This window comes from Mucilaginibacter sp. A3364, from assembly GCF_059690715.1.
Genome location: NZ_JCAWED010000002.1, coordinates 114,192 through 171,862 on the forward strand (window position 1 = coordinate 114,192; position 57,671 = coordinate 171,862).

General features: G+C 43.8%; 43 protein-coding genes, 1 tRNA gene, 1 pseudogene and 2 riboswitches (1 of these 47 only partly in view). Of the genes and pseudogenes, 18 read left to right on the top strand and 27 right to left on the bottom strand.

Annotated elements, in window-relative coordinates:
• Positions 1 to 379 carry the 5' portion of an N-acetylmuramic acid 6-phosphate etherase gene (gene murQ, locus AC59JT_RS13160; protein WP_497399608.1) on the bottom strand. 434 nt of this gene lie to the left of the window's left edge, so the window shows 379 of its 813 coding nt (coding positions 1-379); it begins with the start codon at positions 377 to 379; its stop codon lies off the left edge, out of view.
• Positions 380 to 492: 113 nt separating this feature from the next.
• Between murQ and AC59JT_RS13165 the strand changes: the two genes are divergently transcribed.
• Complete coding sequence (locus AC59JT_RS13165) at positions 493 to 2,085, top strand: S41 family peptidase (RefSeq protein ID WP_497399610.1); 1,593 nt, start codon at positions 493 to 495, stop codon at positions 2,083 to 2,085.
• A 129-nt stretch (positions 2,086 to 2,214) separates the two neighbouring features.
• Here AC59JT_RS13165 and AC59JT_RS13170 read toward each other — a convergent pair whose 3' ends face one another.
• The 3 genes from AC59JT_RS13170 to era all read right to left on the bottom strand — a co-directional run bounded on the left by AC59JT_RS13170 (position 2,215) and on the right by era (position 5,567).
• Positions 2,215 to 3,096, bottom strand: coding sequence for a hypothetical protein (locus AC59JT_RS13170; protein WP_497399613.1), 882 nt, complete (start codon positions 3,094 to 3,096; stop codon positions 2,215 to 2,217).
• 158 nt (positions 3,097 to 3,254) lie between these two features.
• Positions 3,255 to 4,556: a ribosome biogenesis GTPase Der gene (gene der, locus AC59JT_RS13175; protein ID WP_497399616.1), complete on the bottom strand. Its 1,302-nt coding sequence runs from the start codon at positions 4,554 to 4,556 to the stop codon at positions 3,255 to 3,257.
• A gap of 135 nt (positions 4,557 to 4,691) precedes the next feature.
• On the bottom strand, positions 4,692 to 5,567 hold the full coding sequence (gene era / locus AC59JT_RS13180; protein WP_497399620.1) for a GTPase Era: 876 nt from the start codon (positions 5,565 to 5,567) through the stop codon (positions 4,692 to 4,694).
• Positions 5,568 to 5,714: 147 nt separating this feature from the next.
• Between era and AC59JT_RS13185 the strand changes: the two genes are divergently transcribed.
• From AC59JT_RS13185 to AC59JT_RS13215, 7 genes are all read left to right on the top strand, one after another.
• A tRNA-Met gene (locus AC59JT_RS13185) sits at positions 5,715 to 5,787 on the top strand.
• 1,027 nt (positions 5,788 to 6,814) lie between these two features.
• Complete coding sequence (locus tag AC59JT_RS13190) at positions 6,815 to 9,880, top strand: SusC/RagA family TonB-linked outer membrane protein (protein ID WP_497399623.1); 3,066 nt, start codon at positions 6,815 to 6,817, stop codon at positions 9,878 to 9,880.
• Positions 9,881 to 9,891: 11 nt separating this feature from the next.
• Complete coding sequence (locus tag AC59JT_RS13195) at positions 9,892 to 11,253, top strand: RagB/SusD family nutrient uptake outer membrane protein (protein WP_497399625.1); 1,362 nt, start codon at positions 9,892 to 9,894, stop codon at positions 11,251 to 11,253.
• 15 nt (positions 11,254 to 11,268) lie between these two features.
• Positions 11,269 to 12,306 (top strand): redoxin domain-containing protein, encoded by a 1,038-nt coding sequence (locus AC59JT_RS13200; protein ID WP_497399627.1) that lies wholly within the window; start codon positions 11,269 to 11,271, stop codon positions 12,304 to 12,306.
• Positions 12,307 to 12,309: 3 nt separating this feature from the next.
• Positions 12,310 to 13,569: an MFS transporter gene (locus AC59JT_RS13205; protein ID WP_497399629.1), complete on the top strand. Its 1,260-nt coding sequence runs from the start codon at positions 12,310 to 12,312 to the stop codon at positions 13,567 to 13,569.
• A gap of 12 nt (positions 13,570 to 13,581) precedes the next feature.
• Positions 13,582 to 14,166 (top strand): cysteine dioxygenase family protein, encoded by a 585-nt coding sequence (locus tag AC59JT_RS13210; RefSeq protein ID WP_497399631.1) that lies wholly within the window; start codon positions 13,582 to 13,584, stop codon positions 14,164 to 14,166.
• A 12-nt stretch (positions 14,167 to 14,178) separates the two neighbouring features.
• Complete coding sequence (locus AC59JT_RS13215) at positions 14,179 to 15,792, top strand: rhodanese homology domain-containing protein (protein WP_497399633.1); 1,614 nt, start codon at positions 14,179 to 14,181, stop codon at positions 15,790 to 15,792.
• 76 nt (positions 15,793 to 15,868) lie between these two features.
• On the opposite strand, the gene AC59JT_RS13220 is transcribed toward AC59JT_RS13215, so the two are convergent.
• The 12 genes and pseudogenes from AC59JT_RS13220 to AC59JT_RS13275 form a co-directional block, all read right to left on the bottom strand.
• Positions 15,869 to 16,597, bottom strand: coding sequence for a superoxide dismutase (locus tag AC59JT_RS13220; protein ID WP_497399635.1), 729 nt, complete (start codon positions 16,595 to 16,597; stop codon positions 15,869 to 15,871).
• A 97-nt stretch (positions 16,598 to 16,694) separates the two neighbouring features.
• The gene (locus AC59JT_RS13225; protein ID WP_497399637.1) at positions 16,695 to 17,603 is read right to left on the bottom strand and encodes a hypothetical protein; all 909 of its coding nucleotides are present in this window, start codon (positions 17,601 to 17,603) and stop codon (positions 16,695 to 16,697) included.
• Positions 17,604 to 17,623: 20 nt separating this feature from the next.
• Positions 17,624 to 20,395, bottom strand: coding sequence for a TonB-dependent receptor (locus AC59JT_RS13230; protein WP_497399639.1), 2,772 nt, complete (start codon positions 20,393 to 20,395; stop codon positions 17,624 to 17,626).
• A 90-nt stretch (positions 20,396 to 20,485) separates the two neighbouring features.
• The gene (locus AC59JT_RS13235) at positions 20,486 to 21,451 is read right to left on the bottom strand and encodes a cytochrome-c peroxidase (protein ID WP_497399641.1); all 966 of its coding nucleotides are present in this window, start codon (positions 21,449 to 21,451) and stop codon (positions 20,486 to 20,488) included.
• 88 nt (positions 21,452 to 21,539) lie between these two features.
• The gene (locus AC59JT_RS13240; RefSeq protein ID WP_497399643.1) at positions 21,540 to 22,190 is read right to left on the bottom strand and encodes a YceI family protein; all 651 of its coding nucleotides are present in this window, start codon (positions 22,188 to 22,190) and stop codon (positions 21,540 to 21,542) included.
• Between the two features lie 100 nt (positions 22,191 to 22,290).
• Positions 22,291 to 23,595 (bottom strand): peroxiredoxin family protein, encoded by a 1,305-nt coding sequence (locus AC59JT_RS13245; protein WP_497399645.1) that lies wholly within the window; start codon positions 23,593 to 23,595, stop codon positions 22,291 to 22,293.
• Between the two features lie 27 nt (positions 23,596 to 23,622).
• A complete protein-coding gene (locus AC59JT_RS13250) occupies positions 23,623 to 24,942 on the bottom strand; it encodes a peroxiredoxin family protein (protein WP_497399647.1) in 1,320 nt (439 codons plus the stop codon).
• A gap of 249 nt (positions 24,943 to 25,191) precedes the next feature.
• A riboswitch (SAM riboswitch) is annotated at positions 25,192 to 25,307 on the bottom strand.
• A 439-nt stretch (positions 25,308 to 25,746) separates the two neighbouring features.
• Complete coding sequence (locus AC59JT_RS13255; protein ID WP_497399649.1) at positions 25,747 to 26,193, bottom strand: protein-disulfide reductase DsbD domain-containing protein; 447 nt, start codon at positions 26,191 to 26,193, stop codon at positions 25,747 to 25,749.
• 18 nt (positions 26,194 to 26,211) lie between these two features.
• Positions 26,212 to 27,351: a cysteine desulfurase family protein gene (locus AC59JT_RS13260; RefSeq protein ID WP_497399651.1), complete on the bottom strand. Its 1,140-nt coding sequence runs from the start codon at positions 27,349 to 27,351 to the stop codon at positions 26,212 to 26,214.
• An 85-nt stretch (positions 27,352 to 27,436) separates the two neighbouring features.
• Positions 27,437 to 27,554, bottom strand: a riboswitch (SAM riboswitch).
• Between the two features lie 191 nt (positions 27,555 to 27,745).
• The gene (locus AC59JT_RS13265; protein WP_497399653.1) at positions 27,746 to 27,949 is read right to left on the bottom strand and encodes a tyrosine-type recombinase/integrase; all 204 of its coding nucleotides are present in this window, start codon (positions 27,947 to 27,949) and stop codon (positions 27,746 to 27,748) included.
• 20 nt (positions 27,950 to 27,969) lie between these two features.
• Positions 27,970 to 28,359, bottom strand: a complete 390-nt coding sequence (locus AC59JT_RS13270; RefSeq protein WP_497399655.1) for a tyrosine-type recombinase/integrase — start codon at positions 28,357 to 28,359, stop codon at positions 27,970 to 27,972.
• A pseudogene (locus AC59JT_RS13275) lies at positions 28,356 to 28,613 on the bottom strand (phage integrase SAM-like domain-containing protein); the annotation flags it as partial. The gene AC59JT_RS13270 and the pseudogene AC59JT_RS13275, both read right to left, overlap by 4 nt.
• 226 nt (positions 28,614 to 28,839) lie before the next feature.
• Here AC59JT_RS13275 and AC59JT_RS13280 point away from each other — a divergent pair.
• The 8 genes from AC59JT_RS13280 to AC59JT_RS13315 all read left to right on the top strand — a co-directional run bounded on the left by AC59JT_RS13280 (position 28,840) and on the right by AC59JT_RS13315 (position 39,680).
• Positions 28,840 to 29,433, top strand: a complete 594-nt coding sequence (locus AC59JT_RS13280) for an RNA polymerase sigma-70 factor (RefSeq protein WP_497399657.1) — start codon at positions 28,840 to 28,842, stop codon at positions 29,431 to 29,433.
• Positions 29,434 to 29,543: 110 nt separating this feature from the next.
• Positions 29,544 to 30,683, top strand: coding sequence for a FecR family protein (locus tag AC59JT_RS13285; RefSeq protein ID WP_497399659.1), 1,140 nt, complete (start codon positions 29,544 to 29,546; stop codon positions 30,681 to 30,683).
• A gap of 229 nt (positions 30,684 to 30,912) precedes the next feature.
• Entirely contained in the window at positions 30,913 to 34,452 is a 3,540-nt protein-coding gene (locus tag AC59JT_RS13290) for a SusC/RagA family TonB-linked outer membrane protein (protein ID WP_497399661.1), read from the top strand.
• Positions 34,453 to 34,463: 11 nt separating this feature from the next.
• A complete protein-coding gene (locus tag AC59JT_RS13295) occupies positions 34,464 to 35,834 on the top strand; it encodes a RagB/SusD family nutrient uptake outer membrane protein (protein ID WP_497399663.1) in 1,371 nt (456 codons plus the stop codon).
• A 72-nt stretch (positions 35,835 to 35,906) separates the two neighbouring features.
• Entirely contained in the window at positions 35,907 to 36,797 is an 891-nt protein-coding gene (locus AC59JT_RS13300; protein ID WP_497399665.1) for a BT_3987 domain-containing protein, read from the top strand.
• 26 nt (positions 36,798 to 36,823) lie between these two features.
• Positions 36,824 to 37,948 carry a DUF4369 domain-containing protein gene (locus AC59JT_RS13305; RefSeq protein ID WP_497399667.1) on the top strand — a complete coding sequence of 375 codons (1,125 nt, stop codon included), beginning with the start codon at positions 36,824 to 36,826 and terminating at the stop codon, positions 37,946 to 37,948.
• A 34-nt stretch (positions 37,949 to 37,982) separates the two neighbouring features.
• Positions 37,983 to 39,104, top strand: coding sequence for a redoxin domain-containing protein (locus tag AC59JT_RS13310; RefSeq protein WP_497399669.1), 1,122 nt, complete (start codon positions 37,983 to 37,985; stop codon positions 39,102 to 39,104).
• 114 nt (positions 39,105 to 39,218) lie between these two features.
• Complete coding sequence (locus AC59JT_RS13315; RefSeq protein ID WP_497399671.1) at positions 39,219 to 39,680, top strand: Lrp/AsnC family transcriptional regulator; 462 nt, start codon at positions 39,219 to 39,221, stop codon at positions 39,678 to 39,680.
• Positions 39,681 to 39,815: 135 nt separating this feature from the next.
• Here AC59JT_RS13315 and AC59JT_RS13320 read toward each other — a convergent pair whose 3' ends face one another.
• Positions 39,816 to 41,504, bottom strand: a complete 1,689-nt coding sequence (locus tag AC59JT_RS13320) for a protein-disulfide reductase DsbD family protein (protein ID WP_497399673.1) — start codon at positions 41,502 to 41,504, stop codon at positions 39,816 to 39,818.
• Positions 41,505 to 41,546: 42 nt separating this feature from the next.
• Positions 41,547 to 41,993, bottom strand: coding sequence for a protein-disulfide reductase DsbD domain-containing protein (locus tag AC59JT_RS13325; protein WP_497399675.1), 447 nt, complete (start codon positions 41,991 to 41,993; stop codon positions 41,547 to 41,549).
• Between the two features lie 405 nt (positions 41,994 to 42,398).
• On the opposite strand from AC59JT_RS13325, the gene AC59JT_RS13330 reads away from it, so the two are divergent.
• Positions 42,399 to 45,230, top strand: a complete 2,832-nt coding sequence (locus AC59JT_RS13330) for a M16 family metallopeptidase (protein WP_497399677.1) — start codon at positions 42,399 to 42,401, stop codon at positions 45,228 to 45,230.
• Positions 45,231 to 45,314: 84 nt separating this feature from the next.
• Here the strand turns inward: AC59JT_RS13330 and AC59JT_RS13335 are convergent, their stop codons facing one another.
• Positions 45,315 to 46,370, bottom strand: a complete 1,056-nt coding sequence (locus tag AC59JT_RS13335; protein ID WP_497399679.1) for a PLP-dependent cysteine synthase family protein — start codon at positions 46,368 to 46,370, stop codon at positions 45,315 to 45,317.
• A 420-nt stretch (positions 46,371 to 46,790) separates the two neighbouring features.
• On the opposite strand from AC59JT_RS13335, the gene AC59JT_RS13340 reads away from it, so the two are divergent.
• Positions 46,791 to 47,306: an ACT domain-containing protein gene (locus tag AC59JT_RS13340; protein WP_497399681.1), complete on the top strand. Its 516-nt coding sequence runs from the start codon at positions 46,791 to 46,793 to the stop codon at positions 47,304 to 47,306.
• A 319-nt stretch (positions 47,307 to 47,625) separates the two neighbouring features.
• Here AC59JT_RS13340 and AC59JT_RS13345 read toward each other — a convergent pair whose 3' ends face one another.
• The 8 genes from AC59JT_RS13345 to AC59JT_RS13380 all read right to left on the bottom strand — a co-directional run bounded on the left by AC59JT_RS13345 (position 47,626) and on the right by AC59JT_RS13380 (position 57,537).
• A complete protein-coding gene (locus AC59JT_RS13345; RefSeq protein ID WP_497399683.1) occupies positions 47,626 to 49,380 on the bottom strand; it encodes a HAMP domain-containing sensor histidine kinase in 1,755 nt (584 codons plus the stop codon).
• Entirely contained in the window at positions 49,377 to 50,504 is a 1,128-nt protein-coding gene (locus tag AC59JT_RS13350) for a sensor protein KdpD (protein WP_497399685.1), read from the bottom strand. Before AC59JT_RS13350 ends, AC59JT_RS13345 begins: the two co-directional genes overlap by 4 nt.
• A gap of 3 nt (positions 50,505 to 50,507) precedes the next feature.
• Positions 50,508 to 51,551, bottom strand: a complete 1,044-nt coding sequence (locus tag AC59JT_RS13355; RefSeq protein ID WP_497399687.1) for an outer membrane beta-barrel protein — start codon at positions 51,549 to 51,551, stop codon at positions 50,508 to 50,510.
• 5 nt (positions 51,552 to 51,556) lie between these two features.
• Entirely contained in the window at positions 51,557 to 52,108 is a 552-nt protein-coding gene (locus AC59JT_RS13360) for a K(+)-transporting ATPase subunit C (RefSeq protein WP_497399689.1), read from the bottom strand.
• 5 nt (positions 52,109 to 52,113) lie between these two features.
• On the bottom strand, positions 52,114 to 54,147 hold the full coding sequence (gene kdpB, locus AC59JT_RS13365; protein WP_497399691.1) for a potassium-transporting ATPase subunit KdpB: 2,034 nt from the start codon (positions 54,145 to 54,147) through the stop codon (positions 52,114 to 52,116).
• Positions 54,148 to 54,155: 8 nt separating this feature from the next.
• Positions 54,156 to 55,874: a potassium-transporting ATPase subunit KdpA gene (gene kdpA / locus AC59JT_RS13370; protein ID WP_497399693.1), complete on the bottom strand. Its 1,719-nt coding sequence runs from the start codon at positions 55,872 to 55,874 to the stop codon at positions 54,156 to 54,158.
• A 6-nt stretch (positions 55,875 to 55,880) separates the two neighbouring features.
• Positions 55,881 to 55,958 carry a K(+)-transporting ATPase subunit F gene (gene kdpF / locus AC59JT_RS13375; RefSeq protein ID WP_095705731.1) on the bottom strand — a complete coding sequence of 26 codons (78 nt, stop codon included), beginning with the start codon at positions 55,956 to 55,958 and terminating at the stop codon, positions 55,881 to 55,883.
• A 247-nt stretch (positions 55,959 to 56,205) separates the two neighbouring features.
• A complete protein-coding gene (locus AC59JT_RS13380) occupies positions 56,206 to 57,537 on the bottom strand; it encodes a sigma-54-dependent transcriptional regulator (RefSeq protein ID WP_497399695.1) in 1,332 nt (443 codons plus the stop codon).
• Positions 57,538 to 57,671 lie beyond the last annotated feature (134 nt).

The following is a 57,671-nucleotide window of genomic DNA, read 5'->3' on the forward strand; positions in this document are numbered from 1 at the left end:
CGTTAATGTCATAAACACGCAGGTCTTTCCAGGCTTGCTGGTCGTCATCCTCGGCAAATTCAACGGCTTTGCGTATGGCACCATCGCCACCGGCTATAATACCTACCACCAGGTCAAACGGAACACCAAAAGTTGGGGGGCATTCCGAAGCATCAACAACACCTAACCTGCCGCTTGTGCCTGCGCCAATGTAAAACAAACGGCCTCCGGTTTTCATTTTTTCGGCAACTGCGGTAGCCAGTTTTTCTATTTGCGGCAAAGCTTTTTGAACAGACAGGGCAACGGTTTGATCTTCGCGATTAATATTTTGAAGGATCTCGCCTACGCTCATCTTATCCAGATCGGTATAGTTTGAATCCTTTTCGGTAGTGTTTTGCATATTGATGTGTTATTTGACAAAATTGGGTAAAAAATATTATATGGTTTGATTATTGGTATAACAAAATGCACACCTATGCGCGTAAATACGTAACTTTGTGTGTTATACACACTATGAAGAAAACTACGGGCATAATATTCAGGTCGGCTATACTGGTGCTTTTAGGCGTAACCATTGGTTTGCTTATAAGCGACAATGGCTTTCCCGGTCGCAGCGTAAGTTTTTCTTCTGGCAATGATAAGGTTTCAAAAGTATTGAACCTGGTGCGCAGCAATTACGTTGATTCGGTTGACGTGGATAGTATTGAGGGCGTTACCGTAAATGGATTACTACAAAACCTTGATCCACATTCTATTTATCTTCCGCCACAACAAGCATTAGCTGTTAACGAACGTTTAGAAGGCAGCTTTAACGGCCTGGGTATTGAATATACTTTACTTCGCGATACGATAGTGATTAGCCGGGTATATGCTGACGGCCCTGTTGCCAAACAAGGCATACAAGCAGGTGACCGTATTATTGAAGTTGATCACGAAAAGTTTTCGGGCGCGGGCTTAACTACCGAAGCCATAAGCAAAAAGTTTCGTGGCGCTAAAGACTCTCCGGTGTTTTTTGCGGTATTACCTGCAGGCGGCAAAACACTTAAATATTACAATATCAAACGCGGCCATGTTGAGCTTAGCAGTTTGGATGCGGCCTATATGCTCAATAATGAAACAGGCTACATTAAAATAGGCAAATTTGCCTCAACTACCGATACCGATTTCCGCAAAGCTTTGGTTGGCCTAAAAGATGACGGCATGAAAAAGCTGGTGCTGGATATACGCGGCAATGGCGGTGGCTATTTAAACACTGCTACCAGCCTTGCCGACGAGTTTTTAACCAAGAAGCAGCTCATTGTATTTACCAAAGGTTTACACGAACCGCGTACCGACTATTTTGCTACCGACTCGGGCAACTTCCAACAAGGTAAATTAGCGGTATTGATAGATGAATATTCAGCCTCGGCAAGCGAGATTTTAGCCGGTGCGTTGCAGGATCTGGATCGCGCGGTAATCATTGGTCGCCGATCGTTTGGTAAGGGCCTGGTGCAGGAGCAGTTTGGATTTGAAGACGGATCGGCAGTTAACCTTACCGTGGCGCGTTACTATACACCATCCGGCAGATCAATACAAAAAACTTACAAAAACGGTGTAGAAAACTACCGCAATGAGTTGGCTGAACGTATGCGTAAAGGCGAGCTATTTTCGGCAGAAAACAACTTAAAGGATAGCATTTTTAACAACCAAAATAACTACCATACCCGTACCGGCAGGCGGGTATTTAGCGGCGGCGGCATAATGCCCGATATTTTTGTACCGGCGGATAGCAACCAAAATACCTGGTTTATACATAACCTTATAAAACAACAATTATTGATTGCTTATGTGGTTGACCGCCTGCAGCCCGTGTTAAACAATTATGCTGATAGCGACAGCTTTGTTAAACAATATGCTGTAAGCGATGCCGAAGTTAACCAACTGGTGCAATACGCTACCCCGAAACTTGGCGACATTAACGTAAACGAACTTGCCGCATCGCGCCAAAACGTAAAAGTTCAGCTCAAAGCAGCAGCAGCCCGCTTTAAATGGGGAGATAATGCTTATTACCGTGCACTAAACGAAGGTGATGTCGCGCTGAAAAAAGCGGTGGAAGCGATTGATTAATGTAAACATTCGTAGATGCGCATATGCCCGTTTACCTGTTACTTTTTTATTCAGACAATATCAGATAGATTTGGATCCACACGATCTGGCCTTAAAAATATTAAGCAATACGTACAACCTATGCGATAGCTATTGTTTGTCAAACACAGCTTTTATAGAGTCCCTGATCGACAAATCTTCCCTTCGTACAAAGTATCGTTTTGTAGCAATGTAATTATCGGGCATGGGCAACAAAGCACTAAGTGGACTATTTTTATAATATTTCCAATCTATCTTAACCTCTACAAAAGCGTAGCCAAAATCTTCAGTATTTTTGTGCCCCTCAGGTTCTGCATTCACAAATGTGCCTAGATATCCACTTTCATTTTTAAAAACTTCTTCTTTTGTTATCAATCCATACTGCGGGTATTCCGGATAAGCATTGGTATCTAATAACAGCGAAAGCTTTGCTTTTTCATGCTTTGATATTTTCATTTGATCAATGTCCACTTGTGTGATAGGCCGTACGCAATAATAAACATCAACAGAACTATTTTTTATTGCATTAGCTGATATAAACAAACTATCACCAACATGCATTTTAGCCATTATTGTATCACGATAAACGGGATCTATATGCGGGTGTTGTTTAACATCTTCGAAATAACCTTTAACATAATATGCCACCGGGAGCAAAATTATTGTCCAGATGATAGATTTTTTAATAAAATACCGCCTCTTAGCGCTCCTGCGCTCCGATCCTGTAAAAAATAAGCCGTAGCTAATTAGCCCAACATATCCTGATAAAACCTGGAATGCCGTAATCGGCGCAAAATACAGCGCAATAGTGTAAACAAAATCACGTTCTGCAAGGTGATGAACAAAATATCTGAAAATAAATATTATTGTCCATAGTAACAGCAGTGCTGCTTTAAAACCAACAAATGCATTGGTTTCCCGCCTATCAAGTCTTGCATTTTGCAGGTTATCGTAGTCCACCGTTGTGCGCTGTTGATAATTGTGCTCGTCCATCAGGTTTCTTTATTTTGGTTAGGCTTGATTAATTTTAATGCTAACTTAATAATATAACCAATTCGGAGCGCGAAGAATATTTTTTATTTACAAATTATAATAATAAAGCCCTTAGAGAGTGTCTAAGGGCTTGTTATTTAAATCTGAAACGATTGAGGTTACTTCTGTCTAAACCAAACCTGCACAGGCGCACCGGTTAGTTGAAAATTTTCACGCAGCTTATTTTCAATGAAGCGATAGTAAGGCTCTTTAACATATTGCGGCAGGTTGCAGAAGAACGCGAACATTGGCGATGTGCCTGCTATTTGCGTTACGTATTTAATTTTAACGTATTTACCTTTAGTTGATGGCGGTGGGTATTTTTCAATAACCTCCAGCATTACCTCGTTTAATTTTGAAGTAGGTATTTTGCGGGCGCGATTTTCATAAACCTGGTTAGCGGCATCAATTACTTTTAAAACGCGCTGCTTTTCGGTTACTGATGTAAATATAATTGGCACATCGGTAAATGGCTGTAGTTTTTGCTTGATCATGTCTTCAAAAACCTTGGTGGTTTTGTTGTTCTTTTCAATCAAATCCCATTTGTTAACCACCACTACCACGCCTTTTTTATTCTTCTCGGCCAGATGAAATATGTTGATATCTTGTGATTCCAAACCTTCTACAGCGTCAATCATCAGTATCACTACATCCGCCTCCTCTAATGCCTTGATGGTACGCATTACCGAATAAAACTCGATGTTCTCTTTTACCTTGGTTTTTTTGCGCATACCCGCAGTATCTATCAGCATAAAATCATGACCATATTGGTTATAATGTATGTGGATAGAATCGCGCGTGGTGCCGGCAATCGGGGTAACTATATTCCTGTCTTTACCTATCAACGAATTGATGATCGACGATTTACCAACGTTAGGGCGACCAACAATGGCATATTTAGGCCTGGTGTTTTCTTCCAGTTCCTCATCCTCAAAATGCTTAACCACTTCATCCAGCAATTCGCCGGTACCAGATCCGGTCATGGATGAGATGTTGTAGATTTCGCCTAAGCCCAGGCTGTAAAACTCGGTAGCATCAATCTGTTGTTTGTTATTATCAACTTTGTTAACTACCACAAACACCGGCTTGTTACCTTTGCGTAACAGATTTGCAATTTCATCATCAAGGTCGGTAACACCTGTAGTAACATCAACCACAAATAAAATAACGCTGGCCTCTTCAATAGCAATCACCACCTGCTCGCGTATAGCGGCCTCAAAAACATCGTTCGAGTTTGCTACATAGCCACCGGTATCAATTACAGTAAATTTATGTTTCAACCATTCAGAAACACCGTAGTGCCTATCGCGGGTAACGCCGCTAAAGTCGTCAACAATGGCTTTACGGGTCTCGGTCAATCGGTTATACAGGGTTGACTTTCCTACGTTCGGGCGGCCAACTATGGCTACTATGTTACTCATGCGTTTGTTAGATTCAAGAGTCAAGAGACAAGAATCAAGGCTTAACGGCCTCTATCTACCTTCACTCTAATATACGTTTATTCTAAAATTTTGTGTGCCCGAATCTTGATTCTTGGTTCTTGATTCTTGCCTCTCCTATTCGTACCCAAATTTTTTCAGGTAATTTTTTTTGCTGCGCCAGTCGGGTATAACTTTCACAAACATTTCCAGGAATATTTTGCGTTGAAAAAACTCCTCCATATCGCGGCGGGCGTAGGTGCCTACTATTTTCAGCATTTTACCAGCTTCGCCAATAATTATATTTTTTTGCGAATCGCGCTCCACAATGATCTCGGCGCTGATGCGGTGTAAGGTATCACCTTCCACAAAAGCGGTTACAATAACTTCGCAGCTGTATGGTATCTCTTTTTTATACTGTTTAAGCAGTTGCGCACGTATCATTTCCGAAGCGAAGAAGCGATCGTTACGGTCTGTCAACGCATCCTTCTCGTAATAGGCCGGATGCTCGGGCAGGTTTTCAATCACAAAGTTCATTACCGCGGTAACGTTATGCTCATGCAGGGCAGATATAGCGAAGATAGCTTTAGGATTTAACTTCTGCTGCCAGTATTCAACTTTCTTTTTAACTGTCTCCTCGTCGCTTTGATCAATTTTATTGATCAGCACGCAAAGCGGTGCTAGTGAACCGGCAATTTTTTTCAGGACATCTTGTTCGTCGTATTCCTCGTAAATATCCGTAACCAGTAAAATCAGGTCGGCATCAACTATTGAACCTTCTACCTGGTGCATCATGCTTTCGTGCAGGGCATAGTGTGGTTTGATGATACCAGGCGTGTCTGAAAACACGATCTGGTAGTCATCCGTATTCACAATACCCAGTATACGGTGTCGGGTGGTTTGGGCCTTAGGGGTGATGATAGACATCTTTTCGCCCACCAACGCGTTCATCAGGGTTGACTTACCCGCGTTTGGCTTACCAATTATGCTTACAAAACCTGCTTTATGCGCCATTGAAAAAAAATTAAAATATTATTTGGACTGCAAAGAAACGAATTATATCTTTGCAGTCCAATAAAACGGGAGCACAAATTGCTTTTTTAATATTGGAAACAAACATTTCGGGTTTATGACCGTTATGTTAATATAAAATAAACACAGTGCGGGATGGAGCAGTTGGTAGCTCGTCGGGCTCATAACCCGAAGGTCGTAGGTTCGAGTCCTGCTCCCGCTACCTCAGAAACAGGCAGTTACGTTAGATCGTGACTGCCTTTCTTTTTTCTGTTACCTCAAGATTGTTTAAGCGATTGGATATGACAGTGTAAAGGCAAGCACTTGTAAAATTAAACAATTGAACTACAACAAATTAAGTAGATATAATTCTCAAAAACCAACCTGAAGGTCTACAGATCAGCTCACATTATAATTTCTTATATACGGGATTCGACCATCATATTTGGAAGTATTTTAATGACACAGCTGTTGTTTACCCTAAATAACATTTTCAGGCACTCAAAATAACCTTTAAATATTACGCGAGAAGCCCTATTAGACACTACCGAATTAATAATATTATTCTATTGTCATGATTTGGATTCATCTGAAAGTGCACAAAGAGTATTAACCTGATGGTTATCTTAATCGCCAGCGATCGCCATTAGACAAGCAACTACTTGCCTGTTTATGCTGTCCTTATTTTACATTGTCCAATTGTAAGATAAAAGTCCTTATGAGACTACTATTGTGATCGCTTTAGGCGGACCATCAACGTAAGGGTAAGTCTCCCCCATCATAAATCGATAAGATAAAACGATAATTCAAATATATTTTCGACCATCTGAACCTATCACACTCTTCGTAAACTCTTAAAATAAATATATTTATCCTATAGATTTGGTAGTTATTATTCTTATAACTATTTTTGCAACGAAATGGAACTAGTCCACCATATTTTTTCTAAAATTAGCGGAAAATCCCTCTGCCCTACGCGTCGGCATGGTGCTATGTTTTGTTGTTGTTGCTAAGCAACAATTAGCTGTTTCAAAAAACGTAATTAATAACGTGTTTATACATGTACTCTATTGTTTACTCCTAACACCTCTCAAATAATAATGCCACACAACTGTCTTTAACGAAAAAACCGGCGAGGAAGCCTCGCCGGTTCGTGTAATGAAGCATCAGCTGCGTAACGCCAATCACTCGCTGATCTTCATCCAGAGTTTTATCAACAAAATGAATTATTAATAAAACCATTCAAATATATGGAAATACATATCCATGACAAATCATTACGTATACCGCTCCCGCTTTTTAAATTTCTACTTCTAATATTTTTACCTTTTAGCGCGCTGGCTCAAAATGCGCCAACCGTGAATTCAACCTTAAACGGTCGTGTTATTGATGTTGTTACCAAAGAGCCTCTACCTGGCGCTGTCGTAAGCATTAAAGGAGTTACCAATTCGGCCGGTACAGATATCAACGGAAAGTTTACGCTACTTACCGGTCAAAAATTTCCTTACACTATTTTGGTAAGTTTTATAGGTTACGAAAAACAGGAAATAGTTGCTAACGGCAGCCCGATCGAAATAGGCCTTAAACAAATAAACACACAGCTAAACGATGTAGTTATTGTAGGCTACGGCACTCAGCAACGCAAAAATCTGGTGGGTTCTGTATCGAAAATAAGCGGTGCCGATACTAAAACTTACCCGGCTGCCAGTTTAGATGCCCAGATACAAGGGCGTGCCGCGGGCGTTCAAATTAACTCTAACACCGGTACGCCCGGTGAAAATACTTTTGTGCGTGTGCGTGGCACCACATCCATCAACGCCAGCAATACGCCGTTGTATATTGTTGATGGTGTATTTATAAATAGCACCAGTTTACAAACGGCCAGCATGGGCGGCATGCAAACATCAGCCATTGCTGATATTAACCCGGACGATATTCAAAGTATGGAGGTACTGAAAGACGCTACCGCAACAGCCATTTACGGGTCTCGCGGTGCGAATGGTGTTATCATCATCACTACCAAACGTGGAAATTACAACTCAAAGCCCAAGGTTAATTTCAGTGTACTGCAGGGTTTCGCGGCTGTAGATAAAAGCCGTTTGTGGGATCTGGTATCAGGCCCGGAGAATGCCGCTTTTGTAAACACCGCCTGGATAAACTCGGGTATTGATAACCCGGCATTGAATCAAACTTTTGCCAATCGTCCTTATCGCCCTGTAGCTGAGGGTGGCCGCGGTTTACCTGAGGAACAAAAAACTTATGACCGCCTTAGCGATGTTTTCCGTACAGCTTCGCTGCGTGATTACAACGTATCATTACAAGGCGGCAATGCCGAAACCAAATATTACCTGGGTGGTAACTTTACGCGCCAGGATGCGACTATTAAACCTGTATATTTTAGTCGCGCCAGCGTTAAATTCAATTTCGACCAAAAACTGGGCGATAAAATTACGGTTGGTTTAAGCAACGGTTTATCACGCTCGTACCGCAATCAGCTGATAGCAGGTAGTACGCCAAGGGGTATATTTCAATCGGCCTTATTAACAGCAACTAACCTGCCTAAAACCAATGCCGATGGCTCACCTGCGCTGTGGGGCGGTTTTGATAATGTGGACGTATTGATCAACAATAACTTTATCAATACTGTAAGCCTACGTTATATAGGTAATATTTATGGCGAAGTTGATATACTCCCGGGTTTAAAGTTTCGTACCACGATAGGTGTCGATTACGATAACTATAATGAGAGCCAGTACTGGAATGACCAAACCGTGGTAGGTGCCGCCCCAACCAACGGATCAGCCACCTCATCTATCACTGCCAATACATCGTGGGTAAATGAGCAAACACTATCGTACCGTAAAACACTTGGTAACCATACTTTTGGTGTTTTGGTTGGAAATACCTTGCAAAGCAATTTGCTGGAGAACACCACCGCTACCGGCACCAACTTCCCTAATAACTCGTACACCTTAATATCCGCAGCTGCCAACCGTAACTCAACGGAGACCTGGACCAAGGCTAACCTGTCTTCTTATTTTTCGCGTATTGATTATAACTATGCCAGCAAATACTACCTGGAGTTAACGGCACGTGCCGATGGTTCATCCCGCTTTGGCAAGAACAACAAGTGGGGCTATTTTCCTTCGGTAGGTGCTTCCTGGCGTTTAAAGGAAGAGGACTTCCTGAAAGACAATAATCTGGTAAGCGACCTGAAATTACGGGCCAGCTTTGGTACGACCGGTAATCAAGCAGGCATCAATGACTTTGCCGCGCAAGGCCTTTGGGCCGGCGGTGCCGGCTACCCCGATGCTGTTAGCGGCGGCGATAAACCGGGCACAGCTCCGCAACAACTAGGTAACCCAGATTTAAAATGGGAGAAAACTACGCAAACCAGTTTAGGTGTTGACGCGGCGTTTCTGGATAACCGAATCAGCGTAACTTTTGATGCTTACCGTAAATATACCACTAACGTATTGTTGCAATTACCTGTGCCAAACATAAGCGGCTTTACGTCATACTACGCAAACGCGGGCGAGATCAGTAACAAAGGTTTTGAGTTACTCATTAACACGGTAAATATTAAAACTGCCAATTTTAGCTGGGAATCGAACTTCAACGCGGCAGTTAACATCAATAAAATAGAGAAGCTGCCGGTACCTATTGACAATGGCTTTTTACGCCTGCAGGAAGGTTCGCCAATGTATTCGTTCTTCGCCTACCGCCAATTATATGTTGATCCGGCAAATGGTAATGCTGTTTACGAAGATTATAATAAAGACGGCAAAATAACCGCGGCCGATAAACAGATCATCGGCACTGCTGTGCCTAAATTTACCGGTGGCTTTAACAATAATTTACGCTACAAGCATTTTGATGCCAGTGTGTTCCTGTCGTTTCAGCAAGGAAATACGGTTTACAACCAAAACCGGGCCTATGGCGAGAATGGCGGTACGCGTGCAGACAGGATGTATTTCGAATCGCAAAAAACAGCCTGGCAAAAACCTGGAGACATTACCAACCTGCCCCGCATAACAACCGTTGGCACAAACTATACGCTCGACCCTACTACCCGTGTTTTAGAGGACGGATCATTTATTCGCCTGAAAACTTTAACTCTTGGGTATACCTTCCCGAAGGAAACTTTAGAGAGACTGCACTTCAACGCGCTGCGTGTATTTTTTGTAGGCTCAAACCTTTGGCTAAGCACCAACTACACCGGCTTCGATCCCGAATCGAACTTTACGCTGGGTAACGATTTCTGTAACCCGCCACAACCACGATCATTTCAACTGGGCGTTAACCTGACATTATAACATACAAGCAAATGAAAGCATATAAATTACTTGCATATATCACCGCAATTATATTGGCTTCAACAGCCATGTCCTGCAAAAAATTCCTGGAGGTTAATCCGAAGGCCTCTGTTTCGGATGAGTTTACTATAGTTGACAAAGCATCGGCCGAAACCGCCGTGCGTGGCATGTTCAGGGCCTTAGCCAGCGATGGTTATTACGGCACTTCATTTCAATCAATAGGTTACCTGTCGGGAGATAATTTATTACGTACAGGACCGGGTACAGATCCGTCACAATTTATCTCGCACGCGGTAACGTCCGATAACGGCACCATCAATTCTGCCTGGAACGCTATTTACAACACCATCAACCGCGCTAACCACGTAATCACCAAGGTACCGGGATTAACGGACACCAAACTAACCGCAGCGCTTAAAAACCAATTGGTAGGCGAAGCTTACTTTGTGCGCGCCCTGGCTTATTTTGACCTTGCCCGCACCTGGGGCGGCGTACCAATTGTGCTGACCCCTACCCTAACCGCTACAGATAAAGATGGCATCGGCCGAAGCACATTGGCACAAACTTACGCGCAGGTTTTAAGCGACCTGAACGCTGCCGAGCCATTGTTGCCAGCCACAATCAACCGTATACGCGTTACCAAAAACACGGTTATCGCATTAAAAGCCCGTTACTACTTGTATCAAGGCGATTGGGCGCAGGCGGAAGCGAATGCAACAACCATTATTAATGACAATAATTACAAGCTAAATGCGCCTTACAATTCGTTTTGGGCCAACAACGCGGTAGCTACACCCGAGTCGATATTCGAACTATCTTACAGCGCTACATACCCTAACTCGCACCGCAACTCATGGGCCCCGCCCGAGCAGGGAGGCACAAGGGTATGGATACCCAATAATGCCTTCATCGCCTTGGCTACCGATCCATTAATTGGTGGTAACCGCAGCACTTTAGTAGGTAAAACGGCAGCCGGCCTTTACTATGGCACCCTATACTACAGGAGCCCGGCAACCGATCCAAGCTTCCTGATCCGCATTGCCGAATTGTACCTGATCCGCGCCGAGGCCCGCGCCAAACAAGGTGGTGCTACCAAACTTAACGATGCCAAAACCGATCTTAATGCGGTACGTACCCGCTCGGGGCTGGCAGGTACTGCCGCCGTAACACAGGACGAAATATTATTTGCCATTGAAAACGAGCGCCGCATTGAATTTGCGTATGAGCCACACCGTTGGTTTGATTTGGTGCGTACCGGGCGCGCGCAAACGGTGTTAAGTATTACCGACTTGAATAAATTATTACTGCCTATACCTGTTAGCCAAATACAAGCCAGCAAAGGCGCCATCACTCAAAACCTGGGATATAACTAAAAAACGGAAATGATCATGAAAAACCTATTTGTTTCATTAAGCGCGCTGTTGGTATTGGGCCAGGCCGCTTCGGTACAGGCGCAAAATGCACCTGTTAGTATAAGCGGCACTGTGGCTGGTGGCGCAAAAACCATCTATCTGCAAAATTATCACCTGCGCACTTTTCACGTTATTGATTCGGCTAAAGTGGTTGATGGCAAATTCAGCTTCGCTAAAAAATTAAAATTGCCTGAGGTATACGGTTTAGCGATTGATACATCGGCTATTGCGGCACGCGAGGGCCAGCAGCACCCGGACCAACAAACACTGTCATTATTCCTGGATAATGCAAGCCCGATTACCGTGGCTTTTGATACGGTTGAGCATTTTAAAAACGCAAAAATTACAGGCTCATCAGGTAACGATGTTTATGCACAGTTCCGTAAAAGTAAAGATGTTAAACTAAGCGACCTGGTAAAGCAAAACTCAGGATCCATAGTAACGCCATATGTGTTATATCGAACTTACTCGAGCGCCATATCGCCCGGGGAATTGAAAAACAACCTGGCCCTGCTTAATCCAACATTGAACGAAACCCAGTATGTGGTTGATCTGAATAAACTGGTTGAAACAGCACCTGTGGGTTCAAAAGCCATCGATTTTACCTTGCCCGATGTTAACGGCAAAAAAACAAGCCTTAAAAGCAAACTGGGTAAAAACTATGTACTACTGGAGTTTTGGGCGTCATGGTGCCCGGTATGCCGCCGCGAAAACCCTAACGTGGTTAAAAACTATCAGAAATATAAAAACAAAGGTTTTGACATCTTCGCCGTATCGCTGGATAGAAACAAAGCTGCATGGCTTAAAGGCATCAAGGATTTCGGCTTGTACTGGACCCAGGTATCTGACCTGAATCTTTGGGAAAACTCTGCCGCTAAACTGTATGGTTTCCGGGCTTTGCCATCAAATGTATTGATCGATCCCAAAGGCAACATCATAGCCAAAAACCTGGCCGGCGAAGAACTGAGCAAAAAATTGGCCGAATTGCTGGGCGATAAAATTGTAAAGAACTAAGCCATGCAACTAGCAACACAAACAGAACCGGCTGCTGACCAGGCGGCCGGTAAAACTCGAAAACGCACCAATATCCTGCTCATCATCGTATCAGCACTGGGCTATTTTGTTGATGTGTACGATATGATGCTGTTTACCGTGGTGCGCAAAAAGAGCCTGCTGGCGTTGAATGTTCCGGATGCAGACACACTGTCAATAGGCCTGCGCTTGTTAAACTACCAAACAGCGGGTTTGCTTTTAGGTGGTATTTTTTGGGGAATACTCGGCGATAAAAAAGGACGCTTAACGGTGTTATTCGGCTCTATCATTATCTACTCTACCGCCAACATATTGAACGGCTTCGTAACCGAGATCTGGCAGTTTCAGGCATTGCGCCTCATAGCAGGCTTTGGCCTAGCGGGCGAACTGGGTGCCGGAATAACCATGGTAATGGAAACCATGGATAAAAAAACACGCACATTGGGCGCTACAGTGGTAGCAAGCGTTGGTTTGCTGGGCGCGATAGTGGCCGGTTACGTTGGCCAGGCGTTTGATTGGCGCATTGCCTTTGTAGTTGGCGGTGTTATGGGCATCTTGTTGCTTTTATTGCGTGTCGGCGTGTTTGAATCGGGCATGTATAACAATATCAAAAACAGTGATGTGGAGAAAGGTAATTTTTTCAAAATATTCACATCATGGAGCAAATTTAGCCGCTATGGTAAAGCTATTTTGGTAGGTCTGCCGTCTTACTTTGTGTTGGGCTTGTTGCTCACCATAGCCCCGGAGTATGCCAAAGAATTAGGGTTTACCGAAAAGCTGAATACCGGCTACATAATGATGTACTGCTTTGTGGGTTTCTGCAGCGGCGATATGATTTGCGGATTGATCAGTCAGCAATTAAAAAGCCGTAAGGCTGTGTTTTACCTGTTCAATGCGTTTAGTTTATTAGCTACGCTGATATTCTTTTACTATCCGCCGGCAAGCATTAGTGGCTTGTATTTCCGCTATGTCTTGGCCGGTTTTGGCATCGGCTATTTTGCTATGCTGGTTACCAACGCGTCCGAGCAATTTGGCACCAACTACCGGGCTACTGTGGCCATTACGGTACCCAATTTTATCCGCGGAGCATTAATTCCTATCGCTTTTGTTTTTGAAGCTGTAAAAGGCAGTTTAGGGTTGATAAACGCTGCGGCTTCCATAGGTATAGCAACCATTATTATTGGCTTAATTGCTACACGCTTTACCCAGGATACATTTAACAAAAGCCTTGATTATACCGAATAAAATTTAAATGTTATGGCACAATACAACCCACTATCAAGCTTAAAAACATTTGTAGACAAGTTTACTGTATTGATCGACAAACGGTACAGCGAAGCCGAAACATTGAGTAAAGGCAAAGATTTATTAAAGCAGCTCATAGCAAATGACGACTGGCTGCCGGCAGAATACGCGCAACCCAACCCCAAATTCTACCAGCAATACCTTCTCTACGCCGATCCGGCCGACCGCTACTCCGTAGTAAGTTTTGTGTGGGGACCGGGACAGGTTACCCCTATCCATAACCATACGGTTTGGGGCCTGGTAGGTGTGTTGCGCGGCGCCGAATATTCGCAAAACTATGTCAATATAAACGGCGCGTTGATAACAGATGGCGAACCGGTTAAAATGCTACCGGGTGATATTGAAGCCGTATCGCCAAGCGTGGGCGATCTGCATAAAGTTAATAACGCTTTTAATGATAAGGTATCTATAAGCATACACGTTTATGGCGCCAACATAGGCAAAGTGCAGCGTAGCGTATTTTTAGAAGATGGCACCGAAAAACCATTTATCTCAGGCTATACTAATACCGAAGCACCTAACTTGAAAGATCTATAAATTATGACTTACATGACCGACGCCGTCGTAATATCTATTGGCGAACTAAGCTATCACGATATCCGGAAACTTTTGCTGGAACGGCAGGAAATAGTTATCCTGGATGTACGTGAAGAAGCACCATTTGCCGAAGCACATCCTTTGTTTGCTGCTAATTTACCGCTATCGCGCCTTGAAACCGATGTGTACAACCGCATCCCTAACCGTCATGTAACTATCGTGGTTTATGATGACGGCGAAGGGCTGGCCGCCATAGCGGCTGAAAGATTGGTTAAACTAGGCTATAAAAACGTAAACTTTTTGCAAGGAGGCCTCAACGGCTGGGAAGTTGCCGGCGGCGAGATATTTATTGACGTAAATTCGCCCAGCAAGGCTTTTGGCGAACTGGTAGAAGCTAAAAGGCACACACCTTCCCTATCGGCACAGGATGTTCAAAAACTGATAAACAATAAAGAAAATATCGTAATACTGGATGCCCGACGCTTTGACGAATACCAGACCATGAGCATCCCCACATCAACCAGTGTACCGGGCGCCGAATTGGTTTTACGGGTTAAAGAAATAGCGCCCGATCCGCAAACGCGCGTCATCGTAAACTGTGCCGGTCGTACACGCAGTATCATCGGCACACAGTCACTGGTTAATGCTGGTATCAATAACCAGGTTTTCGCTTTGCGGAACGGCACTATCGGCTGGACATTGGCTGGTCAATCACTTGAGCATGGGCAAGCACGTAAAATAGGATCTGTAAACGAAGCAAATAAGAAAGAAGCCGCTGAAGCTAGTCGGCAAGTAGCCGATAACGCTGGTGTAAAACGTATTGACAGTTGTCTGTTAAACCTTATGACCGACGATGACAATCTTACCACCTATTTTTTTGATGTACGAAGCCCCGAGGAGTACCTCGCCGGCCATTTACCAGGCTTCCTTTCAGCCCCCGGCGGGCAGCTGGTACAGGAAACCGATCACTATGCACCTGTGCGTGGTGCCAGGATTGTGTTGTTTGATAACGAACAGGTTCGCGCTAATATGAGCGCATCATGGCTAGCCCAAATGAATTGGGATACCTATGTATTAGATAATTTTAACATCAGCGAACGAGGTGAAAAAGGCCCCGCCCCGCTAAACATCCCAAAGCTACCGGAACTAAATGCATCAAGCCTTATCTCTCCGGGCTTACTGGAACAATGGATCGATGAAGAACAGTCCATACAAATAATTGACCTCGCGACAGCAGTTTATTATAGCAAAAAGCATATTGCAGGAGCATGGTATATATTGCGTTCGCAATTGGCAGATGCTTTAAAAAATGTGCCTGTGGCGGATAAATATGTGCTTACCTCGCCAGATGGCTTGCAGGCACAATTTGCAGCAGAAGAATTATCAAAACTTACCGCCGCTAAAGTTTATGTGCTAAGCGGCGGCACCGAAGCATGGATAGTGGATGGTTTGCCTACAGCGGATGTCTCAACAGGGCGTTTCGCATCCCCGCAAATTGACAGGTATCGTCGCCCTTATGAAGGCACCAACAACACGCCCGATGCTATGCAGGCTTACCTGGACTGGGAGTACGGCCTTGTTGAGCAATTGCGCCGGGATGGAACACATGGTTTTTATGTGATATAAATCTAAACAAGAAAAGCCGCGCAAATTAAACTTGCGCGGCTTTGTTTTAGGTTACCTATATACTAAGCTTTTTAAATCATTTTGCTGCAGCGAAACGTTGGGCCGCCTTATCCCAGTTAACAACATTCCACCAGTTGCTGATGTATTCGGGGCGACGGTTTTGGTATTTTAAGTAGTAAGCGTGCTCCCAAACATCCAAACCCAGGATAGGCGTACCTTTTACCTCGGCATTATCAAACAACGGGTTATCCTGGTTCGCGGTTGAAGTAATCTTTAGTTTACCCCCATCGGCCACTAACCATGCCCATCCTGAGCCAAAGCGTGTAGCTGCAGCGGCGTTGAATTGCTCAGTCAATTTATCTACAGATCCAAATGATCTTAATATCGCGTCAAGCAATGCGCCCCGTGGCCCGGCACCTCCGGGTGCGCGCAGGCTTTCCCAAAAAAAGTTATGGTTCCAGGCACCACCTGCGTTGTTACGTGCTTTTGCTGATAGCTTGGACGCGTTGGCAAAAAACTCAGCCTCGGTAGTGTAGGGTATGTTTTCGGCAACTATGGCATCATTCACGTTTTTGATGTACGCGGTATGATGCCTAGTGTAGTGTATCTCATTTGTCAGCGCATCAATATGAGGCTCCAAGTCGGCATATTTAAACGGTAACGGCACCTGCTTAAATTGAAAAGCTGCAGGCTTACCCGCATCGGCCGCACGGGCACTACTCAAAATTAATGGCGTACCCAAAGCAAGGGCGGCGGCGGCGATAGAACCGTCGGTAATGAATTTTCTTCTGCTGTTGTTTTTCATGGTGGATATTTAATGTCCATGTTGATTTAGAAGCTGCCCGCCATGGTCCGAAGGACTCCCACGGAGCAACGGAACAGCTTCTATTCAACGTAATTTGTTAGTTATGCAGTATGATGGTAGCGCTAATGTTACCAGCCGCCACGGTACCGTTAATATATATCGTATATATTTTACCGGCCTGGAAAGTAACGCTGTTTAACGTGGTACCTGTTATCGGCACTAAGGCGTTTGTTGTGGCATTTCGCACTTCAAAAGCAACACCTGCCGTAGCGTTCACCTCTTTAAACGGACCTAGAGTCTTCCAGCTTAAGCCCGGTATAGTGCCGGGCGCTTTGCCACTTGCATCATAAGTAATAACCGGTTGATCTCCGAAGCTGCCATATGCTACATTAGTAAAAGTAGCCGCGCTGCCTGCCGCGCCAAAGTTCAGGCCAGGTGCATCGGGCGAGAAGTTAGCGAAGCGGATCTTGGCTTTGCCTACGGCAGGCGCAGTTAAATCATCATAAACCAATATCAAGCTATCACGATTGCCCGAGTTAATTTTGCTTGGCTTGCGTTTATCAACCGTAAACAGGGTATGATAATAAGTAGCAATCGGGCCGTTAGGGCCTGAAAATGATTGCTTATCATTCTCCTGCACAAAGCCTGCACTACCACCAAACACGTACGAAGATTTGTAGCTGGTGTTTACTCCTTCTATGGTATTGTATTGCACTTTACCAAACTGGCTGTCAAGGTAAGCGGTAGCCTGGTTACGGGTTACGGCCGTTGTGTTTATCTGCCGGGTAAAATCTAAAAAGTTAATGGGTACGGCAATGTTTAGCGCGTTAACCAATTTCACTTTGGCGCTTAACGGGTCGCGTTGCGAATTGTCAGAATCCAGGTATTCGGTTTTTTTGCAGGCGGTTGTAAATAGTATTGCGCCGGCAAAAAAATAGGCGTATTTGCCCTGCGGCAATAGTTTTAGCTCTTGTAGTTTTTGTTTGATATGATGAATAATGTTCATGATCTCGAGTTTTTAAATAATTAGAATTTAGCCGACAACCTTACAAATGGCTGCGCACCGGTATTGGTACCGGCCTGCGCACCCGCCGGGCCCGGGTTACGGGTAACGTTGCTGCCCGGTGCCGGTATGTTGTAATCGCCTTGCACGTTGAACAGGTTATTTGCACCTACCGTGGCTGATAGGTTTTTGTTCACTTTATAACCTATAGCAATATCAGTTATCCAGATAGGGCTGAAGGTTTGGTAGTAATAATCGGGCTTAGGGAAGTTGGCGTTAAGCTGAGAAACCGATACCACCGAACCAAAGTAAACCGAACGCAACAGGAAGTTAAACTTGTTTATAGCATAGGTTCCCTGCAATGTAATTTTGCGTGATGGGATGTTATTGGTGACACGCGCTTTTTCCGACTCATCAAAAATGATGTTTTTGTAGGCCTCCAGGCCTTTTGGCGTGTTTACGTTAGTAAGCTTGGTCTCTAAAAAGTTAGCGCCTACCAATAAGGCCGCTTTGCCGCCGTTAGGGAAAGTGTATTTATAGCTACCTGTTAGCTCGGCACCACGAGTGCTGGTGCTGAATGAATTGTAAAAGAACTTGGCTTGTACTGTACCTGTTGCCACAAACAGCGCGCGCACATCGGCAGGCAGGTTGGTGTCGCTGGCGGAGAAACGACCTGTGTTTCCTACCCTGTCGCGGATGTCAATTTTATAAGCATCAACTGTCAGCTCAAAATTGGGAATGGGTTGCGATGTTAAGCCCAGTGTGTAGCCTTTTGAGCGCTCGGGCGTTAAGCTTGGGATGCCCAGGGCCTTGGTGGCCGGGTTTACGTTGTTGGCCGTTACCTGGTCAATAGCTACACCGTTTTGGAAAGTGGTTGATGTTTCGGTATAGTAAAACTGTGCCAGATCAGGCGCACGGAAACCGGTGTTGATCGATCCGCGAATGCTTAACTGATCGAAAAATTTGTAGCGGGTGGCAGCTTTATAAGTGAATACGCTTCCAAAATCAGAGTAATTCTCCACCCTAACAGCACCCGACACTAACCAGGCGTTGGTAGCGTTGATCTCCACATCAGCATACCCGGCGGAAATAGAGCGATTAACATTCACCTCGTTACTCGGCCTGAAACCGGCGTGTACTTGTGAGCCCGGCGATAAACCGTTTAACGGCGTCAATCCACCCGAAGTAACATATTGTATACCACCCGAAGTGGTATCAACGCCATAGATCTGGCGGAGATCTGCCTTAGCATATGATGCCTCTTCGCCCGCGGTGATCTGGTAGGTTTCTACGCGATACTGTCCGCCGAAGGCAACGTTAATACCTTTTAATGCTTTCTCAAAATAACGACTGAAATCAACACTCCCGGTATTTTGGCTGGCACTGTAGCTACCCGCGTCAAACTTACGTGGTGTGCGTAAACCATAGCTGGCATTTAACGAATTACTGATGACGTTACCGAAGCTATTGATGCCATAAACATTGGATATATCTACATTCCAGCCACGCACTTTAGCCTTTAAGCCGATGGCTAATGACCTGTCGGAAATAATATTATCCATTGCTGGCAGGAAACCGTCGGGATAAATGAACGTATTGTTACGCTCTGTCCAACCTGGCAAACGGTACACGGCGGTAAACTGCGAGTTACGGTGACTGATACCACCAAACGAATACAGTTCCACATCCTCCTTTAAAGGCACCGCGGCGTTAAAAGACAGTAAACCGTCAATGGCTTTATTAGTGCTGCCGCGCTGATCGAAATAATGACGATCAATGCCCCGCGAAGCGATGATGGCGTCGTCAATTTCTTTGGTGTAGATCTGGTCGAAACCACGGGTATTGGCACCGCCACCGTAGGCAGGGCCTATATATAAACCCGATTCGCTATTACCGACAGGCAATGAAACCGCCTGCGTACCGAACTCGCCGGTAACGTTTAAAAAGCCTCCTTTATCGCCCAACTTAACACCGTAGTTGCTGCTGGTGCGGGTGGTTATACCATCGCCACGACGGCGTGCGCTGGCAGTTGAGTTTAACGTAAGCTGATCGGTAGTTTTCTTTAAAACGATGTTGATCACCCCGGCAATAGCGTCCGATCCGTATTGGGCGGCTGCACCATCGCGTAATATTTCAATACGCTCTATAGAGCCAGTCGGAATAGCGTTCAGGTCATAGCCTGTAGCGCCGTTACCTAAACCGCCCCAGCTAATGTTTGAACTTTTATGGCGACGTTTACCATTCACCAAAACCAATAGCTGATCAACCCCTAAACCACGCAATTGCGCTGTTGAAGTAGCCGAAGCGGCATCGCCACCGCCCGATACTGATGAGTGGAAAGATGGCGATACATATTGCAGTAATTGGGTTACGGTTACCTGCGGGGTAGTTTCCTGCAGGGCTTTGATATCGATAATATCAACCGGGTTAGCCGAGTTGAGTTTGGTACGGTTAGCGTTACGCGAACCGATGATCTGCACATCGCCCAGTTGCGCGCCTTTTGGCTTAAGGGCCACCGTAAACTTACGGATGCCGTCAATAAAAATTTCCTGTGTTTCTGATCCTATCAGCGAAAATACCAGGTAGCGGCCGCCGGTTACATTCAGCTCAAAGCTACCGTCGGTATTGGTAACGGTGCCTTGTGTGGTACCTTTTACGGTTACAGATACGCCGGGCAGAGGCTGGTTATCGTCTGCCGATGTTACTACGCCCGTTAAGCGCCGGGCCTGCTGGGCTAGCACCTGCTGCCCGTATAGGAGGCTTAAAAATAATATGAAAAGTATCGTTCGTTTCATGATTGTTGTGGTTAAAGTTTAAACAATAGGGTATTGCGTGCAGCCTTTTTGGGGCCACATGAGTATGTTGTTTGCTGTTTGGGGGAGATTTTAGTTTTTGCTTATATTTTTGGCGAAGCGATCATCTGTCAACGCTTTTAAAAACTCAACCACATCGTCAATTTCCTGCGAGCTAAGGTTAAGCGGCTTGTCAAGCGACAGATCACGGTTAATATTATCTTTTACCACGGCCGATGGGTTGTTGTAGTACTCTACCACGCTGCGCAGGGTTTTAAATTGCCCATTGTGCATATATGGCGCGGTAACAGCTACGTTGCGCAGGCCGGGTATTTTAAATTCGCCCAGCACGGTGCTGTCTTTGGTGATAGCAAACCTGCCGGCATCATTTAAATTTTTGCCATTATATAAGCCAATGCTTTTAAAGCGGTCGGCAGTAAAGTCCTCGCCCGAGTGGCAGTTGTTACAGTTACCTTTACCAATAAATATACTGCGACCACGCACGGCGGCGGGCGTTAAAGCATTATCATCGCCGTTGATATACCTGTCATAAGGCGAGTTACTGGTTTCCAGCGTCCGTTCAAAAGCCGCAATGGCTTTCAACAAATTATCTTTATTCGGCGCTGCTTTAAATATTTTTTTAAAAGCGTCTGCATAAAATTGGTTTTTGTTTAGTCGTTCAACCGCCTCGGTAATGGGTAGTCCCATCTCGTCGGGCGATGTAATTGGCCCAAGGGCCTGTTCCTCTAACGAGGCTGCGCGGCCATCCCAAAAAAAGTGGGTACGGCCCGATAAATTGGTTAATCCCGGCGAGTTGCGCGCGGTGCGCTTCCCACCAATACCAAGGCTAAAAGTAGCGGTATCGGCAAAAGCATATTCGGGGTTGTGGCATGATGAGCAATTGATGGTTTGGTCTTTTGAAAGAATGTTATCGAAAAACAGCTTGCGCCCCAATTCTTCTTTAGTTTGTACTTCGTCCGCGCCGCTCATAAAACCCAGCAGCGTTGTTGAAGCCAATCCTAAACCTACAATCACCAATGTTAAATTTCTCTTTTTCATGCTAAAGTGTAAACAATAACCGCCCCGCCCACCCTCATAGGCAGGGTCGGTTACTCACTATTTATCAACCTAAAATGAATTCGTTGTTTTATTGCGCGTTGGCAACCAGCGCTACATTAATATCAAAATCGTCATAGATCACTTTATCGCCCAGGTTCTCAAAAAAGTTTTTCGAGCGGAATTTGATGTCGTACTTGGTACGGTCTATCGTGATCTTCGCGTTAGCGGTTAACTTTTTACCAGCCACAGCAACCGTAGCCGGGAAGCTTACCGGGTTGGTAATACCTTTAATGGTTAAGTTGCCCTTCACATCATAAGTATTGCCCGTAGCTTTGGTTGCGCTGGTTAGCACAAACGTTGCTTTAGGGTGCGCTTCCACGCTGAAGAAATCGGCGCTTTTTAAGTGGCCAACCAGTTTGGCGTTACCTTCGGCATCGGCAATATCCGTATCGGTAATGGTGCGGGTATCAATGTTAAAGGTGGCGGCTTTCAGGTTGTTATCCTCTAAAGTGAAGCTGCCATCGCTTATGGCTACGTTGCCTGCATGCTCGCCGGTAGCTTTTTTGGCAAGCCAGGTTAGTTTGCTGGCTTTGGTGTCGGCCGTAAAAACAACCGGCTTAGCAGGTTTTGTTGCAATTGTAGTTAATGATCTCTTTACTGATTTTTTTGGCGGAACGGTGCCTGATATTGCGCTTAATGATGCAATTGCCACTGCGGCCAGGCTTAATGTTAATTTCATTTTTTTATGTTTTTGTTTAGTGGATGTAAAACCCGGCGCGGGAGGACCTATGAACCCGCACCAGGTTGGCTATTGATCAGTTAATAGTTTAGTTTTTATGTTATCGTCCGGTTACTTGCTCACTTGCGTTAGCTGATGCAGTGGCGGGTGCTTCCTCTGCCAACAGCTGATCTAACAGGGTATTGAATTTCTTTTCGTAATCTTTATAATACTTGCCCGTTACGGTGCCGGTGTAGCCGGTGTATATTTCGCGCACTTCGCCCTTACGGTCGATGATGATGGTAGTTGGGAAAGCAACGAACTTATTCAACGCGGGCAGTTTTTGCGATACCAGTTTTTTATCGGCCAGACCACCAAACAGGATATCGTATTTGATATTGTATTTATCGCGCAGCTTGCCTAAAGTGTATTGGGCATATTGCAGGCTATCCTTTTGCTCAAAACCAATGGCAATGGCCTCCACACCTCGTTTCTGGTTTTTGTTAAACCATGGCGAAAGAAACACGGTTTGATCTGTACAGTTAGGGCACCAGGTACCTACTATCTCCACAATGACTACTTTACCTTTGTATTTGTCATCGCTTAACGAAACCGGTTTGCCGGTAAGATCAGGGAAGGTAAAATCCAGCTTTTTGTAGCCTTCTTTCAGGAAGGTGAGTTTGTAGGGATCAGGCAGTTCGGCTTTTTCATCTTTCACCGCATCAAACCTGGTATTGTCATAAATACCCGCGCCAATCTCGCCGCTTAAAGTACCATCGGCGTTTATTTTGCCGCGATAAATTTTAGGGCTGGGGCCGCTAAAGCCTGATAGCTCAAACTGGTCGCCTTGTACGGTGCCTTCCAGCTCGCGGCTGTCGCCGGTTACCTGTAAAATAACGCCGGTTAGCTTGTTGCCTGTTTGTTTTAAAATGGCAACCTTGTTTGGTACTTGCTCCTTCGAGTACACTTTCAGTTCCCATTTACCGGTAAGGTTGGCTGTTGGCGCCACATCTTTACCCGGCTCCACAAAGCGGTAGCTTTTGCCATGCTCGGCCACAAATGGCAGTGAGTTGCCACGGAAGTCAGGTACCAGGCTGCGGTACTCGCCGTTTATGGTGTTGTCATCGTTTATTTTGGCTACGATGGCAGCATCATAAGTATTCATTTTGATGAATACCGAATCCTTACCTATTCTTTGCACATGGAAATCGTCCCGGCGAGTTCCGTTTAGCAGGGTGAATACGGCATGCTCAATATCTTTCCCCTTGTATTCAAAGTTGAAAGGTACTTTTGATTCGGCCACGGTAAACACACCGCGCCAAACACCTTCTTTAATGTTTTTTGCGGCAGGCTCTTTATCGCCTGCGAAAGCCGCGCCGGTAAACAACACACCGGCCAATAGCGCTTTTAAGTTTTTAGTTTTCATATGGATCGTTTTTTAGGTAGTGATAAATTATTTGCCTTGTACCGGGTTAGCGTCGGCTACCTGCGCGGTGTTGGTTGGTACCGGTTCGGCCAGCAACTCGTCTAATAGTTTGTTAAATTTCTTTTCGTATTCTTCGTGGTATTTGCCGGTTACGGTGCCGGTGTAGCCGGTGTATATCTCGCGCACTTCGCCTTTACGATCGATGATGATGGTAGTTGGGAAAGCGATGAATTTATTCAACGCAGGTAATTTTTGCGATACCAGTTTTTTATCAGCCAAACCACCAAATGCTATGTCATATTTAATGTTGTATTTATCGCGCAGCTTACCTAAAGTGTACTGGGCATAAGCCAGGCTATCTTTTTGCTCAAAGCCAAGAGCAATAGCTTCAACACCACGTTTTTGGTTTTTGTTAAACCAAGGCGACAGAAACACGGTTTGATCCGTGCAATTAGGGCACCAGGTACCAATGATCTCAATGATCACTACTTTACCTTTGTATTTATCATTACTTAATGATACCTGCTCTTTACCATTAATGTTAGGGAAAGAGAAATCCAGCTTTTTAAAGCCTTCTTTCAGGAAGGTAATTTTGTACGGATCGGGTAGTTCAATATCTTCTTTCTTAGCGGCATCAAACTTTAGGTTTTTGTAGATACCGAAACCTTGCTCGCCGCTTAGCGTACCATCTGCGTTTACTTTACCTTTTACAATAAAAGGGCTAGGGCCGGTAAAACCGCTCAGCGCGAACTCGCCACCTTGTATAGTGCCTTCCAGCTCGCGGGTATCGCCCACTACGGTCATGATCACACCGGTTAGTTTGTTGCCATTTTGTTTGATGAGGGCGATAGATGCAGGGACAGCTTCTTTACTGTAGGTTTTAATTTCCCATTTGCCGTTAAGGTTGGCGGTAGGCTCTACGTCTTTACCAGGCTCAACAAAACGGTATGTTTTGCCATGCTCGGCAGTAAAAGGTAACGAGTTACCACGGAAACCCGGTACCAGGCTGCGGTATTCGCCGCTAATGGTATTGTCATCATTGATTTTGGCTACCAGGGCGGCATCGTAAGTGTTCATTTTAACATATACCGAATCTTTACCCAGGCGCTGCACGTGAAAATCATCACGACGGCTGCCGTTTATTAAGGTAAATACAGCATGCTCCGGATCTTTCCCCTTAAATTCAAAATTGAAAGGTACTTGCGATTCGGCTACATTGAATACGCCGCGCCATACACCCTCTTTAATAAATTTAGCAGATGGTTTATCGCCGGCCAGGGCAGCACCACTAAATAAAACGCCCACACTAAGGCATTTTGCTTTTGATAGATAGTTTGAAAATTTCATTGTTTGTACAGATTAATGTTGTTAATACTATTTTCTACTTGCTTAATTAATTTTTAAGAAAGTGTAACAGAAATTTGAGGCATAACGGTTCCTGCAGCATCAATTACACATTGATACTTAAAGCTTACAGTAAATTTAAATCGAGCTTATTGTGCGGAAACTACATGCACATACAACAACATCGTGGTGGGGCGACGGCCGGTTGTTTGCTTAAATTTTGGTTCTTCAAATTTTTCATAACACTTAGTTAATTTATTATCCGGTGATAAATTTCCTTCCGGATAAAGTAGAGCACTTATTTCGCGGTGGAACGAAAAGTTGCTAAAAGATCATCGAGACTTCCTCTCCCTTTTTCTGAATAAATCAACTAATTAATGGTGGGGTTAATTAGATGGTGTAAAGGTATCAATTAAAATTTACAATCCAAATAAAAATCTATAGATTTTGTAGTATTTATTTAAACAATTGTTTTTCGCTGTTTTCAAGCGGGTATTTTACGAATTAACGTCCTGGTCGCCGCGGCAGAAGTTTAACTAAATGAAGTTCCACCATTGCATAAAGCCTTGCCCCTGCACAACGCCAGGACGTTAATCTTTATGAATATATTTTTTTGATTAGCTGATAGACTGCAGCTTAACGGCAACAACAGTTTTGTATAACAACCTTAGGGTTGGTTGCTACGTGGTGGCAAATGGTACTAATGGGTGCGTAAATGTTTTTCATTTGTTTATTATTCTGTTGTAAATAATAAATCAATTGGTGGAGGATCGACTTAGTATCTTTAATATTAGCGTTGTTGTTCTCTTATTTCAATTCTATCAAAAAGTTAACCTCTTCGGGCGGTAAACACTCCTTGTTGCTGCAAACCATATAGCTTAACGTGCCTTTTACAATGGGGTCACTGTTTACCAATTTTATTTTTTGTTGAAACACTACGGTGTTTTCAAAGTAAGTTACATTCATATCAAATGCCCGCTCAAATTTCTTTTTGGGCTGCGGCTCGGTAGTTTTGCTCACCAGCGCGTAATCGTTAGATTTGGCAAAGGCGAAACTGGTTTTTACCGGCCCACCATCGGCCACGTGCTGCGAGTAAATGTGCCAGCCTTTATCAATGCTGGCTTTTAAATATACCACAGCTTCGGTAGCGTTTATTTTTTTGGCAGCATAGGCCCATTTAACCGGGGTCTGTATCTGCGCTTTAGCGCAAACGCTTGCCAGTAAAATGCAGGCGCTTATTATATATATTTTCATTGTAGGTGATGTATGTTATTATGCAGCTATGGCTTCATATATAGCCGATAGCTTTTCAACCGTATGGTCGATCTCTTCGGCCGTATTGTATTTGCTGAACGAGAACCGGATGTTATTGCGAGAGGTATCAACCCCCAAAGCCCTCAACACATGCGATGCCAAACCCGCCGAGCAGGCACTACCGCCCGATACCGAAATATCGTTCTGATCCAAATACTCCAACAAGTTAATACCTGTATTGCTTACCGGCAAGCTGGCGTTTAATACCGTGTACAGGCTGTCGCTTGCAATGGCCGAGTTTCCGTTAAACCGCACATCGCCTATTTGCTCGCGCAGTTTGGCTATCATCCTCTCCTTCAATCCTTGTATGTAAACACGGTGGCTGTCAATATCAGCGTAAGCTATCTCTAAAGCTTTGGCCAGGCCAACAATGCCGTGTATGTTTTCTGTACCTGCACGTAGCTTGCGTTCCTGCCCGCCGCCGTGCAATAGTTGTGTTAGCTGTATGCCATTACGGCAATATAAAAAGCCAACACCTTTCGGCCCGTGAAATTTATGTGCCGATGCCGCTATAAAATGCGCTTTCAGTTTAGCCAGGTCGTGCCTGTAGTGCCCCACGGTCTGTACCGTGTCCGAGTGAAATAATGCGCCCCTGCTATTACAGACCTCGCCTATCAGCTCGATATTGTTCAGGTTACCTATCTCGTTATTGGCATGCATTACCGATACCAGCGAACGCCCTTTATAATAACGCAACAAATCATCCATGTGGTTAATATCCAGGTTGCCGCGCTCATCGGTTTTGATAAAGCTTAGTTTTATCTCGCCTTTGTTTTGCAGGGCCTCCAAGGTATGCAGTACCGCATGATGCTCAAACGGCGTGGTAATAACATGTTTTAGCCCATGCGAACGTACGCTTGTCAATATCGCCGTATTATCAGCCTCGGTACCGCCACAGGTGAATATGATCTCAGACGGTGAGGCATTCAACAAGCCGGCTATAATAGCGCGAGCCTCTTCCACCGCTTGTTTAGCCCGGCGCCCATGCCCGTGTAATGACGACGGGTTGCCATAATGCTCCAGCAAATATGGGGTTATGGTTTTAAATACCTCGGCATCTAATTGGGTGGTTGCTGCGTTGTCTAAATAAATTCTCATTGCTGTAAATACTTTATTTTAATAAATAATGCTTTAGCAACTTATCCTACAGCACACCGCCATCACGGCGTTAAATGCATTGTCGTTTTTATCTTTCCCCGTTTTTTAGGCGGAGCAGGAATTTGCACCTTTTACCCGCTAAAAAACCGGTACAGGTTGCAAAGACTTCGTTGGGCCTTTCCCTCTGTCTTTCTGGATAAGTTATTAAAGAACATGTTTGATGATGCAAACATAATATTAATTTCTATAATGTCTATAGTTTTTATAGATTATTTTTAAATATCATTAATCATGCTACAAATGTCTATCAGCCCAAGCAAAATGTTTTATTATGCTTATAATTTCAAACGGTTTCTTGCTGGATGAGATGATTCTTTAATTTATACTGAAACGATCAAAAATCTAACACCGCATCAATAGCATCGTCAGCCTTTTTAAATGAAAAATTTGATTGATATTTCATTGTTGTCAAAACACTTTCATGCCTATAGATTTTTTGCAGCACTTTAGGATGTATTTCTTTTTCTTCGGCCCGTTGCGCAAATGAATGCCTGGCTTTATGTTGAGAAGCATTTTTGGTGCTGCCGATCCATTCCATGATTTTAACCATGGCATCGTTTAGTCGCTTAACAGTATAAGCAATCTTTTTCTCACCTCCATGCGGTCATCTAAAGAAGCAATTTCCCATAGAAAAGGAAATACCAAATCATGTATGTTTTTAGGGTGTTTTTTACCTTTTTTATATTGTTCAATGATTTTCATGGCCTTATCTGGTATTTTTACGGAGCCGCTTTGCCTATTCTTTGACATCTGATAATATAGACGACCGCTTTGAAAATCAGTCCATTTCAATAACAAACAATCGGTCACACGCATTCCTGCAAAGTAAAATTCAGTAAGCCAAATATTACGGGCATGATTATATATCTCACTGCGCATGGACAAGTCAAGCTCTTCAAGTTTTTTAATCTCCGACTCGTCTAAGCCCATTTTTGCAGCCCCCGTCAATTTGATAGAGACTTTCCCTTTGGCTCCAAATGGGTAATCTTCTTTTCTCGCAAGGTTATCGATATGGCCCGATTATATATTGTCCGAATAGTTATTAAGTGATTGGCGATAGTTCGACTACTTAATGGCTTTATCGGAGTGTTTTCATTGTACCTGAACTTTTTTGCTTGTTTTAAAAACACCAAGAAGCGTTGCATGAACTCAACATTTATCTCCTCAAAAGTTATATTATCGTTTTGAGCAAAGGCATAAAATCTTTTTAAATGGCCTTCTTATACTATTAATGATACCTACTCAAGCCCAGGCCGTTATAAATCCCGTTTTTTTATCGTTTCCTGCTATTATTCCAAATCATAAATGGAAAATATTCGTTAAATCGCTATTTTTTCGAATATTTTCTGACTTTGATGGATATATAGCATATACATGCATAACGATTGTTTATTTAACATTAATTTATCGTTATATTGCGTAAGCATTATGATAGGATACAGCGAGCTTACCGACTTTGAGTTGGCGGATCTGTTAAGAACCGGAGACGATACCGTGTTTAGATTTCTCTATCAGAAATACTGGGATAAACTTTTGGTTGTTGCCGGCAAGCGTCTTAATGATATGGAAGAGGCCGAAGAAACAGTACAGGACATCTTCCTGAATTTGTGGAAACGAAAAAACACCTTTCAACTAAAAACAGGTTTTGAAAACTATTTCGCCGTCGCTGTTAAGTTCGAGATCATCAATCGCCTGGCAAAACGGGCCCGAGAAAGCCAGCGCAATAGGGAATTTGCAAAAACAATCCCTGAGCACGAGGCACAATCGTTCGGCCGGTTTGACCTTGAAGTATTACAAAAACAACTGGAACATACCATTAATACATTGCCAGCCAAATGCCAGTTGATATTCCGCATGAGCCGCGACGAGCGTTACACTAATAAAAAAATAGCGGTTGAGTTAGAAATTTCTGAAAAAGCGGTTGAAAAACACATTACTCACGCTTTAAAAACTCTAAAATTGCGATTCGGAACTTTTTTTACGCTTGCAATTTCACTGTCTACGCTATTTATTCAGAAATAGCGGAACAATTTCGATCAGTTTTCGCCTTTTTTAAATAAACTCTAAATTATTTACAAAAAATAGTAGGGTTACCCGATTTTTATTTGGCTATGTATAAAAAAACATAGTACATGAACGACGCGAACCCACCTGAGCGCATAAATTTACTGGCCCAAAAGTGGCAAAACGGAACAATTACCGATGAAGAAAAACGAGAGTTTGAAAATTGGTATGCCAATTTTGACAACAACCTTGAAGTATACACCGAACACTCGAAAGAGGAAACCGAAAACAGGTTATATAAAGCGATAGCTACAAAAGGGCGCATAGGCGTAAAGCCGGCTACTAAATTACGCCGATTTGCCGTAGCTGCATCTATTTTGCTTTGCCTGGGCATAGGTGGCTATTATTACACGGCCGAAAACACTAACCTGATTGCCCAAACCCCTACTATAGTTAATGACGTTACCCCGGGTGGTAACAAAGCTGTTTTAACTTTAGGTAACGGGCAGCAAATTGTATTAACCAACGCCAAAAACGGCCAGCTGGCGGTGCAGGGAAACATGCAGATAACCAAAACGGCCGAAGGCCATATCGCCTATTATCAATCGGCAAACGGACTTTCGGCGCTTGCGGCTCCTGATTACAATACCATAAGCACACCTGTTAGCGGCGAATATCATTTGAGTTTGGCCGATGGTACCAATGTTTGGCTAAACGCGGCATCATCAATTAAATACCCTACCCATTTTGTTGGCACCGAGCGCAAAGTGGAAATTACAGGCGAAGTTTACTTTGAAGTAGCACATAATGCGGCAATGCCATTCAGAGTTAAAGCAAAAGAACAACTTATTGAAGTGTTGGGCACACATTTTAATGTGAACGCCTACACCGACGAAAATGCCACCCGCACTACGCTGCTTGAAGGATCGGTTAAAGTAAACAGCTTAAACCAATCAACCATTATTAAACCCGAGCAACAGGCCATTACAGCCGCCGGCCAATTAGCTGTTACCAATGCAAATACCGAAGAAACTGTGGCCTGGAAAAACGGATACTTCCGCTTTAACGATGAAAAAATTGAGAGTGTGATGCGCAAAATATCCCGCTGGTACAACATTGATGTTGATTTTAAAGGTGATATGCTTACCGAAGGATTCAACGGAAAAATATCACGCTATAAAAATATTAGCCAGGTGCTAAAAATGCTTGAAAAAACAAAGGCAGCTCATTTTAAAGTAGAAGGGAGGGTAGTGACAGTGATGCAATAACAACACCCACAAAAGCTGCCATAAAAAAAGTCATCCCGGGTGGAGCCGGAATGACCGATGAAATGAGTTTGCTTCAATAATCATTTAAACTATTTAGTAACCGCGCTTGCCTGTATCATCTTGGAAAATGCAAAGGCACAGCGTTTTAAACCCATGTTTACAAATGTATAAATTTTACCCTAAAAAATTTGTTCAGCCCCCTGTTTATATACCCCAAATCCTATTGACTATGAAGCTCACCGCCCTTCTTTTAATAGTTGTTATAATGCAGGTTAGCGCAAAAACCCTGGCTCAAAAAGTAACTTTAAATGAAAGGGATGCGCCCCTCGGCAAAATATTTGACAAAATAAGCTCACAAACCGGTTATGATTTTTTGATCACAACCACCTTACTAAAGGATACCAAACCGGTTAGTTTGAATGTAACAAACGCCAATTTAAACGATGTACTTAAACTGGTTTTTGACGGCCAGCCGCTTGAGTTCTCCATCGAAGATAAATCGGTAGTTATTTATTCAAAACCCAAAAACATCCTTCAAAAAATTGGCGACCTTTTAGCCTTGCCAATTGATGTTAGCGGCCGCGTGGTTGATTCACTTACCGGCGAAGCTTTACCCGGTGCCAACATAAGGGTAAAGGGGCTTCAACAAGGTGTTCGGTCGGATATTGATGGTGTGTTTAAGCTAACCAACGTCGACGAAAATGCTACGCTGATCATCAGCTTCACCGGCTATCAAAACAAAGAAATTAAAGCCTCCCGCAACCTGGGCACTATTCAGCTAAATGTAGCTATTGGCGAATTACAGCAGGTGAAAGTAACCGTAAACACCGGCTATCAACGCATACGCCCTGAACAAAGCACAGGCGCGGTTTCGCAAATAAGTACCAAAGAATATGAATCGAGGGTGAGCACCAATTTCCTGGATGGATTGGTGAACAAATTGCCGGGCCTGATGATCAACAACAACGTTGGTTTTACCAGCACATTGCCCGGCAGCACCGGATCTACTACAAAGCCGCTGTTTAACATTCGTGGTATCTCCACCATGTCTGCCAATCAAAGCCCGCTTATTGTTGTGGATGGTTTCCCTACCGAGCTTACTATTGACATGATAGATCCGAACGAGATCAAAACCGTAACGATATTGAAGGATGCCGCCGCGGCCACGGTATACGGTGTACGCGCATCAAATGGTGTTATAGTTATCGAAAGGAAACAAGCTGTTGCAGGCAAACCCAGGTTTACTTTCAGAACCACTGTTGGCATCACTCCTAAAGAAAACTACAACCGGTACCGTTGGGCTAAGGATGCATCGGCTATTAACGTAAACTATTGGGCCACAACACAGGCCGCCAACGTAAATGAAACATCGTATGGCTTATTGTATACCCCGGCCCAGGGCCGCATAACCCGCTCGCCTGTTTATTACATATTGGCGCAGGCTGCCGCTAAAATGATCACGCCCGATCAGGCCGCAAGTTCATTAGCTGCCATGTCAAACTACAATAACCTTAGTGAGTACAGCAGTTTGTTTTTACGCAACGCGGTAACACGCTCATATAATTTAAACGTATCGGGCGGTAACGAAAATGCGCTGTATTATATCACGGGCAACTACACCGGCAGAGATCAGTCGCAGATCATGAATGATGATAACCGTTTTTCGCTTGCAGGCCGTTCTACCTTAAAATTGTCTAAGAAACTATCGCTCGAGCTTACTACCGAATACCAGGAGCTACGTAACAACAGCGTACCTATACCGGGCGTAACATCGGCAGCACCTTATGAGCGTTACCAGGATGTCAACGGCAATGCCGCACCTATTTTGTCGCAAAGTGTAGCCATGCCTTACAACGGCTTTTTAATGTCGCAAAACTTCCTGGATAACATGTATTATCCGTTAAGAGACATGAACGAAGTAACCGACAAAACCCGCAGCGTCAATAACCGTACTACGGCTAACTTTAAATACCTGCTTGGTGCCGGTTTTGATCTGTCGTTCGGCGGCATCTACGAAACCTCGCGTTTAGAGAGCAAGCATTTAGCCAGCCAGCAATCTACCGAAGTAAGGCAAGCCATTAATGCTTACACTATACGCAACGCGGACGGTTCGCTGAAATTGGGTATTCCGTATGGTTCGTTTTTACGCCAGCAAAGCGCCAGCACTACCAGCTATACCGGGCGCGCTCAGTTAAACTACAATAAAGTTATAGGGCCACACTCGTTTAACGCCATACTGGGCGGCGAGATACGCAACCTGGTAAACAAAAGTTATTTAACATCGGCCTGGGGATACAATGATGAGACCCTTACACTGCAAGGTGTTGATTTTGGTTCGATAAACGCAGGCGCGGCAACTATAAGGGGCACCTATGTTACAACGCCATCTTACACCGGCGCCATCGATAATTTCTTTAATCAGCAATACACCGAAGACCGCTTTTTATCAGGCTATTCAAATATCGTATACGCGTTTAAAAACAAGTACTCGCTTACCGGTAGTATTCGTATAGATCAATCAAACCTGTTTGGCACCAACCCAAAATACAAATACAAGCCACTATGGTCAATTGGCGCGGCATGGAATATTCACCGCGAAGAGTTCTTGAAAAATGTGGCCTGGATCAATCAACTTAAACTACGCGCGGCTTATGGCTTTAACGGTAACGTAGCCAAATTATCGCTGCCCGAAGTGATTGCACAAGCTACTACAAACCCTTACACCGTACCAACAAGCCAGGCACTTAAGTTACTTTCATACGCCAACAGCAGCCTGCGCTGGGAGCAAACGAAAAACTTTAACGTAGGTATTGACTACGACATTTTTAAAAACATTACCGGAACGATAGATTACTATCAGAAAAACAGCACCGACCTGTTGGGTAACGTTTTGATAGACCCAACACTTGGCGTAAGCCCTACTTTGATAAACCAGGCGAACATTCGCAACCAGGGTTTAGAGCTTAGCTTACATGCCGACTGGATAACCCGTGATAATTTTAACTGGAACACCGGGTTTGTGATTGCCCGCAATACCAGCAAGGTTTTAGAGGTGTATCGTAAAGGCGATTTCAACCCGCAAACGCTTAACGCGCTTGGCTATGTTAAAAACTTCCCGGTGGGTGCCATGTTTGGGTATGATTATGCCGGGCTTGACAATGCAGGCTTTGCTTTAGTTAGAGATCCTGCCGGCAACCTTATCCCAACCACTAACAATGCCTTAGGTTCGCCAACCACGGCGCTTATGGCTAGCGAAACATCGGGCCTTACGCACTATTTAGGCTCATCCATCCCTACTATAAATGCCGGCTTAAGCAACCGGGTAGATTTTGGTAATTTTTATGCTTACTGCATGATCAACTATTATGGTGGGTTTAAAGTACGCAAGCCAAGGCCTAATCCATCAGTCGCAAGAGCATTCGAAGGTGCAGGTAACTACTGGAAAGCCCCGGGCGATGAACTAACTACAGATGTAATGAGTCTGCCTGCATTTTTAACCAGCGCCAATTCAAATAACGTTTATAATTATTCGGAGCAGGCTGTGGTAAACGGCGATTACTTTACCCTGGCCGACCTTACCTTTTCATACAGTTTAGACAAGGTGAAGTTTATTAAAAACGCGGGCTTCCGCAATTTCGAGATCAAGGTTCAGGGCTCTAACCTATATACCATCGGCTTAAACAAGTACAACTTTAGCATGGAAACCGGCAGTTACCAAAAATCATACGTAACGCCAACCTATACCCTTGCCATTTTTACAAATTTTTAATGATCATAAAAATGAAAAAATTGAAATATCTCTCCGTCCCCTTACTGATATGCTGCCTGTTTTTTAGCGGTTGCGATAAGTATCTTGATATAACTCCAAAAGGAAAACGACTGCTTACCACCGTAACTGATTATGATCAGTGGTTAAATGACCAGGCGCTTGTTTTGGGCTTAACTCAGCCAAGTAACGTATTTAATTATTTAGGCGATAATACCGATGTTGTGTCCATTACTACGCCACCGGCCACATCAACAGAACTTCTTTACACCTGGTCGCCCCAATTTTCATTTGATATAGCTACAGCTCCCTTGATCTGGGGTGAACATTATTCAAAGATCAACACCTATAACACGGTGCTTACCGGTATTGACAATGCAACCGGCGGCACAGTAGCGCAAAAAAAAGCACTGAAGGCCGAAGCGCTTTTAGGCCGCAGTTTAGAATATTTTTACCTGCTTAACGAGTATGCTAAGGTTTATGACCCGACTACCGCTAACACAGACCTCGCGGTACCTTTCGTTACCTCAAATGATGTAAGTCAGAAAACTCCGCCGCGCAGCACCGTTGCCAAGATATTCAAGCACATTGTTGATGATGTGAATACCGCTATTCCTGATCTTCCGGTTGACAATAGCTTTAACAGGTTCCGCGGATCAACAGCAAGTGGCTACAGCCTGCTGGCAAGGCTTTACTTTTACGCATTAAATTATCCCGAGGCGCAAAAATATGCCGAATTGACCCTGGCTAACACTAAAGCAGTAATGCTTGACTATAACGGAGCCAACCCGGCAACCAACATGTTAGGCGTACAGGCTGATGTTATATATGGCAGAATGGTTATTGGCGCAGCAGTGGCAACGCTTGATTTTATGCGCACGTTTGCCACCAACGATCTTAGGGTAAAAAAACTATACTACAGCACCGATGGGTATAAATTCACCACCCGTGGCGGTAATCAGTATTATCCGGCGCAGGTTACCCCCGTTTTTACTTACACCAATACCGGCACATCTGTACAGGAAATGAAGCTGATAGCTGCAGAATGTGCCGCACGTGCCAACAATTTAACTACCGCGCTTCAGTACCTTGACGACGTACGTAAGAACAGGTTTGCGACAGCCAGCTATGTAAAGTACGTCTCATCCGTACAGGAAGATGTGTTGCAGGAAGTGCTGATGGAAAGGAACCATGAACTTGGCTTTTGCGGCTTACGCTGGTTTGATATGCGCCGCCTTGACAAAGAGAACCGTATGCCAACAGTAAACCGTTACAATGCTCAAGGTGCTATAGTAGCTACACTGGCACCACATAGCGAAAGATACACGCTACAGATACCTTACCAGGTTATAAGCTTTAACCCGGGTATGCCTCAAAATCCATAACCAAACATATTAAAGCAAATGAAAACACGTAATTTAAATATACTTGCAATTTGTTCATTAATAGTATTGTTAATGGCTTGCACAAAAAACGAAACCAAGATAGCCTTACCTAACGGAACGATATCTTTTGACAGGGCCGCGGACAAGGACACCATAGAAATGCCGCTTTCTATTTTACAGGATGCTGCTTTGGTACTTGAAATGAAGGCCGCCCTAAGCGGCGGTGCCGACGCGAATGATCATAACATCACCTTCGCGGTGGATTCGACTAAAATAAACGAATACAAATTGAAATACGGCGCAGCCACCTTGTTACCCGCACTTAACTACCTTTTTTACAAACCAACAAGCGTGCTTGCTGCCGGTAATACCAAGTCCGAAGCTGCACAGTTAAATATCGGTGCCCAAACCAAACTGACCGAATACAGCACTTATGTATTACCCGTGGTGATCAAATCTGTGGATGGAAGCGTCGAAGGGCCTATAAGCAGTCGGGTTATATATTATGTTTTTAAAACCGGCAAACCATTGTTTGTAAATAAAACCGGGTGGACCATTGCGGGTCAGTCATCTGTAAACGGAACTTTTGTTGCCGCCAATTTGCTCGATGCCAATAACACCACAACCTATTGGGCCAGCAACATCACGCAAACCATGCCACAATGGGTATCTATCAACTTTAATAAGGATGTGACATTCGTATCCGTTGCCTACTGGATGCCAACCGCGTTAAAGTACCCTACGCTGGGTGGTTATCCAACATCAATACTCATAGAAACCAGCATGAATGGCACTACCTGGACAAACAAGGGCACGTATACTGGCAACGTGGTTAACAATATGCAAACTATTGATATTGGCACTACTACCGCCCGGTATATTCGCTTTACCTCGCTTGCTTGTGTTAAATATAACGCGCAGTACGATGCTATTTTCCTGGCCGGCATATCGCTGGTTCCTTAATCAATAAATTTTAAACAGATACAAAAATGAAAAAGATATTATTACTAACACTGCTGTTGCCACTAATGGCAACAGCACAAAAAGCATATACCATAACAGGCAAATTGCCGCAGTTAAAGGTACCCGCCAAAGCTTACCTTACCATGGTTAGAAAAGGCGCGTGGACTGATGTGGACTCAACCGAAATTAAAGACGGTCAATTTCAATTTACCGGCAGCCTAGCCGAACCCGAAACAGTAATAGTTGGCGTGAAGCATATTGGCGTACGCGAGATCAGGAGCAACCGGGATTATACGAGCTTTGTACTGGAGCCTACAAAAATCACTTTAGATGCTACCGACTCAATAAAAAAAGCGGTGGTAACCGGATCAAAATCTAACGTAGATAGTAAACGCCTTGAAGCGTCTATCAGGCCGTTAACCGACAGGATAATTAAACTGAATAATCGCTTCTCAAAAAGCAATCCAAACTCGGCTAACGAAACCGCCGAAGCGCGTAAAATAGCGTCAGATAGCGTTGCCTGGTATGTAGCCGAGATAAAAAATCTACGTAAAAAGTTTGTAGCTGGCCATTATGATACTTATTGGGGATTGTACACATTTACTTATGCTATTTTGGATAGCAAGTTTGATCCGGTTTTGGCAGAGCCTGAATTTCACAAATTTACTGCCGACCTACAGGCTTCGCCGCTTGGAAAGATAGCCGACAACAAAATACAAGTAGCCAAAAGACGCCAGGCCGGCGCCACCGCTACCGATTTTACGCAGAACGATGTAAACGGCAAGCCTTTCAAATTATCATCATTACGAGGCAAATATGTACTGGTTGACTTTTGGGCCAGCTGGTGCATACCATGCCGCGCCGAAAACCCTAACGTGGTGAAAGCTTACACTGCGCTGAAAGATAAAAACTTCGAGATCGTAAGCGTATCGCTGGATATGGGTAAAGAATCATGGCTGGCAGCGATTAAGATGGATGGCATGCCATGGATCCACGTAAGTGACCTTAAATATTGGAAAAACGAAGTAGCTGTAATGTATGGTATCGACTCGGTGCCGCAAAACATCCTGGTTGATCCGCAGGGCATGATCGTAGCCAAAAACCTGCGCGGCGAGAACCTGCTGGAGCAGCTTCAAAAATTTGTTAAATAATATCACCCAAGCACTAATACTAATATCAAAGTTTATGAAAACTATAAAAATATTAAGCCTGCTATTTATCGCGTCTACCGGCGTTTGCATGGCACAGGATAAATTCACTATTTCGGGCACATTGCCCGAAGTCGGCACCGGAAAAAAGGTAATTCTTACCTATATGAACGCTGATGGCAAGAGCACCAAAGACAGCGTAAATGTTGAAGGCGGTAAGTTTACAATTAGCGGCACCACCGCTTTTGGTAACCGCTCGTACCTTGAACTGAAGCCCATTGTAAAGGACCCTGCCAAAAAAACAAGGGCCGATTTTAAAGAATTTTACCTGGAGAAAGGTGCCACTACGGTAATGGGTAAGGACAGCATGTATACCGCCAACATAACCGGCGGTAAAACACATGCTGATTTCATCGAGTACAACGCGCAAATGAATCCCTTGCAAGCGCAGTACCAGCAAATAGTGGCACGTTACTACAAAGCAAAAGCCGCTAAAGATTCTGTTGAACTGAAAGAAATATCTGTAGATGCCAAACCATTGGTTGCCAAAATGGAATCGACACTTGATAATTTTATTGCCAGCCACCCCGACTCATACTACACAGCTGTTTTGGTTTTAACCAACAGAATGGCGGTTATTGATGTAGCCAAATTTGAGCCTGTTTACGCGGGTTTGAGCAAAAGGGTATTGGCCAGCTTTGTAGGCCAAAAAATAACCGAAAAATATAACAAAGCCAAAGAATTTGCTATAGGAAAGGCTATTGATTTTACCCTACCGGATACGCAGGGCAAAACCTTTACCCTTTCATCGCTAAAAGGCAAATATGTTTTGGTTGATTTTTGGGCCAGCTGGTGTGTGCCTTGCCGCGCAGAGAACCCTTTTCTGCTAAAAGCGTATGGGGAACTAAAGGACAAAAACTTTGAAATAGTAGGCGTTTCTTTAGATGATAAAAAAGAGAGCTGGTTGGGCGCGGTTAAAGCCGATAAATTGCCATGGACCCAGGTAAGTGATGTAAAAGGTTTTAAAACCGATGTGGCAGTTCGATTTGGCATTACTGCCATCCCGCAAAACGTGTTGATAGACCCGGAAGGTAAAGTAATTGCAAAAGACCTGAGAGGACCTGACGTTAACCAGCAGATTGCCAAATACATCAAATAAAACTTCCCTGTACCTATCACCCAATAGCTTTAAAATTGCAATGAACCCCACTCTTAACGAGTGGGGTTTTTAAGGCCCTTTTTTTTCTAAAAAATTAATTCCCCATCTATCACCATGCGTGAACTTGATAAAACCGATAAGGAAATACTCAGAACCCTGCAAAACAATGCAGAACTAAGCTATAAGCAAATTGCCTATGAACTTCGCAAATCTGTCGCCACTATTCATGACAGGGTACGGCGATTAAAAGAGGATGGCTATATTAAAAAAACGGTTGCTTTGCTGGATAGGAAGTTAATTGAGAGAAGCCTTATTGCATTTAGTCATGTTTTACTTAACGACCATGCTTTTGAAACATTAGCAGGCTTTGAAAAAGAAGTTTCCAAATTTCCGGAAGTGATGGAATGTTTCCAGGTGAGTGGTACTTTCGACTTTATTTTGCGGGTAGCTACAAGCGATATGGAAGCCTATCATGAGTTTTATCGGCATAAATTATCCCGGCTGCCTAACATCACTACGGTACAGAGCTTCTTTGTTTTATCTGAAACAAAAAGCATTACCGCCTACCCTATGTAATTTCCTTTTAGTTGTAATGCAAAAAGCATCCCGCTTCAGGAGGATGCGATTTAACTAAAATTAACTGTCAAACTATAAGTAGAAGAACTTTACTTGTAAGTTTGTTGACTGATTGATAAAGAACGATTGAAGACTTTAAAGCTTATTTTTAAAAACACTTAATCCACTTTTTAAATAATCAAGGTATTGTGCAGCATCATAGTTGGCCCCTTGCGGTTCAACCAACGGCTGTTCGGTATTCGCATCTAGCAACACATAAAAGGGCTGCGAATTTGCATTGAACTTACTGGCCTGCAGGTAGCTCCATTTCTTACCTATGGTAGTAATGCTATCGCCATTTGCTGTGATAAGTTTATCGGCCGGGAGCAGGTCTTTTTTATCGTCAACATACAGCTGTAACAATACATATTCCTGGTTGATCATATTGGCAACGCTGGCATCCGGCCACACATTTTCTTCCATTTTACGGCAATTAACACAGGCATGGCCGGTAAAATCTATCATTACCGGTTTGTGCACTTTTTTGGCATAGGCCAACGCTTCGTCGTAATCAAAAAACGGGTTAAAGCCCTTGGGTTTGTATGCGCCGAAAACATCGATATATTTTTGAGGCCGGGCATCGCTTAGTTGGGGTGGGGCGATGATCGGGTTACTTACAGAAAGATCGAAATCCTGTGTAGCTTTTGGCGGCAAAAACGCGCTTACCGATTTAAGCGGAGCGCCCCAAAGCCCCGGTATAAGGTATAGCGTAAAAGCAAACACCACAGTAGCCAGAAACAAACGCGGAACCGAAATATAAGGCAGCGGGTTATCATGCGCGAAGCTTAATTTTTCGATCAGATAAAGCCCCATCAGCGCGAATATCGCTATCCACAATACCAGGAAAACTTCCCTGTCAAACAAATGCCAGTGGTAGGCAAGGTCAACATTACTTAAAAATTTAAGAGACAGCGCCAGCTCCAGGAAGCCCAACACCACTTTAATACTGTTTAACCACCCACCCGATTTTGGCAATGACTTTAAAAGCGAGGGGAACAACGCGAACAAAGTAAATGGTATAGCCAGTGCCACCGAAAAGCCTAACATGCCAACAGCAGGTCCCAATAATGCGCCACTCACTGCGGCCTGCACCAGCAGCGTGCCAATTAAAGGCCCGGTACACGAAAACGACACCAATGAAAGTGTCGCGGCCATAAAAAATAGCCCCGCAAAACCACCTCTGTCGGCATTTTGATCCATTTTGTTTACCCATTTAGTGGGTAGGTTTAGCTCAAACGCGCCCAAAAACGATGCGGCAAATATCACCAGCAGTAAAAAAAACAGTATATTAAATATGCCGTTAGTGGCCAGGCTGTTTAATGCGTCGGCCCCGAAAATAACCGTGATAAGGATCCCCAACACCACGTAGATCACCACAATGCTTAAGCCATAACTAAGCGCCGAACGTACTGCGGCTGCGCGACTGTGCGAGCGTTTAATAAAAAAGCTTACCGTAAAAGGTAGCATAGGGAATATGCAGGGCATAAAAATAGCCGTGGCTCCCCAGGCTAAACCCGCCAAAAATATGGCCCAAAGTGGTTGCGATGCCTGCTTCTCGGGCTTGGCTTGTTGCTTAACGGCACCTGCCCTGCTATCGGTTTTTACTTGTGCAGGCTTTGCCGGCGAGGTTGTTTCTATCGGCGTAAACTCAATCCCGTCTGCCGATACGGTGTCCGTCGATATAAAAGACAAGTTACTGAGCCCAAGCAACAAAACAACCAGTAAAACAGGCACCCGGGCTTTAAAAAAACGTAGGTTAAATAGGCTATTAAGTTTAATAAGCATTGATATAGGGGTAAGTATTAAGCAGTTCTTGGATGAAATGGTTTATTTAACGGGGATGCTAAACTCGATACTGGTAGGTGGTAAACATTTCTGATCATTACATACCATAAACTCAACGGCGCCTTCAACCACCGCCTGACCTTTTTTAATTTTAATTTTTTGTTGAAACACAACACTTTTTTCAAAATAGCTTACATTCATACCAAATACTTTTTCCATATGTGTTATGGGTTTTGGCTCCTGTGTTTTGCCTGATAAGGTGTAATTGACCGACGGCTTAAACGTGAAGGTTGTTTTTACCGGGCCGCCTTCTTTTCCGTATTGCGAATACAAATGCCATCCATCATCAATGCCGGCTTTAAGATATATTACTGCTTCTGTTTTGCTGATCTTCTTAGCGCCATAACTCCATTTAACCGGTGTAAGTATTTGTGCCTGGCCGATCAATGCAAATAGCAATAAAGCACTGCTTATCAATAGTTTTTTCATGTGTTTTTTAGGATTCATTTCCTAAAGGTCCACCGTTTCAGCATGTATTTCAATGGGTTGTGTTGTTTTTAATAAAATATTCGGGACGGGGACTTTTAACCGTATTTTTTTCGGTTTGCCGGGGCGAAGGCCGTATTGGAAGAACTCTTTTTTCGGCGGAGGTTTTTTTGGGTTTTGACCGATTAAACAGCTTCGTTATTTATCTTGAACAAATAGAAACCCGCACCCTTTCCAATCCCTCTCAGCCGAAAAAAAACAAAGCAATTAAATCAATTTCTGTAAAATTTTCGGAATGAGACAGCTGCTATTGATTGACACAGAAATGCTGTTGACATTTAGGCTTAATTTAAAATAATACGCGGGCTCGATACATCAATACCTTAGGCCTGCCAACACAGAACACATATGAAAATATTAAAAACAACAGGCTGTATTGTAGCTGCATTAAGCTTGTGTTTGAGCGCATCGTCACAAGTAAAGCCCGCCCGCAAAACACCGGTCGCAGTGTCGCAGCAGCTACCATTGGATAGCGCGGTACGTTATGGCAAATTACCTAACGGTTTTACCTATTATATAAGGCATAACGATAAACCTAAAGACAGGGTGTTGTTATACCTGGTAAACAAGGTAGGCTCCATACTGGAAGATGAAGACCAGCGCGGCCTGGCTCATTTTATGGAGCATATGAGCTTTAACGGCACAAAGCATTTTCCGCATAATGAACTTGAAAACTATCTGCAAAAGGCAGGCGTGCGTTTTGGCGCTGACCTGAACGCCTTTACCAGTTTCAACGAAACGGTTTATCAATTACCCATCCCCTCAAACAAACCAGAGGTTTTGAACTCGGGTATTCAAATTATTCGCGACTGGGCCCACGGCGCACTGCTTGACCCTGAAGAAATTGACAAAGAAAGAGGCATTGTACTTGAAGAAGAACGTAAAGGCAAAGGCGCAGGCGAACGTATGCGCAGAGACTATTTGCCTTTATTGTTAAACAATTCGCGCTATGCCAGCAGATTACCTATAGGCTTAGAGAGCGTACTTAAAAACTTTAAATACCCAACACTCGCGCGTTTTTATAATGACTGGTATCGCCCGGATCTGCAAGCTATTATTGTGGTTGGCGATATAAATGTAGATGCTATTGAAAAAGCCATCCGCACCAAGTTCAGCGACCTGAAAAATCCGGTTAGTAAAAAAACACGGGTTGACTACAACATACCACTTACCGGCAAAAACCAATACATTGCACTTACTGATAGTGAGCAAACAGGCACTAACATACAAATACTGTATAAACAGCCTAAACTACAGGTAAAAACAGCCGCCGATTACCGGGCTTACATTACCCGCCAGCTATTTAATAAAATGCTTACTGATAGGCTTGCTTTACAAAGCACCATGGCAAACCCGCCCTATCTAGGTTGCAGCGCCGGCATAGGTGGTTTTTTTGGTGTTTTAGATGCCTTTACCGTAACCATAAGCCCTAAACCCGGCGAGTTTAAAAAAGGCTTTGAGGCTGCGCTGGAAGAAGTAAACCGCTTAAAAAAATTTGGCTTTACACAGCCTGAGCTTGACCGCGCAAAGAAAAGCCGCCTTAGGGCCATGGAAAACAATCTGAAGGAGAAGGATAAAACAGCTTCTGCAACTTACGTGCAGGATTACCAATCTAACTTTTTAGACAATACAGCCTCGCCAAGCATTGAAAAAGAATTTGAGCTGACAAACAAATTCTTAAAAGAAATTTCGCTGGCAGAATTAAATATGTTGCCGGCAAAATACATAACCGAAACCGACCGGGATATCCTGGTACTGGCACCGGCATCGGCCAAAAAAAGTTTGCCGACCGAACAAACGATCAATAGTTGGATAAGCGAAGCTGCAAAAAAACAGCTTACCGCATATGAAGATAAAGTAGTTGAGCAGGAGCTTTTATCCAAAGAAACTGTACCGGGTAAAATTATTGACGAGAAAGAAGATGCAGCCCTGGGTACTACTACCCTAAGTTTGAGCAACGGTGTAAAAGTAATACTGAAACCTACCACGTTTAAAAATGATGAAATATTGTTCAGCTCGTTTGCTAAGGGCGGTGCTTCATTATACGAGGATGCCGACTATCAATCTGCAGTGAATGCTGTGGCCATTATAACTTCGGGCGGCGCCGGCAAACTTGACCTTAATGGCCTGCGCCGATTCCTGACAGCCAAAACAGCATCCGTTCAGCCATATATATCAGATCTGTACCAGGGTGTAAGCGGCCGCGCCTCAAAAGCCGACCTGGAAACAAGCCTTAAACTGGTAACTGCTTATTTAACCGAACCGCGTAAAGACGAAACCGTGTTTAACAATATTATAACACGCAGCAATGCCAACCTGGCTAACCGGGGCAACGACCCTAACTCGGTATTTCAGGATTCGATGCTGGCTACTCTGTATCGTAATAACTTCCGCAAAACCAGTCCATCACTGGCTAAGTTGAAGCAGATAGATCTGAATCGGAGTTTTGAGATCTACAAAGAACGCCTGGGTAATGCTGATGGTGCAACATTTGTGTTTACCGGTAGTTTTACGGTGGATGAGATCAAACCTTTGTTGGAGAAGTACATCGCCTCGCTACCGTCAACCAACAATACACCAAACTTTAAGGACAGGAACACTACTACCGCCGAAGGCGTTATAGAAAAAACTGTTTATAAAGGCAAAGAGGCTGTGGCTAGCGTAAATCTCATTTTTCCTGGCAAATACGTTTACGACCGGCAAGCTAACATGGAATTACAGGCGCTTAAAGAGGTTTTACAAATAAGAGTACTGCAACGCCTGCGCGAAGAAGAAAGCGGCGTGTATAGCCCGCAGGTAGCTGTAGGCAGCAGTAAATATCCCACAGGCAGCTACATGGTGCAAATAAGTTTTGCATGCGCTCCGCAAAACGTCGACAGGCTTGTCGCGGCAGCAAAAGATGAGATTGCCAAAATAAAAACAAATGGCCCGGCACAGGTTGATGTTGACAAATGGAAAGCCGAATACAGCAGCCAGGTAGAAACACAGCAAAACGAGAATAGCTATTGGCTATCATTTATAGTCGCTACTTATCAAAATGATTTGGAGCCGCTGCCACCATCAAGCTACAAACAGCGGATGGAAAAAGTAACGTCGGCATCGCTCAAATCAGCTGCCAACAAATACCTAAGCGGCACAAACTACATTCGCATGGTGCTATTGCCTGAAACGAGCAAGTAGGCATAATTAAGATAATAATAAAAGCCCCGCCATAACTAGCGGGGCTTTTATTATTAAGTGATTTTAGTTGAACCGATACTTCAATTATTGAATTATTGGCTCTGCCAAACGACCGATAGGGCTAAAACCTTGAAAAGTTGTGTTGGTTGATACATAACAATCTTTTACCGGTTCTTCTTTCACCAGATCGGTACTAAGGTACTTTTTATTGCTATCGCTAAATACAGTAACTACATTAGCATCAGCACCTAATGTTTCTTTTAGCCTGATTGCGCCTATAACATTGGCACCTGATGATATGCCTACGGCTAAACCTAATTGGGCAGCCAGCTTCTGTGCCATAATTATCGCGTCGCCATCGCACGCTTGCACTACATAATCCAACTGATTTAGTTTAACGATGGAAGGAATAAACTCGTCAGATATGCCCTGTATACGGTGCGTGCCTACTTTGTAACCCGTAGTAAGCGTAGGCGATTCGGCCGGCTCAAGCGGGTGTACCCTGATAGCCGGATTCTTTGTGCGCAGGTAATTGCCCACGCCCATTACAGTACCGCCTGTACCCACCCCGGCTACAAAGGCATCGGGTTGCTTTCCCGTTAAAGCCATTTGCTCCCATATTTCGGGGCCGGTTGTCATTTCATGCGCTTCGGCATTGTACGCGTTTTCAAACTGCCGCGGCAAAAAGCAATTACCCGATGCGGCCGATAACTCCTCCGTCATGCGTATACTTCCTAAAAAACCACCTTCGGCTTTGCTTATCAATTTAACCGTCGCGCCAAGGCTGGTAATAATATCAATGCGTTCCTTGCTTAACCAGTTGGGCATAATAACTATCACTTTGTGGCCAAGCGTTTTACCGATTGCCGAAAATGAGATACCTGTATTACCGCTGGTGGCCTCAATAATAGTATCGCCGGGTTTGATCATTTCCTGCTCATAGGCTTTTTTCATAATATACAGTGCCATGCGGTCCTTAATACTACCGGTAAGGTTGTAGTGTTCGCACTTTACGTAAATAAAACCGGGTTTGTTGTTATACAAATAGTCCAGCCGCAGCATAGGTGTATTGCCAACCAGGTGCCATAACCGGGCAAAAGTATCTTTAAGTTTAGGTTGGGTAAGTACCTCCATCATCATCAAATTTTTTATAAAACTGGCAATGATAAGCGGCTTAGTCAATGCCGCCGCCTGCTTCCCGAATATTTTATAGTAAAACAGAAATTTGTTGTAACATTTTTCAGAAAACAGCTTGCATTTACAAGCCGTTGATCTGTTTTTTCGTTGAATTTTTGTTCCTGTTCAAATCGTTGAAAACACCGGTTAGCAAATGCGCGCTGATGTTTTGAAATGCCGTTTTCTTTCTCCTTCTTTGTAAAAAAAACTCCGGCATGAACCGTTTAGTTATTAAGAATTTAGTGAATGTACCCAACGCAACAATTATTGTGGTGGCTGTCATTATTATTATTCTTGATTCAAGTCGGGGGCCTGGTATATTGTAATTAATTTAAAAATAAATAACACAAGCCTCCCGCAAAACGGGAGGCTTTTTTTTTTGCTATGAAATCAGAAAATCTCACCTCCAAACTATTCAGCCTGAGTTGTGAAAATCAGCCGGGCGTTCTTACGCGTATCATCAACATGTTTACCAAGCCCGGGTATACAGTAAAAACCGTATCGCAATCAGATACCGATGTTGCCGATATTGTATTGATCACTATGGAAGTTGCAATACCCGGAATTGTAGTTGATAACATGATCAGGAAGCTGCACCGGATTGTAGGGGTACTTGATGTAACTGTTTCGTTTGGTTCGGTTGTTAGCTCGGCCATTTACCGGATATGGCCCGGTTCTTTAGGAGGATTGTTATGGGAAATTTTGCATAAACACAACGCCCGCGCCATATCAATACAACCCGACGGGCATTTGCTTATACACCAGGTAGCTACCCGGCCTGATATTCAACGCCTATACAATGAGCTTGATGGCCCCGCTTTGATAGGATTTAGCGTTTTGCCGCTGGCTATAAGTCAGCCATTGGTGTGGGATGAAATAAAAACGGTTATGGCTGGTTAATTTGTCTTCCATGGCTTGAAAATAAATGCGAAAGTCTTTGCCATGCAAAGCTATCGTACAAGCTAACAATTGATTTTCAAAACTCAGTATAATGATCATTTCATTTATCGTGATGCCCTGTTATGTATTGTAACTTACAACCAGGTATAGAAAATCTAAGACACCTGTTGCAGGCGTAATTGATCATGGCATTTAACGTTCACGGTAATCGACAAAGTGTTTTATCTTTAAAAGATTTCATGACTGTTGGCTCTTATATTGAAATTGCAGATGTATCTTGACTTATTTACACAAGAGTACTTTTTAAATGTAATGGATGCTAAAAATGTGATGAACTTGGTAAGTTAAATCCAAATGTACTTCCCTCACCAATGGCACTTTTTACCCAAATGCGACCGTTCTGCGCTTCTATAAAATCTTTGGAGATAGCCAGGCCCAAACCAGAGCCAGACTTGTTCTGCCCATCTGTTGGTACTTGGAAATAGCGGTCAAATAATCGTTTTTGGTATTGTTCATCTATGCCTTTGCCCGTATCTTTTACAGAAAACTCAACTTCATTATTTTTATGAGTAATACTGATGATAACCTTCGATTTTTCAGAACTGTAGCGTAATGCGTTTGATAAAAAGTTTACCAGCACCCAAGCCGTTTTCTCTACGTCAACATTAACTTGTGGTAGTTCGTCATCTTTTACAATTTCCAACTTAACACCTTTTTGCTCGGCTTGGAATCGAACAGACGTGATCGCATAATCAACAATTTCCTGTGGCTGCACAGGCACAAAGTTTAATTGGATATTACCTGTTTCGACTTGTGACAATTCCAATAATTCGCTGGTTATTTTAAGGAGGCGATCGCTGTCATCTTTAATATGTTCCAATAATTGCTGTTGCTCGGTGTTGATGTTACCAACACGTTCGTCCTTCATCAGCTTCAAGCTCATCTTGATAGATGATATGGGCGTTTTCAACTCATGCGATATAGTAGCGATGAAATTAGTTTTGGCTTCATCACGCTCTTTGAATTCGGTAATGTTGCGTAATATATAAACTTTGCCTGCCGAGGTTTTAGCGACATTAATGGCTTGTTTCGGGTCGGCAGATAAATTTGGAACATTGATCTCACGCGATTCCAGTTGAAAATAAGAGTCTTTGCCATCAACAAATATTTTAAATGGCTTGATGGAACTATTCTCGTCGGTTATCGATTTAAACAGATCATTATTTTGAGCAATACTTGCAACAGATAAACTTTGCAATTTATCGGCAGTCATGTTAAGTATATTTTTGGCAGCCGTGTTTATAAATAGTATTTCCTGCCTTTCGTTAACGCCAATAATGGCATCATGCATTTGCTCGATAATGGTTTCTATCCGCAGTTTTTCTGACATAATGGTGGACAGATTGCTATTTTCCCATTCGTTTAGCCGTTGTGCCATCTCGTTAAAAGCATTGGCAACCTGGGCGAACTCATCATTTTTATCAAAGTGGATACGTTGCCTGTAATTTCCCGGGCCTATGGAACGTATGCTTGATAATAGTGTATTAAGTGGATTGATAATAAAACCCGGAAAATTAACACTAAATGTAAATAACAACATAAACACTACTGCGCCGGCAAAGCCTAAAATGGTCAATGATTGATCTACCGAAGAGCGTGCCATATCATTTTTACGTAAGATTGCTTGCATGTTCACCATCTCTATTTGCCGCAAAAACCTTCTCACGCTACGTTCAGCTTCGCTGGTATCTGATGCAGGTAGATTTTTGAGTACCAGATAAGCTGTCTTTAAATTATCAACCGCCTGCTGCTCGCCTTTTTCGGTAATGTTATGCTGTTCTTTTAGCAGCGCTACATCAAATTTTTTGATCAGCTTATTGTTTAGCGGTAACGCATTATCATCTAATATGCTCCGCATCTCGCGGCAATAGCTTAAGCTTTCGTAGTTATCTTTTAAAATTACTTTGGCGTTGTTGGATATCTGGTTAATGTAAAACATGCATACAGCGCCAAAAAACAGCACTATAACAAATAGGAAACCAAAACCCAGCCGTAGCTTATTTTTTACCTTCATGATAGTATCACTAAATCAATTTCGTTTGCGGCTATGTTTTTCAGCAACTCATTAAACACTGCCGTTCTTAATATCACCTGGAATAAGCTCAGGTGGGGTTTACCAATGCAAATGGTTGTTATCTCGCGTTCATTGGCCACCTGTATAATAGTTTGCGTTATCTGATCACTTTTTAACTTGATGACTTCTGCACCCAGCTCTGTTGCCAGTTTAAAGTTATTAATTAAATGGCGTTGCTTATCCAGTTTTATACGCTCCATACTTTCACTGCTGCTTTGCACATACAAGACTATCCACGGCGAACGGTAATAGGATGCCAAGCGTGCGGTTTTTCTGATAACGATCTTAGCTGTTTCGGCATTGGACGATATGCAGGCCAAAAATCGCTCAGGACGCAGCTTGATCTGCTTAGGGATCTCAATGTCTATTTTTCGTTCCAGGTGATGAGCCACTTCTTTCAAAGCAATCTCCCGTAACTGCAATATCTTATCATTCCTGAAAAAGTTTTGCAAGGCGCGCTCAATTTTCGACTTGTCATATATCTTACCTTCTTTAAGCCTGTCAATCAACTCATCGGCTGTCAGGTCAATGTTGACGATCTCGTCCGCCATCTCCAAGGTCTTGTCGGGTATTCGTTCCGTTATGGGGATGCCGGTAATTTCCTCTATCTCTTGATTCAGACTTTCCAAGTGCTGAATGTTTACGGCGGTAATTACACTAATACCAGCTTCCAATATATCGGCAACATCTTGCCAGCGCTTGCTGTTTTTGCTGCCTTCGATATTTGTATGAGCCAACTCATCAACAATCACCACTTCCGGGTGTCGGTTCAGGATGGCTTGCAGATCCATCTCTTCCAGCTCCTTACCTTTATAAAATATTTTACGGCGAGCTATAAGCGGCAAACCTGCAAGCAAAGCGTGTGTCTCGGCACGGTTATGTGTTTCGATATAGCCAATCTGTATGCCTATACCGTTGCGCATTAAAGCATGTGCTTCCTGCAACATACGGTAACTTTTACCCACGCCAGCACTCATCCCAATATAAATTTTGAGCTTACCCCTGCGCGACCGTTTTACCAGGTCAATAAAGTCTTTTACCGTATTGTCGTTTTCTTTTTTCATGCTTTAAAATGCATACACCACTGCCACCGCAAATTGCGAGGCGGATTTAGTGGCAGCGCCATTGCTATCAGTAAAGAAATTGTTTTTGGACATGCTATCTAACCTAACTTCGGGAATAAGTGTAAGCGGACCGCTTTTGATGTTGGCGGTTAATGTCAGGCCCGTAACAGATGCGCCGGGCGTTGGCGCTGCCGTTGATGTGTAGGCGCCGTTCTTGGTTTTAAAGTGTTCGCCACGCAAGCCCAACACAAAGCCTGATGTGATGGCGTACTGCGGATATAACGCAATGCCGCTAAAACCTCCTTTAACACCTGTGCCCGGTGCAGTAAAATCGGCAGCATTTAAACCCAACTTAAATGCATCGGTTATTTGGTAATTAGTTGTCAAATCCAACTCGGTGCCCGATGCAGGCCCCGCTAAAACGTTAAGATAAGCCGTCCAGCCTTTTACCGGCGCTACCATTAATTGCGCACCAAAAGTGTTAACCTGTCCAGCCGATGTATAAATATTCCATTGATCGTTAAATAGGCCAGCCATAAAGCTTAGCTTATCATTGAATAAATAGGTCAGCTTAACCCCCGCGTTTTGAAACGGCCCGTTGGTAAACAAGTACGAAGTGGAGTAGTTAAAATTACCAATTGGCGATACTACTTCGTAACCTAAAAATGTCGCCATGTAGCCGCCGGTGATATTCAGCTTATCGGTCACATCATAACCAACATATAAATTTTGAATATGGAACGATTGTCCGTTGGTTCCGGCATTGGGTATGGACTGCCCTTCGCCCCGCGGGCCAAAAGATAGTTCGCCGACAAACAGGGTTTTATATACCTTCTTTTTCAAACAGACGTCAACCATCCCTATCGAAAATGAATTTTGATCTGTCGCGAAACTGGTGGAGATATTATTATGACCCGAAAAATCATATTTATAATAGGCATCTACAGCACCGGTAATTGTCAAAGGCGAACTTTTTTTGATAGTATCCTGAGCTACTAAACAAGTGGTAGCAAATCCTGCTATCACCGTTATAATGATTTTTTTCATGGTGATTATTTCAATTGGTCAAGTGCTACATTCAGTTTCAACACGTTTACTTTGGCCGGGCCAAACGTTGGCTTTTCGGTGTGGCTGGCTACAAGAGCGGCAACTTTTTGCTCGTCCAGTTTACGATAACCGGCAACACGTTTAATCTGTATTTGCGCAGCAGCTGCTGAAATATCCGGATCTAAACCACTGCCCGAAGCAGTAACTATATCAGCCGGGATATCATTGCGTTTTAGGTAGGGATGGTATTTCAAAAGGGTGTCAATGCGATTACTGATATCTTTCACGTAATCGGGATTGCTTGGACCTTTGTTGGAACCTGCGGAACCGGCAGCATTGTAACTCACTGCAGACGGGCGACCCCAGAAATATTGCGGCTTGTCAAATTTTTGGCCGATGGCTGTATATCCCACTACTTTACCATTTAGTGATATTGTTTCGCCACCGCCTTTTCCTTTGGATAGCTTGCCTGCAAAGGCAATGATGATAGGATATATAATGCATAGCAATACGATCAACACCAAGGTTAAGCGTATAGATTGTATGAGCGTTTTCATGATAATTAGATAATTACGGAGATTAAAAGATCAATAAGTTTGATGCCGATAAAGGGCGCGATAACACCGCCCAAGCCGTAAATAAGAAGGTTACGACGTAGTAATGCGCCGGCACCGATAGGTTTATATTCCACACCTTTCAAGGCCAAGGGTATTAACATAGGTATAATGATAGCATTGAAGATAACCGCCGAAAGAATAGCGCTTTCAGGACTATACAAACGCATAATGTTGATGGCTTGTAATGCCGGAATTGATGCGACAAACAAAGCCGGAACGATGGCAAAGTATTTGGCCACATCGTTTGCGATAGAAAAAGTAGTTAGCGTACCACGGGTAATTAATAATTGCTTACCTATTTCAACGATCTCGATTAATTTGGTTGGGTCATTATCCAAATCAACCATGTTGCCGGCTTCTTTGGCAGCTTGGGTACCGCTATTCATAGCTACGCCAACGTCGGCTTGAGCAAGGGCGGGTGCATCATTGGTGCCATCGCCCATCATAGCTACTAATTTTCCGTTAGCTTGTTCGGCTTTGATGTAGAGCATTTTATCTTCGGGTTTCGCTTCAGCGATAAAATCGTCCACACCGGCCTTTTCGGCTATAAATTTTGCGGTTAGTGGGTTATCACCTGTAACCATTACGGTTTTAATACCCATTTTACGCAGGCGTTCAAAGCGTTCGGCTATGCCAGGTTTAATGATATCCTGCAATTCAATCACCCCTAAAACCTGCTCGTTTTGTGCAACCACTAAGGGTGTACCGCCTTTGGATGAGATTATTTTTACGCGATCTTCAACTTCGGCATCAAGCTTATTACCCGCATTAGTCACTGCATTACGGATAGCATCAAAAGCACCTTTGCGAATGCGCTTTCCATCAGGCGTATTGATACCACTGGCGCGGGTTTCGGCAGTGAATTTGATAAACTCAGAACTTTCAGGTGCCGTAAGAGCAAGTCGATTATTACCTTGCTGAGCCAGTTCAATGATAGATTTACCTTCAGGTGTTTCGTCTGCCAATGATGACAGCACACAAGCCTTTACCAATTCGTCCGGTGATACACCTGGTGCGGGCCAAAACTGGGTGGCTTTACGGTTTCCTATCGTAATAGTCCCGGTTTTATCTAATAGTAACACATCTATGTCGCCTGCAGTCTCTACCGCCTTGCCCGATTTAGTGATCACGTTTGAACGTAGAGCTCTGTCCATCCCGGCAATGCCAATGGCAGATAGCAAGCCTCCTATGGTTGTTGGTATCAGACAAACAAACAGGGATATCAATGCTGCAATAGTAATTGGCGTATTGGCATAAGCTGCAAATGGCTGCAGCGTAACGCAAACAATAATGAAAACCAATGTAAAGCTGGCCAGTAATATGGTAAGCGCTATTTCATTAGGCGTTTTTTGGCGGGATGCACCCTCAACCAAGGCAATCATTTTATCTAAAAAGCTTTCTCCAGGTTGGGTGGTTACAACTACCTTAATTTGGTCTGACAGAACCTTTGTGCCACCTGTTACAGAAGATTTATCGCCACCCGCTTCGCGTATAACAGGAGCCGATTCTCCGGTGATGGCCGATTCATCTATTGTGGCCAGGCCTTCAATAATCTCGCCGTCGGTTGGGATGGTGTCCCCCGCTTCGCAGGTAAAGACATCGCCTTTCAACAATTGATTTGACGAACGGGTTGCTACCGAGCCATCTTCCAGTATCATTTTGGCTGGCGTATCTTCGCGGGTTTTACGGAGGCTATCGGCTTGTGCTTTGCCGCGCGCTTCGGCAATGGCTTCAGCAAAATTGGCGAATAAGAGGGTTAACAGCAGGATGATAAAAATACTACAGTTATAAGCGAACGAACCCTGATTGCGATGGGTAAGGCTGTAAAAAGTTACGTACAGCATAATTGCTGTGCCAATTTCAACCGTGAACATCACGGGGTTGCGCATCATGGTTTTAGGGTTCAGTTTAATGAATGACGCTGCCAGCGCAGTTTGCACCAAAGCGGGTTCAAATAATTTATTTGATTTATTGTTCATGTTTGTGATTATTTAAGCATTGAAAAATATTCGGCAATAGGGCCAAGCACCAGCGCCGGGAAGTATGACAATGCGTTGAGTACGATGATGACGGCGAAGGTCATTGCACCGAAGGTTACGGTATCCACTTTAAGTGTGCCTACAGATTCCGGGATGTATTTCTTTTGCGCCAGCAAACCTGCAATAGCAACCGGGCCAATGATCGGCAGGAATCTGCCCAGTATCAATATAAATCCGGTAAGGACATTCCAGAAAATATTATTATCGCCTAGACCTTCAAAGCCCGAACCATTATTGGCATTAGCCGAAGTATTCTCATACAACATTTCAGAAAAGCCATGATATCCCGGGTTGTTTAGCCAGTTGGATGGTTTCACCGCCCAATCGACTGCACCATAATGGTTGAATACATAAGCCGAAATTGCTGTGCCTGTCAAGATCAGGAAGGGGCTAAGTAAGGTGATGATAGCCGCGATCTTTACTTCACGGGCCTCAACCTTATGACCTAAAAACTCGGGCGTACGGCCAACCATCAGGCCTGAAATAAACACAGCTATGATCAGGTAAACCAAATAGTTTAACACCCCAACGCCGCATCCGCCGAAGAACGAGTTGATCATCATTCCCAGTAACTGCCAAAGGCCGGTTAGTGGCATTGTACTATCATGCATCCCATTTACAGAACCTGTAGAGATGACTGTGGTGAGCGTGCTCCAGTAAGCTGTAGCCAACGGACCAATCCTTACTTCCTTACCCTCCATGGCACCCGTAACCTGGCTTATACCTAATTTGGCAAGGGCCGGATTTCCATTCAGTTCGCTACTGAAGGTAGGAATCATTAAAAGCAGCGTGCCAAGCATCATCACGCCAAAAATGACCCAACCTAATTTCTTTCGACGGATATAGTAACCAAATGCTAAGACCATAGCGATGGGCACGATCCATTGCGCTACGATCTCTGTTATGTTGGTCACATAACTGGGATTTTCCAGCGGATGTGCTGAATTAACACCAAACCAGCCACCGCCATTTGTCCCGATATGTTTGATGGCAATAAACTGCGCAGCCGGGCCGCGGGAAACCTGAATGGTATCGCCTTGCAACGATATAAATTGATCTTTACCCGCATAGCTGGACGGAGTACCGCTGAACGTAAGTATAAATGCCATGATGACCGATAGCGGCAATAATAAGCGGGTGATAGACTTGATAAAAAAATCCCAGAAGTTGCCCAGGTTGGTTGTAGTTTTATCACGGAAAGCTTTAAATACCGCTACCGCGCAGGCAATACCCGTAGCCGCACTGGTAAAATGCAGGAACATGAAAATAAAATGTTGTGTAAGGTAAGTTGCGCCGCTTTCGCCGCTGTAGTGCTGCAGGTTGCAGTTTACCACAAAGCTGATGATGGAGTTGAAAGCCAGGTCGGGCGTCATGCCAGGGTTACCATCCGGGTTAAGTGGTAGTTTATCCTGGTACATTAATACAAAAAAGCCGTAAACCAGCCATAATGAGTTGATCATCATCATAGCTTTTAAAAACTGTTTCCAGTTCATTGGTTCGTTGGGGTTAATGCCAGACAGCTTGTAGATGCCGCTTTCCAGCGGTTTCATAAAATCGGTCCAAACCGTTTCGCCGGCAAACATTTTAGCCAGGTATTTACCCAGCGGGATGCCAATGGCCAGGGTAATAATAAAGGAGATGAGCACTCCTGTTAATTCGCTGTTCATATTGTGTTAAAATTTTTCGGGTTTAAGCAGGACATACACCATGTATGCAAACACTGCTATAGAAATGATAAATAGCGCGATCATGGCGTATCAGATTTTTTCGAACCAATCGATGGATTTAAAGAATAGCCAGCAGCAAATGATGATGGCGAGAAAAAGGAGGATGGTAATCATATTTAAATTGTTTTGACCACCATTGGCAACAGAAATGCCATTAGAAAATAAACCAACGTAAATTTTTGGTTTATAGATACATATATACTTTATCCGGAAATTACAAATAAGAAAACCCTACCAAAATGGAAGGGTTTATTGTCGTTGTGGAGTGGGCTTAAGTTAGTTTGTATTCCTCAAGCTTGCGGTAGAGTGTAGTTAAGCCAATGCCTAACAGCCTTGCGGTTTCGGTTTTGTTGCCGCCGGTACGACTGAGTATTTTTTGAATATGCTGGCGTTCTATAGTAGCAAGATCAATGGCGCTATGATCACCGGTCTCGTACTTAAATTCTACAGGGAGCAAATCAGGTGTTAATACGTCATCGTCAGCCAAAATCATCACACGTTCCATCACGTTTTTAAGCTCACGGATGTTACCTTTCCAATGATGACGGTTAAGTAAATCAACAAATCCGCTATCCATTTTAGCTTGATGCTTGCCGGCTTTGGCAGAAAGATCTTGCAAATAGTATTTAGCCAGCAATTCAATGTCAGCCTTCCGCTCGTTAAGCGAAGGCAGGTGTATGGTAAATACAGACAAGCGGTAGTAAAGATCAAGTCTGAAGCGACCAGCGTCTGCTTCCTTCTGCAGATCGCGGTTAGTTGCCGCTATGATGCGAATATTGACTTTGGTAGTTTGTGTATCACCAACCTTTATAAATGTCTTGCTTTCCAAAACGCGTAGCAATTTGGCTTGTAGCTCCAGGCTCATCTCGCCAATTTCATCCAGCAATATGGTTCCATGCTGCGCTTCTTCCAGTAAACCCTTTTTATCTTTTAGTGCGCCGGTAAATGCTCCGGCCTTATAGCCAAAAAGTTCACTCTCCAATAAGTCGCCACTAAAGCTGCTGCAGTTTATGGCGACAAATGGCATTAGGCGACGTTGGCTTTCATAATGTATAGCCGATGCAAAAACCTCTTTACCTGTACCGGTTTCGCCTAATAGCAAAACAGTTGTATCTGTAGCAGCTACTTTTCGGGCAAGGGTTACAGCATCCAATATGGCTTTTGAGTTGCCTATAATACCTGCAAACGTATGTTTAGTTGCGGCCTTCTTTTCTTGCTGAAATTTATTGTATTGCAAGAGTGCTTTATCAATAGCCTGGTTTACCAGCGGGATAATCTTATCATTATCATCACCTTTGGTAATGTAGTTAAACGCACCATTTTGTATTGCTTTAACACCATCGGCTATAGTACCGTAAGCAGTTAAATTGATAACCTCAACGTAAGGTTTTTTTTCCTTGATGGTCTTGACAAGGTCCACGCCGTTAATGTCGGGTAGTTTAACGTCACTCAGTACCAGCAAAACATCTTCCTGTTGCAGCAACTTCAAACCCTCCTTAGCGGTAAAAGCTTGTAACACAACAAATCCCTCTAAGCCAATAATGCGCGATAGCAGATCGTTCAGCTTTTTTTCGTCGTCGATGATGAGGATGGTTCGTTGCATTTCGAATGCAATACTATGATTTATCTGTGGAAACAACAAAATCAAGATCTAAGCATACATTAATGTATCATTTACCAGGGCTTTCTTGTTTTACATCTTCTCACTAAATCCGGTGGTATATTTTAAGCCGGATT

What these genes read in the sequence shown, in the direction of transcription:
- AC59JT_RS13210 (WP_497399631.1), top strand. Translation starts at nt 13,582, where the DNA reads ATGGCACAATACAACCCACTATCAAGCTTAAAAACATTTGTAGACAAG.
- der (WP_497399616.1), bottom strand. Translation starts at nt 4,556, where the DNA reads ATGAGTAACATAGTAGCCATAGTTGGCCGCCCGAACGTAGGAAAGTCA.
- AC59JT_RS13190 (WP_497399623.1), top strand. Translation starts at nt 6,815, where the DNA reads ATGGAAATACATATCCATGACAAATCATTACGTATACCGCTCCCGCTT.
- AC59JT_RS13230 (WP_497399639.1), bottom strand. Translation starts at nt 20,395, where the DNA reads ATGAAACGAACGATACTTTTCATATTATTTTTAAGCCTCCTATACGGG.
- AC59JT_RS13280 (WP_497399657.1), top strand. Translation starts at nt 28,840, where the DNA reads ATGATAGGATACAGCGAGCTTACCGACTTTGAGTTGGCGGATCTGTTA.
- AC59JT_RS13290 (WP_497399661.1), top strand. Translation starts at nt 30,913, where the DNA reads ATGAAGCTCACCGCCCTTCTTTTAATAGTTGTTATAATGCAGGTTAGC.
- kdpA (WP_497399693.1), bottom strand. Translation starts at nt 55,874, where the DNA reads ATGAACAGCGAATTAACAGGAGTGCTCATCTCCTTTATTATTACCCTG.
- AC59JT_RS13235 (WP_497399641.1), bottom strand. Translation starts at nt 21,451, where the DNA reads ATGAAAAAGAGAAATTTAACATTGGTGATTGTAGGTTTAGGATTGGCT.
- AC59JT_RS13225 (WP_497399637.1), bottom strand. Translation starts at nt 17,603, where the DNA reads ATGAACATTATTCATCATATCAAACAAAAACTACAAGAGCTAAAACTA.
- AC59JT_RS13205 (WP_497399629.1), top strand. Translation starts at nt 12,310, where the DNA reads ATGCAACTAGCAACACAAACAGAACCGGCTGCTGACCAGGCGGCCGGT.
- AC59JT_RS13240 (WP_497399643.1), bottom strand. Translation starts at nt 22,190, where the DNA reads ATGAAATTAACATTAAGCCTGGCCGCAGTGGCAATTGCATCATTAAGC.
- AC59JT_RS13330 (WP_497399677.1), top strand. Translation starts at nt 42,399, where the DNA reads ATGAAAATATTAAAAACAACAGGCTGTATTGTAGCTGCATTAAGCTTG.
- AC59JT_RS13170 (WP_497399613.1), bottom strand. Translation starts at nt 3,096, where the DNA reads ATGGACGAGCACAATTATCAACAGCGCACAACGGTGGACTACGATAAC.
- AC59JT_RS13200 (WP_497399627.1), top strand. Translation starts at nt 11,269, where the DNA reads ATGAAAAACCTATTTGTTTCATTAAGCGCGCTGTTGGTATTGGGCCAG.
- AC59JT_RS13250 (WP_497399647.1), bottom strand. Translation starts at nt 24,942, where the DNA reads ATGAAATTTTCAAACTATCTATCAAAAGCAAAATGCCTTAGTGTGGGC.
- AC59JT_RS13380 (WP_497399695.1), bottom strand. Translation starts at nt 57,537, where the DNA reads ATGCAACGAACCATCCTCATCATCGACGACGAAAAAAAGCTGAACGAT.
- AC59JT_RS13320 (WP_497399673.1), bottom strand. Translation starts at nt 41,504, where the DNA reads ATGCTTATTAAACTTAATAGCCTATTTAACCTACGTTTTTTTAAAGCC.
- AC59JT_RS13300 (WP_497399665.1), top strand. Translation starts at nt 35,907, where the DNA reads ATGGCTTGCACAAAAAACGAAACCAAGATAGCCTTACCTAACGGAACG.
- AC59JT_RS13345 (WP_497399683.1), bottom strand. Translation starts at nt 49,380, where the DNA reads ATGAAGGTAAAAAATAAGCTACGGCTGGGTTTTGGTTTCCTATTTGTT.
- AC59JT_RS13310 (WP_497399669.1), top strand. Translation starts at nt 37,983, where the DNA reads ATGAAAACTATAAAAATATTAAGCCTGCTATTTATCGCGTCTACCGGC.
- kdpF (WP_095705731.1), bottom strand. Translation starts at nt 55,958, where the DNA reads ATGATCGCGCTATTTATCATTTCTATAGCAGTGTTTGCATACATGGTG.
- AC59JT_RS13215 (WP_497399633.1), top strand. Translation starts at nt 14,179, where the DNA reads ATGACCGACGCCGTCGTAATATCTATTGGCGAACTAAGCTATCACGAT.
- era (WP_497399620.1), bottom strand. Translation starts at nt 5,567, where the DNA reads ATGGCGCATAAAGCAGGTTTTGTAAGCATAATTGGTAAGCCAAACGCG.
- AC59JT_RS13335 (WP_497399679.1), bottom strand. Translation starts at nt 46,370, where the DNA reads ATGATGATGGAGGTACTTACCCAACCTAAACTTAAAGATACTTTTGCC.
- AC59JT_RS13295 (WP_497399663.1), top strand. Translation starts at nt 34,464, where the DNA reads ATGAAAAAATTGAAATATCTCTCCGTCCCCTTACTGATATGCTGCCTG.
- AC59JT_RS13360 (WP_497399689.1), bottom strand. Translation starts at nt 52,108, where the DNA reads ATGAAAACGCTCATACAATCTATACGCTTAACCTTGGTGTTGATCGTA.
- AC59JT_RS13220 (WP_497399635.1), bottom strand. Translation starts at nt 16,597, where the DNA reads ATGAAAAACAACAGCAGAAGAAAATTCATTACCGACGGTTCTATCGCC.
- AC59JT_RS13195 (WP_497399625.1), top strand. Translation starts at nt 9,892, where the DNA reads ATGAAAGCATATAAATTACTTGCATATATCACCGCAATTATATTGGCT.
- AC59JT_RS13255 (WP_497399649.1), bottom strand. Translation starts at nt 26,193, where the DNA reads ATGAAAATATATATAATAAGCGCCTGCATTTTACTGGCAAGCGTTTGC.
- kdpB (WP_497399691.1), bottom strand. Translation starts at nt 54,147, where the DNA reads ATGAACAATAAATCAAATAAATTATTTGAACCCGCTTTGGTGCAAACT.
- AC59JT_RS13260 (WP_497399651.1), bottom strand. Translation starts at nt 27,351, where the DNA reads ATGAGAATTTATTTAGACAACGCAGCAACCACCCAATTAGATGCCGAG.
- AC59JT_RS13350 (WP_497399685.1), bottom strand. Translation starts at nt 50,504, where the DNA reads ATGAAAAAAGAAAACGACAATACGGTAAAAGACTTTATTGACCTGGTA.
- AC59JT_RS13315 (WP_497399671.1), top strand. Translation starts at nt 39,219, where the DNA reads ATGCGTGAACTTGATAAAACCGATAAGGAAATACTCAGAACCCTGCAA.
- AC59JT_RS13245 (WP_497399645.1), bottom strand. Translation starts at nt 23,595, where the DNA reads ATGAAAACTAAAAACTTAAAAGCGCTATTGGCCGGTGTGTTGTTTACC.
- AC59JT_RS13305 (WP_497399667.1), top strand. Translation starts at nt 36,824, where the DNA reads ATGAAAAAGATATTATTACTAACACTGCTGTTGCCACTAATGGCAACA.
- AC59JT_RS13285 (WP_497399659.1), top strand. Translation starts at nt 29,544, where the DNA reads ATGAACGACGCGAACCCACCTGAGCGCATAAATTTACTGGCCCAAAAG.
- AC59JT_RS13165 (WP_497399610.1), top strand. Translation starts at nt 493, where the DNA reads ATGAAGAAAACTACGGGCATAATATTCAGGTCGGCTATACTGGTGCTT.
- AC59JT_RS13265 (WP_497399653.1), bottom strand. Translation starts at nt 27,949, where the DNA reads ATGGAATGGATCGGCAGCACCAAAAATGCTTCTCAACATAAAGCCAGG.
- AC59JT_RS13340 (WP_497399681.1), top strand. Translation starts at nt 46,791, where the DNA reads ATGAAATCAGAAAATCTCACCTCCAAACTATTCAGCCTGAGTTGTGAA.
- AC59JT_RS13355 (WP_497399687.1), bottom strand. Translation starts at nt 51,551, where the DNA reads ATGAAAAAAATCATTATAACGGTGATAGCAGGATTTGCTACCACTTGT.
- AC59JT_RS13325 (WP_497399675.1), bottom strand. Translation starts at nt 41,993, where the DNA reads ATGAAAAAACTATTGATAAGCAGTGCTTTATTGCTATTTGCATTGATC.